This window comes from Kitasatospora sp. NPDC004669 (assembly GCF_040609455.1).
Taxonomy (GTDB): domain Bacteria; phylum Actinomycetota; class Actinomycetes; order Streptomycetales; family Streptomycetaceae; genus Kitasatospora.
This window is the reverse complement of record NZ_JBEXKB010000061.1, coordinates 1-51,894: the sequence shown is the minus strand read 5'-3', so window position 1 is coordinate 51,894 and position 51,894 is coordinate 1. Positions and strand designations below refer to the sequence as shown.

Below are 51,894 nucleotides of genomic sequence, written 5' to 3'. Positions count from 1 at the left end.
GGGATCGGCCCGGGTGACCGATGCCACCGCGTCGTACTCGGCGGCCTGGAGGAGCGCGAAGCTGCGCGTGGGGTGGACGGTGGGCGGCTGGGCCTTGGGATCGCTCAGGATGGTGATGAGCGCGCGGTTCCACTCCACGACCGACCTCCCGGACCCCGCAGCGGCGGCGCTCGTGGTCGGTGACACAGCGGCGGGGGCGGTGGCACCGAAGGCCGGACTGGTGAGTCCGGCCGCCAGCACGGTTCCCGTCAGGATTGCGACTGTCTTCTGCTTTCCGTTCATTTCGATGGCTCCTTCTCACTGGTGGCGGGCCGTGGCAACCGGTAGCCGTAACGCTTGGACCACTCGGGTGCATCACTCGGGCCGCTGCGGACCAGGGAGTACAGGTACATGCGTGTGGGTGTGTGCTCTCCACTGACCAGCCCCGGATCGGGGCGGGCGTGGGTCGGTCATTCGGTTGGCGTTCCGTGCCGGGACCCGGCGTTGAAGACGTGCACGGCTTCCGGGTCGGCGCAGTCGCTGTGCGTGACGGCGAGCGTGCCGGGCAGGGCGCGGGCGGTGAATCCGTTGTGCTCGTGGAGCGCTCCGCAGAGCCGTAGCAGGTGGTCGGGGCGGGTGACCGGCCGCGTAGTGGGGGTGGCCCCGAGAAGCGGCGGAACCATCTCGGTCATCTCGGCTCACTCCTTGCGGGATGAGGGAAGGAGGGGATCCCGGGGATCGGTGCTCGTCAGGTTCCACGGGCGCCAGGGGCCGTACGGTTCGGCGTGAAAGCACCTTTTGCGAGATTTCACGGATTAGTGACATATGCGATGATCGACTTATGCCGTGGAGTCTTCGGAGACGCGGTCCATCCAGTGAGCCGGATCGCTCTGGGAACCGTGTCTCTGGTACGGGGACCATTTCCCGCGCGGACGAGGAACTACTCCGCACGCTGTACGCGGAGCATGCCGGGCCGCTGCTTCACTTCGTCCTGCGACTGACCTCAGGAGACTGGCAATGGGCCGAGGATGTCGTGCAGGAGACACTGCTACGGGCCTGGCAGCACCCGGCGGCGTTCGACCCCGAGCGCGGACCGGCCCGGGCATGGCTGTGCACGGTCGCCCGGAACCTGGTCATCGATGCCCGCCGGGCCCGCCGGGCCAGACCGACCGAGGTCGACGGGGAGGCGCTGGAACGGCTCGCGGAGCAGACGCCCGGAGAAGACGAAATCGAGCGAACGCTGCAAAGTTGGGCGGTGGCCGAGGCCATCCGGACCCTTTCCCCGGAACACCGGGCCGTGCTGCTGGAGACGTACTACAGAGGCCGGACGATGGTCGAGGCCGCGGAGGTGCTCGGCATTCCGGTGGGCACCGTGAAGTCGCGCACGTACTACGCCTTGAAGGCGCTGCGGCTGGCACTGCAGGAACGGGGTATCGAGCCGTGACAGCGACGTGGAGGAGGTGCGGACCATGAACGGCGACCATGACGCCATCCAGTTGTCCCTGGGCGGATACGTGCTGGGAACGCTGTCCCCGGCAGAGACGGAGCAGGTCCGCGCCCACCTCGCAGAATGCGCCGAGTGCCAGGCCGAGCATGCCGAACTGGCGGGGCTGCCCGCACTACTCGCGAGGGTCAGCGAGGCCGAGGCCGCAGGCGAGGCACCGCCCGCGCCCAGCGCGGAACTGGCCGACCGGTTGGTACAGCGGGCCGCCGCACGCGAGCGAGCGCAGCCGGAGCAGGAGCCTGCGGCCACTGCCGTGCCGGTCGTACCGCAGCGAACCGGGCGAAGCCGGCTCGACCGGCTGCTCCAGCAAGCCGCGTCCCGGCGTCGTACCGCCGTGCGGAGGCAACTGGTCGGGGTCGCAGCCGCCACGACGCTCATCGCCGCAGCAGCATCGGGCGGTACGTGGCTGGCTGCCGTCGCGTCCACGAGCAGCCAGGTGGCGCAGCCCGCACCCACGTCACCGGCCCCGGTCCGCACTTTCTCCGGAACCGACCCCACCACCGGCGTGTCCGCCTCGGTTGAGGTCTCGCCCGCTGCCTGGGGCAGCACCCTGCAGGTCACGGCGAAGGGAGCGCCCGCCGGGATCACGTGCAGCCTGCAAGCGGTCGGGATCACGGGCACCACGGCGACCGCCGCCACCTGGCAGGCCGGCGAGTACCCGGGTGGCGCCAAGGTTTCCGGGACCGTACCCATGCCCCCAGGAATGATCGGTCACTTCGACATCTACGCCGGCAACGGCCAGAAGCTGCTCACCGTCCCGGCGTGATGCCTCGGCCCGGTCGGCACCTCATGACGAGGACGACTACCGTGATTTGGCAGATCGGTGAGCTGTGATCGGATCGCGGTACCACGCCTACGAGGCCTTGGGGGTGCGCTTCCGCGTTGTCTCTGGGGCAGCAGGCCGTGCTGGAGCGTGAGGGCGGTGGTGCGTTCTCGGGTGTGACCCCTTCCCCTCCACCGCCCAGCCGTCCCGCCGCCGACAACCCGCCCTCCTCCACCACTGCCACGAACGCCCGCAGCTCCCGCAGCTCCATGCCCCCATGCTGCGGCCGTCTCGTCCGCTGTTCCGATGTGTCGGCCGTCCGGGTGGCATGAGAGGGAGATCCGTGGTGTCCGGGGCTACTGCGGGTACGGCGCTGCGCATGACCGGAATCGCACTCACGAGCACGGCCTTCCACGACCACGGCGCGATCCCCCGTCGCCACAGCGGGGAGGGAGACGACGTCTCGCCCCCGCTGGCCTGGTCGGGAGTACCAGACGGCGCGGAGGAACTGGTGCTGCTCTGCGAGGACCCCGACGCGCCCGGCGGCACCTTCCTGCACTGGCTGGTCACCGGAATCACCCCGACCAGCTCCGGCGTGTTGGAGGGGGCCGAGCCCCAGGACGGGCGGCAGTGGCCCAATGACTTCGGAAGGTCCGGCTGGGGCGGCCCCATGCCACCCCCCGGCGGGCCGCACCGCTATGTCTTCCGCCTGTCCGCCGTCTCCGAACCGCTGCCCCTCCACGGCCGCCCGAACTCCGAGGCCGTACACCGAGCCTTGAAGGGCAGAGAGCTGGCCGCCGGCAAACTCACCGGCACCTATCAACGCTGACCACACCGGAAGAGGTCTCGGCCCCAGGCGTACGCACCCTGCGGGCCGCGCCGGTGGGTCACGATGATGCCGTGTCGGCGCAGGGTCGGACGGGGCCGGGCCCGGCCGGGACGGGCATGGTGCGCCAGGTGTCCGCGAGGACCTCCAGGGTCACCAGGCGCATGGTGGTGTCGGCCTCGGGGAAGTAGCGCTCGGTCTCACCGGTGGGGGTGAAGCCGAAGCGGGTGATCGCGCGGACCGCGTCGGTGTTCTCCAGGGATGCCATGCTCCACACCCGGGTGAGGCCGAGTTCGGCGAAGGCGAGCTTGAGCATCAGCCAGCCGATGTCGGGCGCGCACCCGGAGCCACGGAGGTGGCGGGCCATGGTGAAGACGCCGGAGTAGCCGGTGGTGGCGTCCTCGACGTCGAGGCGGATGCCGCCGACGGGGCGGTCGGCGCCCTGGAGGCAGGCGGCCAGCTGGTAGTGACGGCGCGGCACCTCGGAGGCGGTCGCCACGGCCTCGTCGAGCCTGCGCCGGATCCGGGTGTCGTCCATGACGCCGGTCGAGAGGTGGCGCATCCCGGCCCGGTCGCCCCAGACCGGGCGCATGGCGTCGAGGTCGTCGGGGCGGTGGTCCCGCAGCCGGACGAGGGCGGTCTCCAGGACCGGCAGCGTCGCGGAAGGATGTATGGGCGTGCGATTCATGTCCGAACCCTCACTGGCTGGTGGGTGACTGCGCCGGTTCAGGCCTGCCCGGTCGGGGCGGTGTGCCGTGCCGTGCCCTGCAAGGCTCCGCCGTGCCGTCGGTCGTGCGTCGCAGTCCGTGCTCGCAGTAGAACGTCCGCGAGTAGACAACCGGTCAACGCCGCCGCCGTGAGGGATCCGGCGAATCCCGCCGAAAGGCGGAGGCCGTACCCCCCGAACGGCGGGTGGCAATTCCGACATCCAAACCACAACCAGGCAGCCCCCACATGAAATGTCGTGAATTCAACTAAAGAAATTGCGGAAACCGATCGACCAGGGCGCGGAACCCCCGCCGATCCGGCCCCCGCGAGATCCACCTCACCCTTCGCACACCTTGCACCGGAGACGCACCGGCAACGAGGCCTCGGGTCGTATCCACACCATCTGACGACAACTCAGCCGAGAATCCAAAGGCATACGCGGGTGATAGCCTTGCTTTCTGCGAGCGGGTGACCCCACAAACCCCGATGTCGCATCAGTAGACGAACCATCCGCACACCGATGAACCTCGGTGCGCACGCTCGGTCCGTTCCCCGTCCCGTGACCTGCCGAATCGCAACGGAATCGAATTCCACCGACCGCCGGCGGCTCCACGATCGTCTCCGACCCGTAGGGCGAAGTCGTGTACCACACGACCTCGCTCCGCCCTCGCACGCCCAAAAGCAGGAATTGATGCCCGTTCAACCAATAGCGGAACTCGTACGCTTCGCCCGCCACAACTCGCCTTTCTACGCCGACCTGTACGCCGGCCTGCCGGCCTCTGCCGCACGGTTGACCGACCTCCCGGTCGTCCCGCAGGCCGAGTTCTGGCAGGCCAACACGCCTCGCGGCAACCGGCTGCTGACCGGGCCGCTGGAGGAGGCGGTCGTCTTCAAGAGCGGTGGCACCACCGGCTCGCCGAAGTTCTCGTTCTACAGCAGGGAGGAGTGGCGGGAGTTCACCACCTCGTTCGGTGCCGGACTGGTCGACGCCGGGCTGCGTCCGGGGCACCGGGTCGCCGACCTCTTCTACGCGGGCGACCTGTACGCCAGTTACACCTTCATCCTCGACTCGCTGCACCGCTCGCCCGTCTCCAACGTCCGGCTGCCGATCGGCGGGGCGGCGCCCCTGGAGTCGACCGCGCAGACCCTGGAACAGTTCGAGGTCGAGGTGGTGGCCGGCACCCCGACGACACTGTGCGCACTGGCCGACCACCTCCTGACCTCCGGTCGCGAACTCCCCTCCGTGGAACTGCTGCTGTTCGGCGGCGAGGGCCTCTACCAGGACCAGCAGCCGCTGCTGCGCAAGGTGTTCCCCAACGCCCTTGTCTCGTCGATCGGTTACGCCGCAGTCGATGCCGGGCTGCTCGGCCGCCCGGTACCGGGGCCGGACACCCGGGTGCACCGGGCGTTCACCCCGGAGACGGTGGTGGAGATCCTCGACGACCACACCGGCGAGCCGATCGGCACGGAGGGTGTACCGGGCCGGGTCGTGGTGACCGACCTGCGGCGACGGCTGATGCCCGTGCTGCGCTATCCCGTCGGGGACCGCGCGGAATGGACCGACGTCGCCACCGGGCAGTTCCGCATCCTCGGCCGGGCCCAGGAGGGCGTGCGGGTGGGGCCGGTGTCGCTGTACACCCAGGACGTACTCGACCTCGTCCGGGCCGCCGACCCGGCCGGCCGGGTGACCGGCGTGCAACTGGTGGTACGCCGCTGGGAGGGCCGGGACGGGCTGGTCCTGCGGCTGGCCTGCGACGGGAACCCCGACGGGCTCCCCGAACTGGCCGCCGCCGTCACGACCGCGGTCCACACGGCGCGGCCGCTGTACCCGGCGGCGGTCGCTGCCACCCATGTCCATCCGCTCTCCGTCGCGTGGGTGCGTCCGCACGAGCTCGCCGTCAACGCGCGGACCGGAAAGCTGATCCGCGTCCTCGACGAACGGCCGCACTCGTGACGGCGGTCGAGGTGGCCGGGGCAGCCGAGGCGACCGGGGCGGTCGAAGCGACCGAGGCGGCCGTCCACCGCCTGCCGCTCGTCCTGCGCAACCGGCGCTTCGCCGCCGTCTGGGGCGCGCAGGTCCTCACCCAGGCCGCCGGACGGATGTTCCAGGTCGGCGCGGTGTGGTGGCTGGTCGGCTACGCCGCAGGCCCGGACCGCGGGCTCGCCTCGGGCGCTTTCCTCGCCGTCAGCACCCTGCCCGCAGTGGTGCTGGCGCCGCTGGTGGCCGCGCTCATCGCCCGCCGCCCGCACCGCACGGTGCTGGCCGCCTCGGCGGCCGTCGCCGGCCTGGTCGCGCTCGGCACGGCGGGCTGGACGTACACCGCGACACCGCCGATGGCGGTCATGTACGGTGCCGCACTGCTGCTGGCAGGCTGTCAGGCGGTCTTCGACCCCTGTCTGACCACGTCCGTCCCCGAGCTGGTCCGGGACGCCGACATCGAGGCCGCGACCGGCTTCGAACTCGCCACCCAGTCGCTGGCCGGCCTCGCCGGCGGGCTGTTGGGCCCGCTGGTGGTCGACGGCGCGGGCCTGGCCGGCATCGTCGTCGGGTGCGCCGGGGCCTACCTGCTGGCGGCCGTCCTGATCGGCGCGACCCGCTTCCCCGCCGCCCAGGGCGCACCGGACGCTCCGGGCGCGGACGGCCCGCCGCCCGCCGCCCGACGGCCGCTGCGCCGCATCCTGGCCGAACTGCCGTTCATCCGCCGGGTGCTCCTCTGCTTCACCGCGGCGAACGTGTTCACCACGGCGGTGTTCGTGGTGATGCCGCTGTACACCCGGACCGTGCTGCACGCCGACGGCTCGACCGTCGCGGCCCTGGAGGCGGCCCTCGGCGCCGGCACCCTGGTGGGCTCCTTCACCGGCAGCCGGCTCCCGGGCACGCCGACCGCGGTCGGCGCCGGATGCCTGGGCCTGATGGCCGCCGCGCTCGGTCTGCCCGGCCTGGCCGCCGGGCAGGCGCCGGCCGTCGGGTCGATGGCGGTCGCCGGCTGGTGCGTCGGCGTGATCGGCGTGCGGTTCGTGGCGCTGTTCCAACGGCTGGTACCGGCCGAGGACCGGCCCGGTTTCTTCGCGGTCATGCAGGCGTTGCTCGGGGCGACCTTCCCGGTGTCGTCGCTGGCGTTCGGCCTGCTCGGCGACCACCTCTCGGCGCGGACGCTGTGCCTGGTCCAGGCCCTGGGCGTGCTGCCGGTCGCCGCCGCGCTGTGGTGGACCGGCCGACGCGAACCGGCCGCCCCCGGGTGCGCCCCCGAGCCCGCGACCGCCACGCAGGCGGGCACGGCCACGGCCACGCAGCCGAACGGGGACGTTCGATGACCGTGACGATCGCCCCGGCGGTACCACAGGACGTCGCACAGCTGCGGCAGCTCTACTTCGACGTCTACGGCCACGGCTACCCGGTCGCGCTCGGCAGTGACCCCGCGGAGATGCGCCGCCTGATCGACGACCCGCACACGCACTGGCTGACCGCACGCCACGAGGGCGCCGACCGCCTGGCCGGGTCGGTGGCGGTGCAGACCGACCCCGGCAGCCGGATCGGCAAGCTGGTGGGCCTGGCGGTCCACCCGGAACAGCGCGGCGGGGGCCTCGCCGCCCGGCTGACCGCCTCCGTCTGCGCGGACGCCTTCGCCACCGGCACGCTGGACTCGGTCTACGCGACCGTCCGCGTGGTCACCCCCGGTCCCCAACAGGTCTTCGCCCGCAACGGCTTCCAGGCCCTCGGCCTGATGCCGAACGCCGTCGAAGTGGCCGGGTGCGAGAGCCTCGCACTGGTCGCCCGGCACGCCGACGGCGTCCTGGCCCGGCGGGAGAACGTCGACGTGGTACCCCGGGCCCTGGTTCCGCTGCTGGACGCGGCCCGGCAGAGCACCGGCGTCGACTACGGCCGCCCTCGCCCGACGGACACCCCCGCCCCGGCCGTCGAGCGGACCGCGCCGGTCACAGCGCCGATGGAGCTGATCACCGCACCCGGCTTCGTCCGCCGCCGCTTCCTCGAACTCTTCCCCGATCCAGGAGAACGGTTCTTCCCGCTGCACGCCCCGAACGCCGTGCTCACCCCACCGGACGGCGCGTTCGAGGCGTACGCCGACCTGGACCGGGCCGCGGCGAGCTGCTCGCTGATCGCGGTGCACCCGTCCCCGGCGGCCGTCACCGGGGCGCTCGAGCCGCTGATGGCGGCCGTCACCCGCGCCGGCGCCGACTACGTCGAGACGCTCCTGCCGCTGGCCGACACCGCCGGGCTCGACGCCTTCCTGGCCGCCGGGTTCATCCCGAGCGCCGTCTACCCGGCCATGCGCCGGATCGGCGACCGGTTCCACGACTACGTGGTGCTGTCCCGCACCAGCCGTCAGATCGACTTCAGGGCCGCGGCCGTCAGCAGTCGGCTCCAGCCGTACCTGCTGGCCTACCTGACCGCCTGGACGTCGACCTACCTACCCATTCCCGAGGTCTCCCCGTGACTGCCCAACCCCTGAACGCCCATCTCGCGCCGGTCGGGGTTCCCGACCCGGCCGCGCTCCCGCACGTCCAGCAGCTCTGCGACCTGGCCACCCCGTACGCGGCCGGGCCGGAGACCGACGCCCTGTTCGCCGCCGCGATGGCCGAGTCCCACGCCTGGCACGCACAGCGCTCGCCGTTCCTCCGATCGCTGCTGGACGGCCCGGCGGAAACCCCGGCGCCGACCGTCGGCGAAGGGATCCGCACGCCCCTGGTGCACGCCAACTTCTTCAAACGGCACGAGGTGCTCTCCATCCCCCGGGAGGAGGTGTTCCTCCACCTCACCTCCTCCGGCACCACCGGCCAGAAGTCGCAGATGTTCTTCGACACCTGGACGATCCGCTCCGCGCAGCGCATGGTGGCCCGCATCTTCGACCACTACGGCTGGATCACGCCGGACCAGCCCGTCAACTACCTGCTGTACAGCTACCAGCCCGCTCCGCAGCTGAAGCTCGGCACCTCGTTCACCGACAACTACCTCTGCGACTTCGCCCCGGCGAACCACACCACGCATGCGCTGCGGCACACCGGCAGCGGCCACGAGTTCGACGTCCACGGCTGCATCGAGGCGCTGCAACGCTACGCCGAGGAGGGCCTGCCGGTACGAATCCTGGGATTCCCCTCGTTCCTGCACTTCACCCTGGAGCGCATGCGCGCACTCGGCCTCCCGCCGCTCCGGCTGCCGGCCGACTCCCTGGTCCTGCTCGGCGGCGGCTGGAAGGGGCACACCGACCGGCAGATCGGCAAGGAGCAGTTCTACGCCGGGGTCACGGAGCAACTGGGCATCCCCTCGGACCGCATCCGCGACACCTTCGGCTCGGTCGAACACTGCGTGCCGTACATCGAGTGCGGACACCACCGCCTGCACGTCCCGGTCTGGTCGCGGGCGGCCGTGCGCGACACCCGCACCCTGGAGCCGCTGCCGTACGGCGAACGCGGCTTCCTCCACCTCGTCTCCCCGTACATCACCTCGGTGCCGGCGCAGAGCGTCGTCATGGGCGACCTCGCCTCGCTGCACCCCGGGCAGGAGTGCCCCTGCCCGCTGCCCACCCCGTGGTTCACCATCCACGGCCGCGCCGGGGTCAGCCGGAACCGCAACTGCGCGGCGGCCGCCGCCGAACTCCTGAAGGGGATGTCGTGACCACCGAACCCGTGACCACCGAACCCGTGACCACCGAACTCGCAAGCACCGGGCCACACTTCTGGCAGGGCTCGTTCATCGACGACGACGAGGCCGCCCGGCGTCTGGCCGAGCTTCCCGACCTCGCCGCGCGGACCCTGACCGAACCCCTGCCCACCGAACTGGTGTTGAGCGCCTGCCAACGACTCGCCGATGCCCTCGGCACGTCGGGCAGCCCGGTCCGCACCCGCCTCCTCGCCGAACTCACCGGTGGCGGCGTCGACCCGGACGAAGCGGCGGCGACGCTCGCCGAGATCACCGGCGCGATCGCCCGCCCGGCCATGGAACTCAAGCTCCGTCGCGAACTCGGCGGGCTGCGCCCCGAGCGGCTGACCCGGCCCGACGCGCGGGAGACCACCTTCGAGGCGTGGGCGCCGGTCGGGCTCCTGGTCCACATCGCCCCCGGCAACGCCGCCGCCGTGGCCCCGCTGAGCGTGATCGAGGGCCTGCTCACCGGAAACCTCAACGTGCTGAAGACCAGCAGCGCCGACACACCGCTCGCCCAACACCTGCTCGCCGAGCTGGCCGCCGCCGACCCGACCGGTGCCCTGGCCCGCCGGATCGTCGCGCTACGCTTCCCCTCCGCCCGCACCGAGTGGCTGCGGCTGATGTGCGAGCCCGCCGACGCGGTGGCGGTCTGGGGCGGCGAGGACGCCGTCCGCTCGGTCTCCGAACTGGTCCCGGCCGGCTGCCGCCTGGTCGAGTGGGGGCACCGGATCTCCTTCGCCTACCTGACCCGTGCCGCCTGGTCGGACCGGGTGACCCTGGACGCGCTCGCCGCCGACGTCTGCCGCTTCGAACAGCAGGCCTGCTCCAGCCCCCAGGTGGTCTACCTCGACACCGAGGACGACGACGAGGTCTTCGCCTTCGCCGAGCGCTTCGCGGCCCACCTCGCCGACGCCTCCGCCCGGCTGCCCCGGCCCGAACTCGAACCGGCCGAGCACGCCGAGATCACCACCACCGAACTGATCGCCCGTTTGGAGGAACACCTCGGCCTCACCAGGGTCCTGGCAGCCGAGGACGGGTCCTGGCGCGTCCTCGCCGACACCCGCCCCGCCCTGGCCGCCTCGCCGCTCCACCGCAGCGTCTGGGTCAAGCCCCTGCCCCGCACGTCCGTCATGACCGTGCTGCGACCGATGCGCCGGTACCTGCAGACCGCCGCGATCGGCGGCAGCCGGGCCGATGTCGCCCGGCTGTCGCAGGCGGTGGTCGCCGCCGGCGTGCTGCGGGTCACCCCGGTCGGCGGGATGCTCGACGGCTACCACGGCGAGCCCCACGACGGCGTGTACGCGCTCCAGCGCTACAGCCGCCGCGTCAGCGTCCGGACCGACGGGGCCTTCGCCACCACCGCCTGCCTGGACGACCTGGCGGCCCCGGCCTTCGTCCCCGCCGCGCCGAACGGCCCACTGCTGGACAAGGCCGGGGTGCAGGAGCAGCTGCGCACCCTCGCGCCGGAGCAGGCCCACCTCCACTTCCGCAGCGGCGGCAGCACCGGGGCCCCGGCCCTGTCGGTGTTCACCAACGCCGACTACGACACCCAGATGCGGGCCGCCGCCGACGGCCTGCTCTCCGCCGGGTTCGACCCGGCCCGGGACCGCGCCGCCAACCTGTTCTACTGCGGCGGCATGTACGGAAGCTTCATCAGCTTCTTCTCGATCCTGGAGCGCCTCAACGCCACCCAGCTCCCGATCGCCGCCGGCCCCGACCACGCCGCCACCGCCGAGGCGTTGGTGACACACGGGGCGGACACCGTGTTCGGCATGCCGTCCTACCTCTGGCAGCTGTTCCACGCCCAGAGCACCGAGCTGCGCGCGTACGGCGGGATCCGCAAGGTGTTCTACGGCGGCGAGCACTTCACGGCGGAACAACGCCGGGTGCTCACCGAGGAGTTCGGCGTAGAACTGATCCGCTCGGCGTCGTACGGCAGCACCGACCTGGGGCCGCTCGGCTACCAGTGCACGCATTCCGAGGGCTCTGTCCACCACGTCCTGACCAACCTGCACACCCTGGAGGTCCTCGCCCCGGAGGCCGACCACCCGGTATCCGCCGGGCAGCCGGGCCGCCTGGTCTTCACCAGCCGCACCCGGGCCGGGCAGCGCCTGGAGCGGTACCAGATCGGCGACCTCGGCCGCACGGTCGAGGGCGTCTGCCCCTGCGGCAGCCACACCCCTCGCATCGAACTCCTCGGCCGGTACGGGGACGTCGTCCGGGTCGGCACGTACTTCTTCAACGTCCGGCGGTTCGTCGCGGTGGCACAGGAGGAGCTCGGCTACCGGGGAGAGCTGCAGCTGATCCTGGACGCCGGTGAGGACCGTGAGCGCGCCGCCGTCCGGCTCGACGAGCGGTACGCCCGGAACGGGACGGCCGCCCGCGCAGCGTTCCTGACCGCCATCCCGGAACTGGGCTCGGCCGTCGCCGAGGGCCTGCTCGACGTCACGGTCGAGACCGTCGGTTCCGCGGCCTTCGAACGGACGCCCACCAGCGGCAAGCTCCGGACGGTGATCGACCGACGGCAGATCACGATGTGACGCCGCCCGTGCTCGGTGGGGCCTGCGCCGGACCGGGGACCGGGTCAGGCCCGGCGCAGGTCCAGCATGGCGAACACCTTGTCGTACCGGCGCTCCCCGACGGCGACCGGGTGTTCGCGGGCGCGTGGCCGGCGTTCGGCGGCGCGGGTGCGGTACCGGGTCGCCGCCGGTCCCGTCGGGGCCTCGCCCGCGCCGTCCACGAACGATCCGTTCACCCCTTACACCCGCGCTGACCTGCGCGGTTTCCGCCCCCGACAGCCCTGTCCGGGCTCTGTGCAGATTGTGCAACAGACCTCTGGGCAGGGTGTCTACCGGCCGAATCCCGTCCCTAAGATCGGCCCTGAAAAACGCACCTCACAGGGGATGACAGAACATGAGCAACGAGTTCGGCGGCCTGCTCGGCATCGCGCAGGAACTGTTCAGCGACACTCCGCAGCAGGGCCGGGGCGAACACCACGACAACTTCCTGATGGACCTGGGCCAGAAGCTGCTGGACGGCCACCAGCCGGTCCAGGACGGCGTCGTGTACGACATCGACGAGAAGTTCTTCTCCCCCACCCACGACTTCTGGATCAAGCGCAACGGCGAGCGCGCCTTCCAGGTCGACGAGAAGATGTTCAGCTTCAGTGGTGTGATCGCCCTCCAGGACGCCGAGGGCAACGAGCTGTACCGGATCTCCGAGAAGATCATGACCCTCCGGGACATCCGCTACATCAAGCGCGGCGAGCAGACCATCGCCACCGTGAAGAAGGCACTCTTCTCGCCGCTGGTCTACAAGTTCACCGTGACCTTCGAGAACGGCGCGGAAATCCACGTCACCGGCAACATCACCGACCACCAGTACGCCATCACCTACGGCGAGCAGGAGATCGCGCACATCTCCCGCGAGTGGTCGCTGTTGAGCGAGCACTACTCCGTCAAGATCGTCCCCGGCCAGGACGACGCGCTGCTGCTCACCATCGCCGCCTGCGCCGAGGCCATGGTCCTGGACGACTGATCCACCACCGCTGAACCCGGCCGGGGCAGGTGCGCCTCCGAGTGCCCGAGCCCCGGCCCTTCCCGGCTGTGTCCCCCGAACTGAGCCGAAGCCTGGTGCCCTGTGGAGTCGGCCCCACACCGACCGGGAGCGGTCGACAGCCCCGCTGACTGTGAGCGCGGCGACAGCCATCCGGAACACCTCGCAGAGGCAATGGGTTCAGTTGACCGGCAGTTCGCCGTTCTCCCGTCGGGAGGCTGTGCCGAGCAATGTACGTGCGACGTCTTCCAGCGATGCGAGCAGCGGGTTGGGGTCGTCAGCGCGCGTGACGAGCACGACCTCGCAGGGATCGATGTCCGTGACGGGCACCATGGCGATGTCCTGGCGCACAGCAGCGCGTCGATCGCCGGCAGGGAAGACCGCGACACAGTGGCCGGTGGCGATGAGTTCCAGCTTGTCCTCGAAGCTGTCGTCGATCGCGGGCGGGGGTGGTACCGGGCGGTTGCCGACGGGCTTGGGCGTCCCCCAGAGGACCGGAGTGCTGGCGCAGGCGACCAGTTCCTCGTCCGACAGAGCCCGTCGGCTGACGGTCTTCTCGTTCGCCAGAGGATGACTTGCCGACGTGACCAGTACCCGCGACTCCTCATGGAGTTTGGTCACCCGGAAGCCGTCCGTCGGCAAGGGCAGGGGCCTGTACGCGACGAGGGCGTCGACCCGCCCCTCGGCGAGGGCGAGCGTGTCCCGCCAGTCGAGGTGCCTGGTGCGGACCTGGCTGTCGGGGTGCAGGCGGCGCAGTTCCTGCACACAGACGGTGATGATCAGTCCTTCGGCGCAGCCGACGGTGATGGTACGGGGCTGGACGGCGGCTCTGGCCGTGTGAGCGGCTTGCTCGGCCTCTTGGAGCAGTATTCGGGCCCCGGGAAGGAAGGCCTGACCGGCGTCGGTGAGGCTGCTGCCTTGCGGCGAGCGGTCGAACAGCCGGACACCGAGCTGAGCCTCCAGCCGCTGGATCTGACGGCTCAGCGACGGCTGCGCCAGGTGAAGCCTGGTGGCGGCCCGGCCGAAGTTGCCGTACTCCGCCACGACCGTGAAGTAGCGCACGAGTCGCAGGTCGAGGTCCATCCGCCCAGGGTATGTCGTGCGCCGTCATGCGCCTGGGACATGACGGCATGCGGAACAGGTCTTGGACAGGGTGAGCGGGTGGATATTTGACTTGAGGACATGACCACTTATGACGGCAAGAAGATCGTGATCACGGGCGGGAGCAGCGGTATCGGCCTGGCTGCGGCCCGGTTGTTCGCGGACGGTGGGGCGCACGTACTGATCACCGGCCGTACCCGATCCACCCTGGACACCGCGCTGGAGCAGTTGGGGGACAAGGCGATCGCCGTCTGCAGCGATGCCGCGTCCCTGAAGGACATCAAGGCGCTGGCCGGCACGGTCCAGGAGCGGTTCGGCATGGTGGACGCGCTGTTCGTCAACGCCGGCGTCACTGCGTCCGCGCCGTTGGACTCGACGACGGAGGAGATGTACGACGCGCTGTTCAGCGTCAACGCCAAGGGCCCGTACTTCACGGTGCAGGCGTTGGCGCCGCTGTTGCGCGAGGGAAGCGGCGTGGTCCTCACCACGTCGGTGGTGAACGTCCTGGGCCTGGACGCGCTCAGTGTCTTCTCGGCGAGCAAGGCAGCCCTGCGGTCGATGACGCGCACCCTGGCCCGTGAGCTGCTGCCACGCAAGGTGCGCGTCAATGCCGTGAGCCCCGGGCCGATCGACACGGGCGTCCTGAACCGCTCCTTGCCTGCCGACGTCGTCGAGATGATGGAGGACACCTACCGGAGCATGATCCCGATGCAGCGGCTGGGGGCGTCCGAGGAAGTGGCCGCCGCGGTAGCGTACTTGGCGTTCGGTGCGACCTTCACGACGGGAGCGGAGTTCCCTGTCGACGGAGGGGGTTCGCAACTCTAGGTGCGCTGACCGCAGAGGTTCGCCGGGGCGTTCAGGCCGCGGTGGCGAGGGGGCGTCCGCCCCGGCGGATGCTCTTCTCGCTGCGGATGCGGGCGCGTTCCTTGCATTGGGCGGCCAGGACGTCGCGGTGGCGTGCGTTGGCGTTGCGCCGGCGCAGGTAGGCGTGCAGGGTCCGGGTCTGAGGTCTTTGACCGGGTGGCGGCAGGCGCCCTCGTGATTCCCGTCGCGATGGGCCAGCCGCATTCCAGTGCGGTGTCGTAGCGCAGGTACTCGGCCTTGTGGCGCAGGTAGCCGATGGCGTCGTCGATGCCCTTGCGGCGGTTCATCTTCAACCGGGCGGCGCGGGCCGCCTTGTCGGGAGAGGCCGCGACCTGTTCGGCGCCGCCGCCGAGGATGGTGCGGGCGTGGCGGGCGACGAAGGCTTCGGCGGCCGGGTCGCAGGCCTGGTGTAGGCACCAGGCCGTGTCCCAGAGGTATTCGAGTTATCTGCGGTCGTTTGATCTGCCGCCTGAGCCACCAAGCCCGCCCAACTTCAACGACTTCCATTGACGTCGACGAGACCCTGATCCGACAGTGGGATGCAGCCGCCACGCCCGGGCGGCACGGGGGGAGGCGGGCATGCTGTTCGTCGAGGTCACCGGCTACGCGGTGCGATCGGCCGTCATAACTTTGCGACGTCGGGGGACGCCGATGACCTTCGTGCTCTTCCCGATGGTCCACGTCGGGACACCGGCGTTCTACGCCGAGGTCCGCAGGCGGTTGGACAGCTGCGACATGGTCGTGGCCGAGGGGGTGACCGGTCGGTCGCGCCAGGCCGGGATGCTCACGATGGCCTACCGCTTCGCCCCGCGCCGCGCCCGCAGCGGGCTCGTACTCCAGAACGACGTGCCGCTGCCGACCGAGGGTATTCCGGTGGTCGAGCCGGACATGGCCGCGGCCGAGCTGATGCGTGGCATCCACAGGTCGCTGAACTGGCAGTATCCGTCGTTGCTGCTTCTGGCACCGCTGCTTGGCCTGTGGTTCGCGCTGCGCGGCCCGGCGGCCTTCCTCGACGAGGACCTGGTCGTCGAGGACTTCCCGACCAGTCGCCGGGCCGAGGCCCGGGCGAACAGCGAACTGCGGCACGCCCTCCTCGACGAGCGCGACGCCCGCCTGGTGGACGCCCTGAGCCAGATACACGACGAGCGCCATCACGAGCCGATCCGCGTCGCGGTCGTTTACGGCGCGGCCCACATGCCCGCAGTGGTCCGCGGCCTGCTGAGCCGGTACGAATACCGCCCCCGCGACAGCGAATGGCTCACCGTCTGCGTGCCGCACTGAGGCGAGTAGCCGGAGTCCGGTCCGGGGCCGACCATGCAAGGGCGGGAAGGAGAGTGCGGAACCATGGCGACTCTCATCAGCCTGGCAGCCATCATGGAACGCCTCAACGCCCCCAGCCGCCTCGAGGCCACCATCAACGCAGCCCAACGCGGGTGGCTCTCACGCCGGCCCGCAAGCATCGCACGTGATCCGGGCCCCGGCAAATAACTCCAACGAGGTACCCCTACAAGATCTGCGCCCCTCCCTGAACCCATTCTGCTAGGAGTCCTAAGAGCGGCCTGGTGGGCGTCGGTCATGGCCTGGACAGACGTGCGCCACACGCAACGGGGCCCCCGACAGGCTGCCCCTCTACCGCCCGAACCTCCCACGGTGAGCGGCAATCAGGCCCCGGTACCAGGCGTACGAGGCCCTCGGGGTGCGCAGCTGCGTCTCGAAGTCGACGTGGACGAGGCCGAAGCGCTGGTGGTACCCCTCAGGCCATCGAACAACCTGTCATTCTCCCCAGGAGTTGATTCTCAAACGTCAATCACCGCACCTGTTAGCACAGTTGGGCCGACAGAGGACATCACACCTCAGGCCCGGGGTGGCCTCGGGGTCTGGCTTGAGCCGGCCCGGCCTACTGGCCGACAGTGGAGAGCGCTACGTGGGCATACATCACCGGTGGCGCCATGGGCTCCGTCGAGGTCGACATCGAGGACAGCGGGCCGACCGCTGCGATCGCCGAGGACGCCGCCAAGGTCCTCGGCAGTTGGGCGACCGCGCCCGGGTCACGCCGGGTCGAGCCTCAGGCGGGAGACCTCACCCTCCCGAACCACCCGATCCGACCGTTGTGCCGCTGGGCCGCACGCTCGCCGACGCCTGGACCGAAACCGCAGGCTGTCTTCCCGGGGCCGGGCGACCCGGAGGGCAGCCACACTGAACACGAGCGACCCGATCACTCCGGCCGGGCCCAGGATCTCCCGCGCATCCCTCTAGCGGACCTGGGGGCCTCTCAGGGACGAGTTCGAGAAGCGGCGGGTAACAGCACGGGTGGCAGGCCAGCAGCCCGACCCGCACCAGGCCTGCATCGCCCGCCTGCGAGATCGCAACCAGCGACTCACCGGCAAACTCGCCCGCACCCACACCGAACTCCCCGACCTCAAGAGGTGGTGATCAGGCTTCGACACCTCGTGATCACTCGGAAGCGGTGCCTGTTTCCGCCCACGCCTCGCTCACAAACGCCGCAGTCACGTTTGCCACCTGAACCGGCATCAAGCCGTGTAAATCTCCTGAACGACACCGCCCTGCGTGTCAGGGTGAGCACTCAGATCCTGGACGGCAGGTTGTTCGGCCGCGACCACCGTGCCGAGACAACCACGAGCGGGGCGGATGCGGGCCGGCCGGGAGTGGTGTGCCGGGTCCGGGTCAGCGGGCGATCGAGATCGCGAAGGGGACGAAGCCGCTGGAGCGGATCACGTGGGGTACGAAAAGGATCGCGGCCTCCGTTGCGCGGGCGGTCCGGATCCCGCCGAGGTCGGTGATCCATTCGTTGTGCCAGCCGAGGTCGGTGAGGAGTTCGCGGACGGTCTGCTTGGCCCGGGGGTCCTCGCCGGAGAGGAACACGGTGGGCGTCTGGGTGAGCGTGGCCGGGGCGGTCATCACCGGGAAGAGCATGGTGTTGAGGGTCTTGACGACGTGTGTTTCGGGGAGTGCTTCCTGAAGTCGCTCGGCGAGGCTCGAGCCGGGGTAGAGCAGGTCGGCGGGCAGGCCGTCCGGTCCGTCGGTGGTGGCGTTGGAGACGTCGACGAGGAGGGTGCCGCGCAGTTCGTCGCGCAGGGCGGCGAGCCGTTCCAGGGAGTCGGCGCCCGGGGTGGCGTTGATGACGATCCGGGCGCGTCGGGCGGCGTCGGCGGCGGCGCCCGGTGTGCGGTCCGCGACGGTCACCTCGTGCCCTGCGCGGGTGAGGGCGGCGGCCAGGTTGCCGCCGACGCGGCCGTTTCCGAGTACGGCGATCGTGGTCATGACGGTGTGGTCCCTTGTCGTGTGTGTGCGGGTGGGGTGGTGTTCGGTCAGCGCGAGAGTGTGGCGACGGCCTGGGCGTGGACGCCGGGCGCGGCGGCCAGGAAGCGGCCGTCCAGCTCGTCCTCCACCCAGCCGGCGTCCGGGCGCAGGATGGTGAGGCGCGGGCGCAGGATGGCGAGGGCCGTGTCGTCGTTGGCGGCGAGCGCGCGCATCAGCTCTTCGCGGGTCTGGTAGGGGACCACCTCGCCGAACCGCTCGCGCAGTGCCGAACCGGCCTCACGCACGGCGGCTGCGGTCTGGTCGAGCAGGTCGGCGTCGGAGACGGTGACGGTGGCGTCAGTGGTCTGAGGCGTTTCGGACATGGTGGTGCTCCCGTCTGAGCAAGGGGTGTTGAAGGGGATTTCGGGCTGGGCCGTGCGTTCCGTCCTGCACCGTGGTGACGACGCTATACACCTCCTCCATTAGCATCAACTGCATGTCAAGCACGGCTGGGATTACTCCCATGCAATTGGATTTGAATCTGCTCACCGCGCTCGACGCGCTGCTGGAGGAAGGCAGCGTGGCCGGGGCGGCCGCACGCCTGCACGTCACCGCCCCCGCGATGAGCCGGAGTCTGGGCCGGATCCGGCGCACGACCGGGGACCAGATCCTGGTGCGTACCGGCCGCGCCATGACTCCGACGCCCTATGCGATCGCCGTCCGGGAACAGGTGCACGAGCTGCTGCACCAGGTCCGGGGCGTGCTGGCACCGAGCCGTGAACTCGATCCGGCAGCGCTGGAACGCACCTTCACACTCCGCTGGCACGATTCCCTGGTCGCCCTCAGCGGCCCCGTGCTGCTCGCGGCCGTACGCGGACAGGCGCCGGGCGTGCGACTGCGCTTCGTCGTGGAGTCGAGCACCGACACCCCCGAACTGCGACGCGGCGAGGTCGATCTGGAGGCGAACGCCAACCGCCCGAGCGCACCCGACATCCGCGCCGAGCACGTGGGCGAGACCCGCCTCGTCGTCGTCGCGAGACAGGGACACCCCCTCACCCGCACCCGAACCGTCACCGCACAGCAGTACGCCGCCGCCGAACACGTCACCGTCTCACGACGCGGAAACCTGAGCAACGCCGTCGACGACGCCCTCGCTGGGCTCGGCCTCACCCGCCGCGTGGTGGCGGCCGCCCCCACGGAAGCAGCCGCGCTGGAGTTCGCGCGCGGCACCGACCTCCTGATCACCGTCCCCGAGATCACCACACGCACCGCGGCCGCCGACCTCGGCCTGGCCGTACTTCCCCTGCCGCTCGAACTCCCCTCGGCACCGGTGTACCTGTCATGGCACCAGCGCTACGACACCGACCACGCCCACGCCTGGCTGCGCGCACTGGCGCGAACCGCACTGGCCACCTGCGGAGCGTCGTAGCCGACGCCGCACGGCCGCTTCACCGGAGGCAGGTCCACACTCCGGGGTCACCTCGTGGCACGGCCGGGTCGCTCCCTGATCGCGCAGCTCCCCACCCGCTGGGACAGCGCTGCGGCCTCTCCGGCAAGACCATCCGGGCGGGGCCGGCCGCCCCGTTCCGAGCGCGCCAGCACCCAGTTCTCGGCCGGCCCCCGACCCGCTCGGGTTCGAGTCAGGTCCGACGGGACGAACCCGGGTGGGCCGCCTCGATGCCGCCCAGGATCAGGTCGATGCCGGCCAGGAACTGCTCCCGGTCGTCATGCTCGGGCAACTGCGCCGCCACCCGGTGCACGAACGGATACCGAGAGGGATCGAGCTGGGCCCACTGCTGGGCGATCTCGCCCAGGAAGGCCGTCCGATCGGTCCTGTGCGCGTGCAGGCGGGCGTTGGCGGCGTTCTGTCCGGCGACGCCGAGGACATGGATCACGAGCGTGGAGGTGGCGTCGAACTGCGCTTCCTCGGGCACACCGAGTTCCTCCAGCCGGCTGCCGAAAGCCTCGAAGATCTGCGGAATCGCGGCCAGCCACGGCGCGCGGGAGAGCTGGGTGCCGACCCAGGGGTGTGCGTCGATCGCGTCGAAGAGCCCGAGCGCGAGGGCCCGGATCGCCTCCCGCGGACGCGCGCCGCCGGGCAGGTCAGCCATGACCCGGGCGATCACGTCGTTGGTGGCCGCCGCCAGCAGGTCGTCCTTGTTGGCGACGTGCCAGTAGATCGCCCCGCTTCCGGTGGCCAGGTGGGCCGCGAGCGCGCGGAAGGTCAGCGCGCCCTCGCCGTCGGAGTCGAGGATCTCGATCGCGGCCTCCACGATCCGTTCTTTCGACAGCGCGTCCGTGCGCCGCGCAGCCCGCTGCTTCTTGATCGCCATGCACACAGTTTGACATGAATGGAGCGCTGTTCCAACATGAGAATGGAACAACATTCCACCGTGGCTTCGAAGGGAACACCATGACGACACCGGTCACGATCATCGGCGCGGGCCTGGGCGGCCTCACCCTCGCGCGCGTCCTGCACGTCCACGGCATCCCCGCCACCGTCCACGAGGCCGACCCCTCCGCCGAGTCCCGCACCCAGGGCGGCCAGCTCGACATCCACGAGGGAGACGGACAGTGCGCCCTCGCGGACGCCGGCCTCACCGACGAGTTCCGCGCGATCATCCACGAGGGCGGCGATGCCGCCCGGGTGCTCGACCAGCACGGCGCGCTGCTGCTGGACGTCCCCTCCGACGGCACCGCGGTACGCCCCGAGGTGCTCCGCGGCGACCTGCGCCGGATGCTGCTCGACTCCCTGCCCGAGGGGACGGTGCGCTGGGGCAGCAAGGTCACCGACATCCGCCCGCTCGGCGACGGCCGGCACGGGCTGACCTTCACCGACGGCTCGACCGTGACGAGCACCATCCTGGTCGGCGCGGACGGCGCCTGGTCCAGGGTCCGGCCACTGCTCTCCGACGCCCGGCCCGTCTACACCGGCACGACGTTCGTCGAGACCTACCTGCACGACGTCGACGAGCGACACCCCGCAACGGCCGCGCTGGTCGGCCGAGGCGCCATGTACGCACTCGCCCCCGGCAAGGGGATCGTCGCCCACCGTGAGGCGGGTGGCATCCTCCACGCCTACGTCGAGCTGAACCGTTCGGCCGAGTGGATCGCCGCCACGGACTTCACCGACACCGCGGCCGCGACCGCCCGGGTCGCGGCCGAGTTCGACGGGTGGGCGCCGCACCTCACCGCGCTGATCACCGACGGCGAGACCGCCCCGGTGGCACGCATGATCCACACCCTCCCCACCGGACACCGCTGGGACCGGGTTCCCGGCGTGACACTGCTCGGCGACGCCGCACACCTGATGCCGCCGTCCGGCGACGGCGCCAACCTGGCGATGTTCGACGGCGCCGAACTCGGCAAGGCCATCGCCCAGCACCTCGACGACGTCGAAGCAGCGCTCGCCGCCTACGAGAGGGAGCTCTTCCCGCGCAGCGAGGCCTTCTACGCGGACGCCCACGAGATTCTTGACCTCTGCCTCGGCGAGCGCGCACCGCAGAGCTTGGTTGACTTCTTCAGCGGGCACCCGGAGGGACAGGATGAGGCGGTGACACAGTCCTGAAGGCGACCGCCGCGTTCGACGACCCGGGCGGCGGGGCGGAGTTGGGCGAGAGTGAGACTGACGGGGCGGCCGGATCCGGCGCAGATACGGAGGATCCCCGCGACCGGGCCCTCTCCCTCGGGGCGCAGACCGACCGCGAGCACGCTGGTGGACAGTTCGTCGTCGGCCACGCCGGCTCGGCCCCAGAGTGCGCGTCGCCCCTCGGCAGCGTGGGGCGCACTGCCCACTCAGTACTCAATCCGTACGTGGCGTGAGCGTGCCTGCCGCAGCCCCACCTGGCCAAGTGGCCTGGTAGGGCTGGTCACGTGTCGTCAAGCATGCGGGCGCCGTGGAGGGCTGGTGATTCTGTCATCCGGTGCGACTAATGTGCCGGTCATGTCGGATGGAATACAGGACGGCGGATCCATCCTCGAGGGTTCGCCGGCATGGGGGATGGCCGCCAGGGGGCGTCAGCTGTTCGGGCGGGCGGGGGAGATCGAGGCGCTGCTGGAGGTGCTGGGTGACCTGAGGACGGCGGGCGGACGGGCGATCGCACTGGTCGGGGAGCCGGGCATCGGCAAGAGCGCGCTGATGTCCACGGCCGTCGCACACGCCAGGGCCGCAGGAGTCCGGGTGGACGCGGCCCAGGGGCAGTACGCGATCGCACCCGCGCTCCCGGGCCTGCGGTCGCTGCTGGACGAGCCCTGCGACGTGCGCGAGCAGGTGACGCGGGACGGCGCGGCGGTGGTCGCCGTGGACGACCTGCACCATCTTGCGGCCGATCGGATCCCGGGCCTGGAGCGGCTGCTCCAGGCGACCGCCAACGGCCCGCTTCTCTGTCTGCTGGCCTATCGGCAGCGCCAGCTCTCGCCCGCGCTCGCCGCCGTGCTGTCCCGCGCGATATCCGCCGGCCTGCTCGAGGTGTGGCAGCTCGGGCCGCTCTCCCCGGCAGCGACCAGGGAGTTGCTCGGCGAGCGTCCCGACCTGGAGAAGCTCCACCGCGAGGGCCAGGGCAATCCGCAGTACCTCAAGATCATGGCCTCCGACGGCCAGGCGATCGCCGCGGCCGGTACGGCGATCCTCGGTGAGCTGGCCGGCCTCGATGACACCGCGCTCACCGTGCTTCACGCCGCGGCGGTGTTCGATCACTCGTTCCACCCGGAGCTGCTCGCCGCCGCGCTGGGGCTGGAGTTGCCCGAGACCATGCGGGCTCTGGACCTGCTCACCGGCCTCGACCTGGTACGGCCGGCCAACGCCGGAGCGAAGATGATCCTGCGCCACCCGGCGGTGGGTGCGGTCGTGTACCAGCAGATCGAACCCAGCCGGCGCCGGGACCTGCACCGCCGCTCGGCGGCCGCGCTGGCCAAGCTTGCGGTGCCGATTGCCCGGCGGGCCCACCATGTGGCGCGGTCCCTCGACCCGAACGAACCGGAGCACCTCACCACCCTGATCGCCGCCTCGCGAGACGCGCTGCACGCCTCCCCCGCTGTGTCGGCCGGGTATCTCGAGGTCATACTGCCGCTGCTCCGGGAGGGTGGGGAGCACTGGCACGAAGCGCAGGTGCTGCTCGCGCAGACGCGGCTGCTGACCGGCGACGCCACCGAGAGCCGGGCGATGCTCGACACACTGCGCCGACCTGCGGTCGGCCGACCGCCGCACGGGAACCACGCCCTGACCGCACTCGCCGACGCGAGCCGGGCCGAACGGCAGCTCGGCCGCTACAACGAGGCCGGCGCCGTGGCCCGTGCCGGGCTCACGGCCCTGGCCGACCGCGACTGCGCCGCGGCGGCCGCCCTGCACTCCGAACTCGCCGACTGCGCCTACGACCTGCAGGACTACGAGAGCTGTCGGCAGCACGCCGAGACGGCCGCCGCGATCGCGCGCCGGAACCACGACCGGGTCAATGAGGCCAAGTCCCTGGCCCAGGTGTCGCTCGCCCACCTGTTCACCGGGGACCTGGCCGCGGCCGACCGCACGGCGGACAGCGCGGTCGAACTCGTCGACGCCGTCTCCGACGCCACCCTCCTGACCAATCTGGAGGCGCTGTACCAAGTGGGCATGGCCGAAGGGACCCTCGGACGCCTGGCCGCCGCCGAGCGTCACCTCACTCGGGGCGCGGCGCTGTCCCGGCGCACCGGGCAGACGTACATCCAGCCCGCGCTGCTGATGGCGCTGGCCGGCACCCAGCTGCGCTGCGGGGACCTGCGCCGCACGCTGGCCACGCTCGACGAGGCCGACCGGCACACCGAGTTCGACGGCAACCCGGCGATCCAGGCAGTGCTGGCGGTGATCCGCTCGCAGGTCCTGCTGTGGCGGGGCGGTTCCGCCGAGTTGCGCGAGGTGCTCGCGTCGGCAGATCGCGCGGCGGCGCTCGCCGACGGTCAGTCCACCGCCTGGGCTGTCAACGTCCGCTGCTCCCATGCGGAACTCGTGCTGATCACCGGGGATCCGGCCCGGGCGAGCCGGCTGCTGCTGGACGCCGCAGGCGGCGTCCACCTGCCCCGGGTCACTGCCTGGTGGCAACCACGCTGCTACGAGACCCTGACGCAGGCTGCGATTGCCGAGGGGGACCGGACGATGGCCGAGCGCTGGGCGCACCTCGCCGAGGCCCGGGTCGACGAGCTGCCCTCCGCCAACCGACGCGGGTACGCCAGGCGCACACGCATGTGGGCCCACAGGATGCGCGGGGACCTCGAGCAGGCTCGGCTCAGCGGGCTGGCGGCGGTCGCGGACTTCACCGTCGGCGGTGAGCGCATCGAGATGGGCCGCACGCTGGTCGCGGTGGCCGCGCTCGCGCTGGACAGCCTGCGGACCGAGCAGGTGGCCGGGTGGCTCGACCAGGCCGCGGCGCTGGCCCAACAGTGCGGCTCGGCCAGGCTGGCCGACGAAGTCTCCCACCAGCGCGCCCGGTTGTTCACCGCGCTGGCTGCCTCCGCTGCTCCCTCCGCCTTCGTCCCGTCCGATGCCCGGAGCGGGGCGGATCCGGCCGGACTGGCCCTGCTCACCGGACGGGAACAGGAGATCGCCCGCCTCGCCAGCACCGGCCTGACCAGCGGAGAGATCGCCGGCACGCTGTTCCTCAGCGTGCGCACGGTCGACACCCACCTCGGCCGGATCTACCGCAAACTCGGTGTCTCCAACCGGGCGAGTCTCACCCGCGCTCTGCTCAGCGAGGCACCCGACACGGCATGAGGGAATCGTCGCTCAACGGCTGATTCGCCCGCTGCCTCCCCCGGCCACAGGCGACCGGGCCGCCCCGAAGCCGTCCCACCGGCTTCCCGTCGATCCGCCAGGGAATACCTGGCAGATCGACCTGGGAAGGCCTGTGGCCCGCTCTGCTCACCATGTCCCGACTGCCCGGGCTGGACGGCGAGTCGACCGGCAGCCTGGGCTGCCCTGGAAATCCGTGGTCCTCGTTGATCTGCGCTTCAGCACGTGATGTCTGACGAAGGCCACGAAGGAGCGTCGTCGGCCTCGGCCCCGGGCTGTCCGCCACCGTGTGGACGTCCACTCCCGTGCCCGCTCGAACGGGGTCAGGAGCTGCGTTGCCAGGTGCTCAGCGAGAGCTTGACCTCGCCGGTCTGTACGTCGGCGGTCTCGATGGTCGCGATCGCGATGCTGTTGGCGGTGCGGTCGCGGATGCAGAGCAACCGGCCGCCGTTCACCTGGGCGAAGCCGACGTTGGCTCTGGGCTGGGTGTCGATCGCGGCGTTGCACTGGGCCGGGGTGGACGACGGGTCGGTCAGCACGGCGAAGTCGGAGAGGTCGAAGCCGGCCGCGCTGAAGGAGTCGGCCGAGGCGCTACCGGTGGGGCTCTGGTGCGTCAGGGCGAGCGCCCACTTGGGAGTGGTCACGGCAGGGGCCGTCTTGCCGCCGACCAGGTCGACCTGGTACGCCTGGGTGGCGTACAGGCTCGCCGGGATGTTCAGTTCGACCTTGTTCACCACCGGGGTGTAGCTCCCCGCCGTAGCGGGCGCCGAGCCGCCGCCGACCGAGCCGGGTGCGCTGGGCGCGCCGCCGGCCGACGAGGCGCCGGCGCTCGCCGCGCCGGCGGCCGCGCTGGTGGGCGCGCTGGTGGGCGCGGTTGCGGGAGCCGTCGTCGACGCGACCGGGGACTTCACGGCGGCCGGGGCCTGGGCGGCGTCGCTGCCGCTGGTGGTCGACTTGTCGTTCCGGGTCAGCAGCACCCCGGCCAGCGAGCCCCCGAGCGCCACCACCACGGCGATGGTCAGCAGGGTCTTCCAGGAGACGCCTTTCGCCTTGGCCTGCGGCGGCGCGAGGGGCGGCGCAGCCTCGGCGAGCGGAACGGTCTGCTCCGGATATCGCGCACGTGCGGTGGGCATCTCACTGAGCGGTGGTGGGGGAACTGCCGCCGGCGTCGGGGTACCGAGCGAGGGCACCGAGTCCAGGACGGTGGGGGTCGGCAGCGTCCTGGGCAAGTCGGAACGGCGGGTGATCTCGGTGGCCACCGGCGCGGGGAGCCAGTCGTCGGCGAACCGCAACTGCCCACCGATCTCAGGGTGGTTGCGGACGATCTCGATGATCTCGGCCGGCAGGGGACGGTCCTCGGGCGACTTGGCCAGGCAACGCTCCAGCAGCGCGCGCAGCTCGGCGGGCACCGCGTCCAGCTCCGGTGGCTCGTGCACCACCCGGTAGAGCACCGCGGTCTCCGGCCCCTCGCCGAACGGCTGCACGCCGCTCGCCACGTAGGCGGCCAGCGCGCCCAGCGCGAAGACGTCGGTGGCGGGGGTGACCGCCGCGCCCTGGGCCTGCTCGGGCGCCATGAAGGCGGGCGAGCCGATCCGGACCCCGGTGCCGGTCAGCGCGGTGGTGTCAGCGGCCCGGGCGATGCCGAAGTCGATCACCCGCGGACCGTCGGCTGCGACCATCACGTTGGCGGGCTTCAGGTCGCGGTGTACCACGTTGACGCTGTGGATCGCCTGCAGCGCCTCGGCGATGCCGCCGAGCAGCAGCAGCACGGTGCGCACCGGCAGCCCGCCGTGCTCGCGCGCCACCTGCTGCAGCGAGGGGCCCGGCACGTAGGCGGTGACCAGCCAGGGGGTGTCGGCCTCGGTACCGGCGTCGATCACCTGGGCGGTGTACAGGCCGTGGATCCGCTGGGCGTTGGCCACCTCCCGGGTGAACCGGCGGCGGAACTCGGGGTCCTCGGCGAACTCGGTGCGGACCACCTTGAGGGCCACCGGGCGTCCGCCGGGGGTGTAGGAGAGGTAGACCCGACCCATCCCGCCAGCCCCCAGACGCGCGTACAACCGGTAACCGGCTACTTCGGTCGGGTCGTCCGCCTGGAGGGGCTGAAAGGCGGGTGGCGGCGATGCGGCGTGGTGGAGATCGTCTGCAGGCATGGGCAGGGATTAGCCTTACTGTGCGTCACTTGTGGAAATTCAGGCAGCCCTTGAATTCGGCTGGAATGCTCTGTCGGAACCGGCCTCGCGCGGATTCCCGGACGGCATTCACGTGCCGCCGGCAAGGGTCGCTCGGTGATTCGCTTCTTGATTGCTCCTGTCACCCCGGGCAAGCCTCCCCGGCGACGAGGCCCACGGGCGTCAGTAGAACTACGCATTCCGACTACGTAATCCACCGGGTTCCGCCGGCCCCGAGCCTGCCGGCACGGATCCGCACGCCGGGACAACGGCGCCACCCGCGCCTGCAACGACCACCACTCCGAGGTCCACACCTCGGCCTCGACCGGCGACTTCCCGCCCATACCCACGGAAATTCGCGGCGCACAGCCCGAAACAAGGCTGGAGTACCATGGCGGGAAATCTCAAAAGGGGTGGACAACGATGACATCCGATTCCCCCGCGAGGCCCGGGCCCGATGGGCGGCGATCAGGTCGCGATACCAGGCGTACGAGGCCCTCGGCGCGCGCCTCTGCGTTTCGAAGTCGACGTGGACGAGACCGAAAAGCTGGTGGTAGCCCTCAGCCCGTCGAACAGGCTGTCATTCTATTCGTGTCGGTGGTCTGCCAAGTCGTCGAGGAGGAGGTCGGCGACCACCTCCTCCACCACTGTGGTGCGCAGTTCAGCCATGGAGTCGACGAGCGCCCGGTCCCAAGGGGCGGCGGTGAGGCGACCCGGATCGGGGCCCGAGGGAACCCGGGGCGCGACGGCGCGATAGTCGGCGGCTGCCATCCGCCAGGGGACGGCTCCGGTCTTGGCGAGGACGTGGGCCGCGATGCGGATGCCCTCGCCGTCGAAGTCTCCGTGGTAGCGCAGGGAGGCGCCGTCGTCGGCGAGTCGACGCAGCAGGTGGATCACGGCGGTGTTGGGCCAGCCGGAGGTGCAGACCAGTGGCGGGCAGTGATGACCGAAGCGGCGCAGGGACAGGGCGAGCACGCTGGGGTTCTCGGTGATGTGCACCGGCCCCGCAGGGCCAGTGCAGTCACCGGGCGTGCGGAGTTGGGCGAGGGTGAGACTGACGGGATGACCGGAGTCGGCGCAGATGCGGGAGACCCGCGCGACCGGGCCGTCGCCGTCGAAGCGCAGACCGACGGCGAGCACGGTGGCGGAGAGCTGATCGTCGGCCACCCCGGCCCGGCTCCAGAGCACTCGCCGGGTCTCGGCGCTGTCCGGCAGGTCGGTGCCGTACAGCACCGCCAGGGCGCGCAGGACGAGGCCGGACAGCCGGGTCCCGTCGTCGAGGGCGTGCGAGTCGCCGTCGAGGAGGCGGGCGGCGAGGACCGGTAGTGGCTCGCCGTCGGCAGGAAGTGCGGCGAGGACGGCCAGCGCGGTGGTCAGCAGTGACCGGGTCCGGTCGGGTGAGCCGTCGATGAGGCCGTTGGTCCGCAGGTGGCCGACCCATTCCAGGAGAGCGGGCTGGGCAGTGACCACGTCGTGGCCGGCCAACCACTCCCACAGGGCGTCGCGTTGGGAAGCCTTGCGTTTGCGCTCGGCGGCCCGGTCGTGGATCGGGCCGAGGATCGCGGTCACTATGTCCCGTACGGGCCGGCCGCAGGCGTCCAGCACGGCACCATCGAGTCCGGCGAGGGAAATCGTCGGCTCGGTATCGGGAAGCCGGTCGAGTCCGAGGAGGTCGGCCAATGCCTCCCGGCCTGCGTCGTCGAGCGGTCCGGATCGCACCCGGCTGACAGGGCGACCGGTCGAGAGACGGTCGTGGACGGCCGACCAGAGAGGTCGAAGTTCAGGGAGGTCGAGAGGGTGGCGGTCCGTCATGCCGGTTCCTCCGCGTCGGCCTCGTCGGGTAGCAGGTCGGTGCCCGTCCAGGTGAAGCGGGCGCTGGTGACGGCATCGTCGCCGTCACCGCCGGTGATCAGCTGGTGGACGGCGATGCCGGAGAGCTCCCGGTAGGTGCACCACTCGTGGTCGGAGGTGAGCACCAGGTCGAGGTCGAGCGCCGCGAGGAGGCCGAAGACCTGCCCGCGGTTGAGGGTGTCGACGCCGACGAAGACCTCGTCGAGCAGGATCAGTCGCGGCGACTGCGGCACCGCCTCGTAGTGGGCCGCCACGGCAGCGAAGAGCGGCAGGTGGAGGGCGATGGCCTTCTCGCCGCCCGAGAGCGCGCCGTGGAGCTTCTTGGTGAGCAGTTGCCACCCGGAGCCGTTGGCGCGGTCCAGCTTGACGACGAACTGGTGCCAGGCCGTGTAGTCGAGGACGTCGGCAAGCTGCTCCTCCCATGTGGACGCCGTGTTACGGGACTTGGCCTCCTCGATGCGGCCCCGGAAGAAGGCGTGCAGGGCCTCGCGGTCGGCTTCGGTGATCCGGGCCGGGTCCTTGAGCAACAGTTCGCGGGCCGCCCGGGTGCCGGCGGGCAGGTCGGGGTGGATCTGCCACACCAGACGGACGGCCACCCGTGAGGCGGTGCGGACCCGTTCGAGGTGGCCGTTCATCCGCTCGACGAGTTCCCCGGCCTGGCGGATGCGGGAGGCGAGGTGGCGACGGGTGTCGCCGGTGAGGGTCCGGTCGAAGAGACTGCGTTCGGCGGCGGTGATGTCGTCCTGGCTTCGGTCCCGGTCGCCGGTGAGGAGGGAGAGGAGGCCGGTCGCTCCGAGCCGGATGCCGTCGATGGTGGCGGTGAGGACGTGGATGTCCTCTTCGGCTTCGAGTTCGAGGTCGGCACGACTGCTGAGGCTCTGGCGGGCACGGTGGACGGCCTCGGAGAGGCGGTTGAGGGAGTCGCCGAGGTTCCTGGCGCCGTGCGGCAGGTTGGGCCACGTGGCGGCGGTCTCGCGCGCCGCTTCGAGGGTGGCACGCGTGCCGTCCAGGGCGGTGAGGGTGAGGCCGAGGCCCGCGTCGTCGGGGAATCCGAGGACACAGAGGCGGCGGAAGCCGTGGGCGGCCTCGTTGCGGGCCGCCACGGCGTCGTCGCGTCGGGCCGCGTCCTGGGCCATGGTGGCGCTCAGCGAGCCGATCCGGCCTTCGAGGGCGATGAGTGCCCGGGTGCCGGCTTCGATCTCATGGCGGGTCCGGTCGAGCGACGTGCGGAAGTCGCTGATCCGGCTGGCCACTCGGCGGTAGTCCTCGCCAACGGTGCTCTCGGCGGCCTGGAGCGTGGCTCGGAGCGCCCGGGCGGCGGCCTCGGCGGCCTCGGCTTCGGTCAGGCTCTCGGCCGCTGCGCCCCGGGACGCCTCGGCATGGCTGCGGGCGGTGTCCCAGGCATGCCGGGCGGCCCACCAGGCGAGGTGGGAGTCGAGCCAGACGTCGGCCAGTTCGCGCAGCGCGTCGACTGCCGTGGCGGTCGCGTCCAGGGCGGCGCGTTCGGTCGGCAGGGCGTGCTCGGCCGACGCGACGGCGAGTGCACGCAGCGCGGCCGCGACCGCGTTCTCCTGCCGCGCGAGTTGATCGACGGCCTCGCGAACGGCGTCCTCGCGAGCGCCCACGTCGGACTCGGACCGCTCCCAGGCGCGCTTGGCCTGGTCCAACTCCCGGTGGTGTGGCCGGGAACGCAGGTCGGCACCGAGGCGCGTCCGGCGGTCGGCGAGGGTGCGCAGCTGCGCCTCGAAACCGTGGACGGTGGTCTCGGCCTCGGCCAGTTCGGCGGTGAGGCCGGCGACGCGCCGCTGCCTGGCGCGTTCCCGGGCCGCGGCTCCGATGTGGCTGGCTTGCTCCTTGGTCCAGGAGCCGACCGCCGTCGCCAGCCGCCAGCTTCCGTCGGCCGCCACTGCGGCCGGGTGGCCCGCCGGGAGTGCGGGGAGGGTGGGGCCGTAGGCGATGCCGGCGAGCAGCCGCCGTACCTGACCGGCCGGCACCGGCCCGTCGGGTTCGGGAGCCAGGACGTCGAGCAGCGAGAGGCCCGACGCTGGCACGGCCGACACCGGGTCCACCAGAGTGTCGTGGCCAGCGACGGCGATGCCGCCGTCGGGGGTCATCCAGGCGTCCAGCAGGCCAGCCGCTTCCAGGGCCGCCTCGATGCCTGCTTGGTCGGCGGGCGGCACTTCCGGCCGGAACGCCAGCAGGCGCCACAGCGGTGCGCCCGGCAGTGCCGACCGGTCGGCGGTGCGGGTGCGAGGCGGCACCGGCGGCAGATCGGCCGCGGCCGCAGTGCGTTCCAACTCCTCGGCGAAGCAGTCGCGCCGGGCGCGGGCGACGTCCCGGTCGCCCCGAGCGGTCGTCTCCTCGGCGGTGATGGCGCTCTCCGTCGCGCGGGCGGCAGCCTCGACCAGCACGAGGACGTCGGTCTCGACGGCGGCGCGGGAGGCGAGCTCCTCGGCGTCGTCGACGTGCAACTCGGTGCAGTCCGCCGTCGCCCACCGGCGCAGCAGGTCGGCGTGCGCGTCGACGGCCGACTCGTAGGCGCGGGCGTTCCCGTCGCGCCGCGCGGTCGCCTCGGCCAGGCGCTCGCGCGCCGTGTCGAGGTGGTGCTCCGCTGTCGTCCGGTCCGCGACGGACCGCTCGTGGTGTTCGACGGCGGCGCGGACCCGGGTGATCTGGCCGTGCCGCGAGGCGACCGCGCCACGCAGCAGGCGGCGTGCGGTGCGCCCTTGCTCCCCCGTGTCCCCGGACGTGCCGGGTGGGGTGTCGAGTACCGTCTGCACCTCGGTGCAGACGGACTCCATGGCTGCTCGCCGCGCCGCGCCCCGGGTGTCCTCCCGGGCGGCGCGGGTGTGCTCGGTCCACTGCTCGGAGCGCAGCCGCGCGTCGTCGGCGCGCTCGGCGTCCTCGTCGGCCGTGTGTGCCTTCCGGTCGGCGGCGGCGCGGAGACGGTTGGCCGTCCCGACGGCCTGGTCGGCCCTGCGGCGGAGCTGGTCGAGTTCCAGACCCTGCCGGTAGACCTCGGAGTCGAGCAGCCCCTCGATGGCGCCGTCGATCTCCTGTCGCCGGTGTTCGAGCTCCTCCTTCGCCTCCCTGCTCTCGTCGCGCCGGCGCAGGGCTTCGGCGTGTTCCTCCTCGCTCTCCCGGGCGATGCGGGTGAGGTTGTCCATCTCGGTCGTCGCCGAGATGAGCGCCGCTGCCCCGGCGCGCAGGACGCGCTGGGCGTAGCCGCGTTGCTGGTTCGCGACGGCGGTGGCCGCGGCCACTTCGTCGTCCAGGGTCTTCAGGTGCTCGCGCTGGCGGTCGAGGCGTTCGAAGCCCTCGGCCAGTTCGGTGATCTCGCCCTGGCCGAGCGGGGGCAGGGCCCGGGAGAGCAGGGAGGACAGCAGCGACGGATCCAGGCGCTCGGACAGCTTGGGGGTGCGGAGCTGGAGCAGTGCGGTGATCAGGGCGTCGTAGCGTTGCTCGTTCAGCCCGGGGAAGAGCGTGCTCCGGACCGTGGTGCGGTAGTCGGTCGGTGATCCGTGCAGCTCGCCCCGGCCTTGCAGGGCTTCGGCGAGGGCTGCACGGGTGAGCGGCTGGCCCGCGTCGTTGACCAGGGCGAGGCCCCCGGGGCGGTCGATCCGTGCGCCGGTGGTGAAGTAGTCGGCGGTGACGTTGGTGGTGTGCACGCTGGCCTGGAGTCTGGCGCCGCAGGTGAAGCGGACGGGATCGCCGTCGTCGCGGACGAACTCCAGCCACACGTACCCGACGCGGGTCTTGCCCGAGGTGCCCTCGCCCATCAGGTTCCAGTGCATGGTGCGCTCGGAGCCGCCGAAGGTGGACAACCGGTTGGGGCGCAGGCTGGCGTCGAGCAGGAACGGCAGCAGCACCTCCAGCGCCTTGGACTTGCCGGTGCCGTTCTGCCCCCGTAGGAGCAGTCGGCCCTCGTGGAAGGTGAAGGTCTCGTCGTAGTAGCGCCAGACGTTCAGGATGCCCGCCCTGGCGGGCTGCCAGCGCGCCCCTGCCGCCGTCGCCCGGGAGGCGCGGGACTGCGGAAGTTCCGTCACGGTCATCGGAGTTGTTCCCTCATCAGGTTGCGGGGCAGTCGGCAACGGTGGTCCGGTACCGGAACGCCGCGGGGCGGGGGACGGTACGGTCGCCGATCCGTCGGGCCAGGCCGAAGTCGGTCAGGACGCGAACCGCGTCGGCCGTCAGGCGCTGGGCTCCGTCCTCCGACTGGTAGCTCTTCGCCCACTGCGGGAAGCGCCGCAGGAGTTCGTTCGCCTCGGCCGTGAGCTGTTCCGGTGTCAGCCCGCCCGGGGCGGCCGTCAGCGGTTCCAGCAGGAGCAGGGCGGCCACTCGGGCCGTCGCGGAATCGTCCGGGAAGCGACTGTCGGTGGCGATCCCGTCCGGGTCGACGAGCAGCAGTCCGTCGGCCCGCTCCTCCAGGACGAAACCGGCCTGCTCGGCGGCGCGCCGGACGATCTGGCGGCCGGTCGGCGAGGTGAGGTAGGCCAGTTCGTCGGCGGAGAGCTCGTCGTGGTGGAGGACGGGATCGTCGAAGAGCCGGCGCAGCAGCGAGTGCCGCAGCCGGAGGTTGCGTTGTGCGTCGGAGGCGTCGGCACCGCCGTACCGGCTCTCGCGCACGGTGCCGCGCAGGAGTTCCTCGTACCGCAGCGGTATTTCCTCCGCCGGTACGGCCAGCCGGGACGGCCCGACGGGCGCGGCGAGCAGCCGCATCAGCACGGTGGCGTCCACGCGGTAGAGCACCTTGGCCTGCGCCGAGTCGGCGAAGCTCTCGGTGACACCGTCCACGATGAGGAGCGCACCGTAGGACTCCAGCAGCTTGAGGACGTCCACGAAGGCCATCCGCTCGGGCCTGCTCGCCGTGTCGAAGGGCGGCAGCGCCTCGTCGGTGGCACAGGCCTGGACGACGCGGTCGGCGAGCAGGCCGACCGTCGTCACCGGGACCGGGAGCAGCTCGGCGGCGACGACGCACAGCAGGACGTAGCGGCGGCGGTCGAACGGCGCCCTGCCGGACCGCAGCCGACGGGCGGGGCGCGAACCGTCCGGGACGGCCCGGATCTTGAACAACCGCGCGTACCCCAGGCGCGGCTCCACCACCAGCTGCCAACCGCAGTGGTAGTCGAACCACTTCGTCAACGGGTCCTGGCGGCGGCGGATCAGCTCGAAGGCCGGCGGGTCGCCGCGCTCGGTGATCAGCGGCCGACCGAGCAGCAGTCTGATGCCCCGGGCGACGTCCTGCCGCTCGGCCAGGACCAGTTGGTTCGCGAGGGTGCTCATCCCGTCTCCCGTCCGGCGGGCTGCCGCGCGCTGCCCGGGCTGCGGATCTCCACCAGGTAGTCAGGCCCCTCCAGCCTCCCCCGAGGCGTCCGCAGGACGGCTCGCCCGCCGCCGGGCAACGGCCGGAGGACGACCTCGACGCGGCCGTCCGAGGTAACCGCCCGACGCGCTCCGCTGCCGTCCGGCCGGACGACCAGCGCCCGGCCGAGGAGGTCGAGCAGTCGCTCGAAGACGGCGTGGTCCAGCGTGCCGAAGCCGGAGAGCCGTACCGGGCCGTCGGTGCCCAGGACGTCCCAGGCCGCTTCGAGTTCGGCTCGCTCCTTCCGGGCCCGCTCGGCCCGGGCCGCCTTGATCCCTCCGATGTCGCGCACCTTGCCGGTGCGCGTGAACCGCTCGGTGCGACCGCTGGTGCGCAGCAGGGCCGAGACCTCCACCGGCGGGGCCTGCGCCCACGTCCCCGATGATGGCACCAACTCCGGGTCCGGGTGGGCGAGATGGGCATGGCGGGCCGGCCCGATCCCGAAGGCGGCCGACCACAGGCGATGCATGTCGTCCTCGCCGGGCGCCGCGGCGAACCAGCGGGCCAGTTCCCGGAAGTCCTGCACCGCGCTGGACGAGCGGCGCCGCGACTCGGTGATCCGGTCGAGGACCTGGAGGAGCGTCACGATCGCGCGACGCGCGACGTCGTGCAGCTGTTCCACCCGGGGTCGTGACCCGTCCGCCGGCCGGAACCAGGCCCGAAGGCCCTCCCAGCGCGCCCGACGCCGCTCCAGCCAGGCCGGCGCGGGATCGCCGTCGGCGACCGGCGGCAGCTCGGCGCCCCGCAGTGCCCGCTCGTGCAGCAGGCTGAGCCCGCGCTGCTGGACCCGCTCCACCGCGGTGGCCACCGTCTGACCTCGCTGGTCGAGGTTGACGAGGAACTCCTGGAGGTAGGCCACCGTCGCAGCCTTCACCTCGCGGAAGGTCGCCAGGTCCGCACCTTCGGCGCGCAGCAGGCGCTGCAACTCGCCGTTGAACGCCTTGGTGTTGGCCAGCAGCGCTTCCAGGTGGCCCTCCAGCTCCTGCAGCGTGGTGAAGACCCGGCGGTCCGAGGACGCGCAGTCCCCCAGCAGGACGTACAGCTCGTCGAGCCGGTCCGCGATCGCCTCCAGCACCGCGGCCTGGAGTGCTCCCGTCGAGGCGAGCACGGACAGGGCGTGCTCGACCCCGGCGAACGCGGCCTCGCCGCGCCGGGTCAGCGAGTACTGGAGGTTGCGGCGCTCGTACTCCTCAGCGGTGCGGTAGTTCTCCGCGTGGTTCTGGACGACGTCCAGCAGCTGCCACTCCCTGAGCTTTCGCAGTGCCTCCTGGAGATCGTCGTCGTGGACCGCGTCCAGCCAGCCGACCGTCCGCAGACGGGTGCGGACTTCGTCCAGCCCGAGCGCGGTCTCCAACCGTTCGTTGGCCGCGCCGAAGGCCTGAAGGATCGCACCGTAGAGTTCGGCCTTGTCCCCCGTCGTGAACCGGAACATCTCCGGCGGCACCCTGCGCAACTGCTGCCCTCCCCCTCCGTCGGGCACCACAGTACGCGGACGCACTGACGTGCCGAATGCACTTCCTGCGTCTGCGCGGACCGACCACGTGGTCGAGGTCCTTCGCCCCGGCCGCGTGATCCGACCCTCGAAGGCTCCTCAATGCAGCCTGGTCCGGTGTTCCGGGCCGAGCGGGAGGAACTCGCCGAGGACCTCGCGGGCCAGCAGCGCGGCGGCATCGCCAAGGGGCTCTGGATGCCTTCGGAACCCCCTCGCCGACGAGTACGCGCTCCCTCACGAGGAGGACGATGTGGTGGACCCGACCGACCTCGTGGACCAGGCTCCCGAGCCGGCTCCGCCTGCCGAGCAGTTGCTCCTCGACCTCGGATTCGACACCGACGAGTGATCCACCGTCCGGTGCCCGGCAACCGCCGGGCACCGGGCCCCGAACGCCGGGTCTCAGATCGGCCACGAACGCCATCGGCGTCGCACCACGCACTAGGCTCATTCAGCGCGCTCATCTGCGTACCCTGCTTATGACAGAACGGAGTTGTCCGGCTTGGAACACCGACGCCCCGGAAGCCGGAGTGGCACCGACCCGCTGGAGGGACTGCTCGACCACTGGCAGCGGGCCCTCATCGATCTCGGCTTCCGTAACCGGCTGGTGAGCTACCGCCGCACCAGGAACCAGGCCGGCATGGACATCACCGCTCCGGGAATGTCCGCCATCCTCGACCGGCTCACCGACGGATGCGTCTTCGCGCCGGTCAAGGAGCCCGAACCGGACGCCGCAGCGACGCAGTCGGCCCTGCCCGTACAGCTCGACAAGCCATTACGACAGGCGGTGGCCCTGGCCGGGAGCCGACCGATCGACACACCGGCCTCCCGGGCCGGTGCCAGGCGCCCAGTCCAGCGAGTCGAACTCGTCACCTCGAAGGCGACGCAGGCCGAGCAGGACCGCCATCTGCGGCGGCTGGTGACTGTCGCGAAGGAGAAGTTCAACGACTACGGCCTGTGGGTGCTCCATCTGGGCGTCGGTTTCCTGAAGTGGCGACCGGCACCGTCGGCGGAGAGCGTCGTCTCACCCCTGGTGCTGGTGCCCGTGACGCTCCGCCGGTGGAAGGGCGACTCCTACCTGCTGGAAATCAACGGCGACGAGGAAGTGACCCTCAACCCGGCCCTGGCGATCAAGATGGAGGAACTCGGGGTCGATTGGCCGAGTCCGGAACAGGTCGACCTCCCCGATGTCCCTGCGCTGCTGGACCAGGTTCGCCGGAGGGCCTCGAAGCGCGAGGGATGGTCGGTCGATGACCGGGTCGTGCTCGACGCCTTCAACTCCAGCAAGGAGGCCATGTACCGCGACCTCAAGGAGAACCGGACTCGAATCCTGAAGAGCCACCTGGTTCGCGCGATCGGCCTGGGCGGAAGCTCGAACCTTCCCGCCACTACCTTCGACTTCGACCCTGTTCCGCTCGACCGGATCGACCAGCTCCAGCCTCCCGAGCAGACTCCACTCGTCCTGGACTCCGATTCTTCCCAACGCCAGTGTGTGGCCGCCGCCGTCGAAGGCCGGAGCTTCGTCATGGACGGGCCGCCCGGCACCGGCAAGAGCCAGACGATCACCAACATCATCGCCGGACTCCTGGACCAGGGGCGAACCGTCCTCTTCGTCAGCGAGAAGGCGGCAGCTCTCGACGTCGTGCGCAACAGGCTCAAGGACGTGGGTCTCGACGACTACGTGCTGGCCCTGCACAGCAACACCATGGGCCGGAAGCAGGTCGCCCAGGAACTCGGCAGGGCACTCGAAGCCCCGCCGCGCTCGTTCCCCGGCCCCAGAAACGGCGAACGCTCCGCGGTGAAAGATCTCCGCGAAGAACTCTCCGGCTACGCCGCGGCGATGAACGAGCGCCGCGCCGGCCTCGGTGCGTCCCTCCACACGGTCCTCGGCCGCATCGCCCTGCTGGAGCACGTCCATCCGCTGCGCCCGGAACCGTCCTTCGACGCCAGCGGGCTGACGGAGGAAGTTCTGCGCCAGATCACCGAGGCCGCCGGCTGGATCGCCCGATCCTGGCGTCCCGCCGTTGAGGGCGAGGCCTTCGTCTGGCGGGACCTTTCCGGCGTTCGTGGCGAACTGGAGGCCTTGGACCGAGCGTTGGAGAAGCTCGACGGCATCCGCCGCACTCTCGCCCCGCACGCGGCCCTGCTCCGCGCCATGGGGTGGGAGGGCCTGCACGACGCGGCCCGTCTGGTCGAAGCACTGCGCGTGAGCGAGAAACGCCCCACGCTTCCCGTCGCCTGGCTGGGCCTGGACTTCCCCCACCTCAGCTCCACAGTCGAGTCGTTCATCGGGCGGTACTCCCACGCCGTGGAGGCAGAACAGCGAGCGGTGGCTGCGCTCGGTGCCAGCTGGGTGGATCTCGCATCGACCGGATCACGTGCCGAGGCGACCGAGTGGTCCGCGCCCTCGAACCTCCCGTCCTCGACGCTGGATCTGACGGTCCTGACAGCCGACCAGGCGATGGCACTGGTCGCTCAGCTGGCGACCGACGCCGATGCGCTGGACCAGGCCTGCCAACTCTCCACCGGCGCCGCCAGGATGTACGGCGTTCCGGAGCCGGTCACCAGCGAGGACGCCCTCCGACTGGCTCGGCTGGCCGCATTCTCGGCTGTCCCGCCCACGCAGAAGCCGCCTGCCCGCTGGCTGACCCCGGAAGGGCTCAGCGCCGCCCGGACGGCCCTGTCCCGCTTGTCAGAGGCGATCGACAACCTGCGAGCGGCACGGGGCAAGGCCCAGCAGGTCTTCACCGACCGTGTGCTGGAGGAGGAGTCGTTGGAGGAGGTCGCACAGCGCTTCGCCACCGTTCACCAGACCTTCGCCGGCCGGTTCTCGGCCGGACGCCGAACCGACCGCCGACTCGTCCGCACGCTACTTCCGCATCAGGGCAAGTGCACCAAGCACGTCATCGCCGCGCTGCCCAGCGCAGTCGCATGGCAGAAAGCCCAGCAGGCACTGGCGCAGGAAGCCCGGTTGGAGAGCCAGGCACTGGCACACCTCTGGAAGGGCGAGGACACCGACTTCGACGCCGCCGCCGACCTGCTCGTCCGCGCCGAGGAGATCTTGGATCTCGCGCCACGGGTGACGAACCCGGAGGCCCTGCGAGGAGAACTCGCGCACGGCGGAAGTCCTCGCACGGCGGCTCGGACCGCCGCGTCGCAGGCCGCGGAGATCCTCACCCGGTGGCGGGACTCGCTGGTCCCCCCGCCGGCCGTCGGCGCTCCCTACACACTGGAGGACGAACCGATCGCCTCGGCCGCCCGGTGGAGCCGGGACCAGCTGCCGCCGCTCCAAGCGGCGAGGGACGTACTGCAGACCGTGGGCTCGGTGTCGGGCCGCACCCACTGGACCCTGCGCGGCGCGCTGGATGCCCTGAAGCTGGTGTCCGACGCCGTCGCGGCGAACGAGCAGTTCGAGGCTCCCGCCGCACAGGACCGGCAGTTCCTTGAGGACCTCTACCGTGGACGCGCCACCGATCCGTCGGCTCTCCGAGCGGCCGTCGTGTGGGTCGCCGAGCTGCGGAAGGCATGTGGCCTCGTCACCGGCCAGGTCTTCCGGGTCGAGAGCTCGAAGCCGCTCCACGCCGCCAGGCGGGATGCGGAGCTGGAGGACTCCGTGGCCGGCTGGTCCCGCGCGAGCGCCCAGCTGACCGGGTTGTTCATCGCCGAGCGGGAGCAACAGCTGCAACTCGCCCTGACGCGGGACCTCGCGTCCGCCGAGGCCCTGCTGGCCCAGTTGGACGGTGACCGCGGTGGGCCGGACGACTGGGCGGCGTATCTGCGCGGCCGACGGGTGCTCGATGCGCGGCACCTCGGCGATCTGGTGGTGCGGGCCGTCAAGGCGGGCGTGGAACGGGACGACTTCCGCGCCGTCGCCGAGAAGGCCGTCCTCCGTTCATGGGCGGACCGCGTCATCGAGAACGACGGCCGACTGCTCTGGACCCGGTCCCAAGACCGTGACGACCGGGTGACGGAGTTCCGGAAGGTCGACCGGATCCTGCTCGAACACGCCCGGATCCAGGTGGCACGAGCCTGCGACGCCCGTCGGCCCGGTGTGCTGCGTGACGCGAGCACCAGACTGCTGAACACCGAGGGCCGCAAGAAGACCCGTCACAAGCCGGTCCGTACGCTGCTCAATGAGGCGGACAAGGCCGTACGGCTCGTCAAACCCTGCTTCATGATGAGCCCGTTGATGGTCAGCAGGCTGCTCCCACCGGACTTCATGTTCGACGTGGTCATCTTCGACGAGGCATCCCAGGTCCTGCCGCAGGACGCCATCAACTGCGTCTACCGCGGCCGTGCCCTGATCGTCGCGGGCGACGAGAAGCAGCTCCCGCCGACCGCCTTCTTCACCGCGGGCGAGGACGAGGACGAGGACGACGCCGTCCCTGGCGAGGCGGAGGACAGGCCGACCAGCTACGAGTCCCTGCTCACCCTGGCCAAGGGCAGCGGGATGATCAAGAACCTCTCACTGCGCTGGCACTACCGCAGCCGCCACGAGCACCTGATCGCCTTCAGCAACCACGAGTTCTACAAGCAATCGATGACCACCTTCCCAGGTGCGCTGGCCGACAGCCCTGACGTGGGCGTGGCCTTCGTACGAGCGGCGGACGGGTGCTACCAGCCCGGAGCCGGTGCTCGTAACAACCCGCTGGAGGCCAGGGAGGTGGCCCGCCGAGTGATCCACCACTTCGACACCCGTTCTGGCCGCTCGCTCGGCGTGGTCGCCCTCTCCCAAGCCCAGGCGGACGCCATCCGGGAAGCCGTCGACGACGCCAGGCATGGCCGACCCGATCTGGACGAGCACTTCTCCGAGGACCGCCTGGACGGTTTCTTCATCAAGAACCTGGAGACCGTCCAGGGCGACGAACGCGACGTCATCATCATGTCGGTCGGTTACGGCCCGCAGCAGCCCGGCGGCAAGGTCTCCCGCAACTTCGGCCCGATGAACCGGGCGGGCGGCTGGCGCCGCCTGAACGTCGCCGTGACCCGAGCACGGTACCGGGTCGAGGTCGTCGCCTCCTTCGACCCCGACGAGCTCGGCGAAACCGGAGGCGAGAGCTTCCGCTACTTCTCCCGCTACCTCAAGTACGCCAAGCACGGCCCCTCCGTTCTGGCGCAGGAACTGGAAGGAGAGGAAGCACCTCCCGAGAGCCCGTTCGAGGAATCGGTGCTGGAGGTACTGCAAGGCTGGGGCTACACCGTACGGCCGCAGGTCGGCGTAGCCGGCTACCGGATCGACTTGGGCGTCCGCGACCCTCGACGGCCGGGGCGGTACGCACTCGGAATCGAGTGCGACGGTGCGATGTACCACTCGTCGAAGGCGGCACGGGACCGGGACAGGCTTCGCGAGTCCGTACTCTCCGGCTTGGGCTGGAATCTGCACCGGATCTGGGGCACGGACTGGTACCGCAACCGGGCAGGCGCCGAGGCTCGGCTCAAGGAAGCTGTCGAGCGCGCGGTCGGCGCTCCGGAGCAACTGCACGAGGCGTTCGGCATCCCCGCCCAACAGACCTCGGACCGGACCGGCTCCGTACCGCCGCCCACCACGGCGGGCCCGGCTACCGCGCCCGCGATCCCTGCTCCCGGTTCTCCGGTCACGTCCCGACAGGAGCTGCTGTCAGGTCCTGTCGGACAGCGCATCGACCACGAGCTGAGCCAGATCCGTGCGCGGTTGGAGCAACGGACCTCGACCGACCATCGGTCCGGGCCGCGCACCCGAGCAGATCAGGTCCGGCGCGAGCGGGACCATCACGCCGACCTGGAAGCTCGCGCTGCCCTCCTCAAGGCCTACCTCACCGGCGACCGTACCGCTCCGGCCGACGTCGTCAGTCCCGGCCGCGTGGTGACCCTGTGCTTCGACGACGAGGACGGGGAGCAGGAGTTCGAAATCACATCGGGTAAGCCCTTCGACGAAGGAACCACCCAACTCAGCCCCTTCACCGCCCTGGGCAAGGCCCTCGCCGGCCACTCTGCCGGAACCACCGTCACTTGCGACGAGAACGGACGACGGCTGGCCGTCCACATCCGCAACATCCGCGAATGAGTACCGAGCGGGCGGCGGCCTGCCGCCGCCCGCTCGGTACCCCCGTCTGTAGTTGGCCTGAGGCGCCCGTCAGTCACGCCGCCCAGGTACACCTGATAGGCAGGCCGTTCGCTTCATATCCCCGGCACGCAACCGTGTTGGTGGTAGCCCTCGAGCCCGTCGAACAGGCGGTCTTTGTAGCGAGGCTCCGAATCGGAGACCTCGATGTGACCCAAATCGGCGATGTGGCACATGCGTTGAGAATCCCGCTGGCCCCCGCCTACTTCGCGGACCGCTTCCGATGGGCAGCGATCAGGTCCCGGTACCACGCGTACGAGGCCCTCGGCGTGCGGCGCTGCGTGTCGAAATCAACGTGGACGAGACCGAACTTCTGACTGAACCCCTCCGCCCACTCATAGTTATCAATCAGTGACCACGTGTAGTAGCCGCGGACGTCGGCGCCCTCGGTGATGGCTTGGGCCAGGGCGTCGAGGTGGGTGGCCAGGAAGTCGATGCGGGGTTGGTCGGGGGTGGTGGACTCTTCGACGGAGCAGCCGTTTTCGGTGACGGTGATGGGCGGGAGGGCCTCGCCGTACGACTCGCGCAGGTGGGCGAGGAGTCGGCGAAGGCCGTCGGGGACGACGGGCCAGCCGAAGGCGGTGTGGGGGACGTCGGGGATGTCGACGAGGTCGAAGGGGAGGGCTTTGTCGGTGGGGGCGGCGACGCGGGTGGGGTTGTAGTAGTTGAGGCCGAGGCCGTCGAGGCCGGGGGCGTGGATGAGATCGACGTCCTCGGGGCGGACGGCGCCGAAGATGTCGACGGGAACGCCGAGGGCGGAGAGGTCGGGGTAGCAGCCGAGGAGGACGGGATCGGTGAACAGGCGGTTGTGCAGGGCGTCGTAGGCCTCGGCGGCGGCCACGTCGCCGGGCGAGGGGGAAGCCGGCCACACCGGCGTGAGGTTGTTGGAGAGCATCACCTCCAGGCCCCGGTCATGCAGGACGGAGGCCGCCAACCCGTGGGCCAGGAGCTGGTGGTGGGCAGCGGGCAGGGCCTCGAACATCAAAGTGCGGCCGGGGGCGTGGGTGCCCAGCGCGTAGCCGAAGACCGTGTGGACGAAGGGCTCGTTGAGGGTGATCCACGTCGGGACGCGGTCGCCGAGGCGGTCGGCCATGACGGCGGCGTACTCGGCGAAGCGGTACGCGGTGTCGCGGTTGAGCCAGCCGCCCTCGTCCTCCAGCGCCTGTGGGAGGTCCCAGTGGAAGAGGGTGGGGAGCGGGGTGATGCCCGCTTCCAACAACGCGTCGACCAGGCGGTCATAGAAGGCGAGTCCGGCGGGGTTCACGGGCCCGGTACCAGTGGGCAGCACCCGCGACCAGGAGATGGAGAAGCGGTACCCGTCGAGCCCGAGCCCGCGCATCAGCTCGATGTCCTCGGCGTAGCGGTGGTAGTGGTCGCACGCCACCGCACCCGTGTGCCCGTCCCGGACGGCACCCGGGCGAGCCGCGAAGACGTCCCACACCGAGGGGCCGCGCCCGTCCTCGCTCACCGCCCCCTCGATCTGGTAGGCGGCGGTGGCGACACCCCAGCGGAACCCCGCCGGCAGGTCGAAGCGGTCCGGCATGACAGCCTCCTGACGCAAACGCGAGGAGGACTCATGTTACCGGTGCGGCACCGAAACACCAGAGGAGACCCGCAGCCGCCGGAGATCGGGTCCTTGAAGACGGCTCCTATCTCAGCACGGTCCACGCCGAGCAGGACCGCAAGGCCCGCCGCAACCCGGTGACCGCTCGGGTCATCGAGTACACCCTGGCCCGCACCGGCGAGGCCACGCTCTACCGGCTGATCACCACCCTCCTGGACCCGAAGCATGCACCGGCCGCCGAGTTGGCCGCGCTCTACACCCAGCGCTGGGAGATCGAGACCACCCTGGCCGAGATCAAGACCCACCAGCGCGGCCCCAGACTCGTCCTGCGCTCCAAGTGCCGAGCAGGAGGTCTACGGCCTCCTGCTCGTCCACTACGCAATCCGACAGTTGATGCACCAGGCCGCCCTGCACGAGGGCATCGAGATCACCGAACGCGTACTGCCCGAACGCCGCCAGCGGACCTGCCCCCGCGTCAACAAACGCAAGATGTCCAACTGGCCCCTCAAACGCGCCCACCACCGCAACTGGCCGCCGCCAGAATCGGCAACAGTCACCATCACCCAGCCAGGAACAACCTAAAGTCACTGGCATCGGGGCTAGGCCGTCTGACAGACAAGGACAGGAACCCGCGCCGGGAGGTCGACAACCTGCCTGCCGACGACGTCGCCCTCTCCGAAGGAGATCCTCGGCGCACCCTCACTCTTCGGCGATCCATTGAGCGAGGGAGATCAGAGTGGCTTCAACGCTGTTCGTCATGTAGTCGCGGAGTGAGTCGAGGTCGCCGCGGGTGGTGCCGAGCACCGGGTCGAGGCGCAGGAGCTGCCAGGACTGCTCGACGAGGGTTCCGCGTCCCTGGGGGCGGAAGGTCCAGCTCCACTGCACGATGCCGTCTTCGGCGCCGCCGACCACGAAGGTGAAGGCTTCGCCGGGGTCGGCTCGTACGACCTGGGAGCGGGTGGTCCATTGCCTGCCGTCCTTCTGATTGCGCCCGCTGAACCAGGCGCCTACCCGAGGCCCGGCGCCCTGGTCGAAGACGACGTCGGTCGCGTTGGGGCTCCAGCGGCTGATCGCGGACACGTCACTGACCAGGTCATAGACCCGGGTGGGTGGGGCATCGACCCATGCGCGTCGGGTGAAGGTGAAGCCCGCTGCGTCCAGAGCCTCGATGCGGTCGTGTTCACTGCTGATGGCGCTCACTGCGTCCTCCGGTGTGTGCGGGGTGGTGCCGGGTCGGCGACATCCACGTCACCAGCAGTCCCGCCGGAGAGCCAGACCGGCTGGTGCCTATCCACAGCTGGGTCAGGCTGAGCGTGTCGAGTCGACTCATACTCGGATCCATGACCGGAAAATCGCAGCTCGGGGACTTCTTGCAGGCTCGGCGCTCTCAGCTGCGTCCCGAGGATGTCGGGGTGCCCACCTATGGGGAGCGTCGGCGTGTGCCGGGCCTTCGGCGCGAGGAGTTGGCGCTGCTGGCGGGTGTGAGCGCCTCCTACTACACGCGGCTGGAGCAGGGGCAGTCGCTGAGCGCGTCGCCCGAGGTGCTGGACGCGATCGCGTCAGCTCTGCGGCTGGACGGCTCCGAGCGGCGATACCTGCATGACCTGGTGCAGGTGGACAGGCATCGCACTCGGGTCCGGCGGCCCGCACCGGAGCGCGTGACGGAGGCGACAAGTCAGTTGCTGGACGTGCTGGCTGACGTCCCCGCGATCGTGCTCGGCCGGCGCAGTGACGTGCTGGCGTGGAATCGCCTGGGCCACGCGCTGTTCGCCGGTCACCTGGACGGTGGCGCGCCGGACCTGTCGGCGCAGCGTCCCAACATGGCCAGACTGGTGTTCCTCGACGGTCATACCCGCGACCTGTACGCGGACTGGCCGAGCAAGGCCAGGGCGGTGGTGGGGAACCTGCGCCTGATGGCGGCCCGGCACCCGCAGGACCCGGCGTTGCACGTGCTGCTGGGTGAACTGAGCGCCAAGAGCTCTGAGTTCGCCTCGATGTGGGCCGACCACCGGGTCAAGGCGTGCACCGTCGCCAGCTACGAGATGCGCCACCCGCTGGTCGGCCCGCTGACCGTGGTCCAGCAGACCCTCAGTCAGGGGCCCGGCCCCAACATCGTGGTCGCCACCACGGAGGCCGAATCGCCCTCACGGGCCGCGCTGGCCCTCCTCGCCCAGGCCGTCGCCCAGAACACCATCCCGGCCGACCCGGTACGGACGGGGCCCCGGGTCGGCACCGCCTGACCCCGCACAACGCCACCGGGCGCTCGGCCGGCACCTGCGAGCACCCCTGCCCCACCCAGGCACGGCCGACGACCGGCCGCCGCCGCGAGCAGCCCCGGGGCCGCCCGGCCCCGAGCAGAATCCACCATTTCCCATCCGTGCGTCGGCGCGTTGCTGCCGCATGCCCGAAAACCAGTGAAGGAACCATGTTCAAGAAGCTCTCCAGGTCCGCTGTATCGGCGGCGCTCCTGGTCGCGGCCGCGGCCGCGGCAGTCAGCCCGGCGTCGGCGTCGGCCGCCTCCGCCCCGCTGAGCAGCGCACGAATCGCCGTGCACTTCGACCTGACCAAGGGTCAGACGCCGGAGAACATCGCCCTGGCACCAGGCGGCGCCGCATACGTCACCTTCGCCGAGGGCCGCCAGGTCGCCGAGATCTCCCCCAAGGGCACCATCCGGATCCTGGCCACCCTGCCCAAGCCCGCCGACGGGGGTATCCACACCCCGGCCCTGGGCTTCCCGCTGACCGTCGGCATCGTCCGTGCCCACGACGGCACCCTCTACTTCCTCTACGCCACCGGCACCCCCGACCTCACCGGCGTGTGGCGCCTGCGCCCCGGCGGCGAACCCCAGCGGATCGCCGCACTGCCCGCGGGCGGCCTGCCCAACGGCCTGGCCCTGGACCCTTGCACCCACACCCTCTACGTCACCGACTCCGTGCTCGGCACCATCTGGAGCGTGCCCACCACCGGCGGCACCCCCACCGCCTGGTCCACCGCCCCCGAACTGGCCCCCGCCGGGTTTCTCGGCGCCAACGGCCTGAAGATCCACAACGGCGCGCTGTGGGCCACCAACCTCGACAAGGGCACCGTCCTGCGCATCCCCATCCTCAGGGACGGGCGCGCCGGCGAGGTTCAGACCCGGGCCACCGGCCTGCCGGGGATCGACGACTTCGCCTTCACCGGCCACGGCGACCAGCTGCTGGCCGCCCTCAACGGCCCCAGCGAGGTCGCGCTCGTCCAGAGCGACGGCAGCCACTCCATCGTGCTGACCCCAGCCGACGGCCTGCAGAACCCCACCTCCATCGCCCTGCGCGGCGACACCGTCTACGTGCTGAGCGCCGCGTACGTCACCACCAAGGACCCCAACCTGATCCGCGCCCACCTGAACCACTAGCACTCCGCCACCCGCAACCGCACCCCCGGGGAAGCACACCAGCCCCCCGGGCCGCCCCGCTCTGCCGACACCGGGGCCGGCCCGTCACGGCCGCCCCCGGCCCACCGAGAAACCCGCACATCAGGAGCAGACCATGAAGAACACGCACGAGCTCGAACTCGGCGCCGTCACCGTCACCCGCATCGAGGAGATGCACGGTCCGATCATGCCTCCGGACCAGTTCTTCCCCGACCTGCCCGAGCATGCCTGGCAGGATCACCGCGCGATGCTGGTGCCCGACCACCTGGGTGCCGACGACGCCATGGTCACCATCGCGATGCAGACCTGGCTGCTGCGCAGCGAGGGCAGGACCATCCTGATCGACACCGGCGTCGGCAACGACAAGACCCGCCCGGCCGTAGCTGGATGGGACCACCTTCGGCTGGACTACCTCGGCAACCTCGCTCGCGCCGGTGTGCGGCCCGAGGACGTCGACCTGGTGGTCAACACCCACCTGCATGTCGACCACGTCGGCTGGAACACCCGCCTGACCGACGGTGCCTGGGTGCCCACGTTCCCGAACGCCACCTACCTGATGCCCAAGGCCGACTTCGAGTTCTGGAACCCGGCGAACAACCCGGACATCGCCGGCAGCGTCAACGAGAACGTGTTCGAGGACAGCGTCGCCCCCGTGCACGCCGCAGGCCAGGTCCAGCTGTGGGAGCACAGCCACGCCATCGACGGCAGTCTGCGCCTGGAAGCAGCCCCAGGCCACACGCCCGGATCCAGCGTCGTCAAGCTTCAGTCCGGTAGCGACCGGGCCCTGTTCGCCGGCGACCTGATACACACCCCCCTGCAGGTCATGCACCCCGACCACAACAGCTGCTTCTGCCAGGACCCGGCCCAGGCCCGCACCAGCCGCCGCAAGCTGCTCGGCTGGGCCGCCGACACAGGCGCCCTCGTGCTGCCCGCGCACTTCAGCGGCCACAGCGCCCTGGAAGTCGAGCACAAGGGCAGCGGATTCGTGATCAAGAACTGGGCTCCGATCACCCGGTACTGACCGCGACCTCGCCCCGGCCGCCGCTCCGGCCACCCCGGAGCGGCGGCATCCACCTGTGCAACCAGCACCAAGGAGATCCGAGATGGCACCCGCCGATCCCGCCACCGTCACCACCACCTCGGGCCGGATCCACGGCCGCCGCCACGAACACGGCACGGTCTTCCTCGACGTGCCCTACGCCGCCCCGCCCCTTGGACGCACGCGCTTCGCCGCGCCGAGCCCGCACGAACGGTGGACCGGGATCCGTGACGCGACGCGGCCGGGTCCGACCGCACCCCAGCCCACCCGGGACTCCTTCGGCACCCTCGACATGTCGCCCTACTTCGGCCCTGGCTGGCAGCGCGGCGATGACTACCTCACCATGAACATCTGGGCCCCGCAACAGGACGAACCGGCCCGGCCGGTCATGGTGTTCGTGCACGGCGGAGGCTTCGTCGCCGGCTCCAGCCGTGCACCGCTCTACGACGGAACGGCTTTCGCGCGCGACGGCGTCGTACTGATCACCGTCAACTACCGCCTGGGCATCGCCGGCTTCCTGCACCTGCCCGACGCCCCGGACAACCGCGGAATGCTCGACATCCTCGCCGCCCTGCACTGGATCCAGGAGAACGTCACCCGCTTCGGCGGCAACCCCGGCAACGTCACCCTCTTCGGCCAGTCAGCCGGAGCCATCATCGTCGGCGGCATCCTCGCCGACCCGGCCTCCTCCGGCCTGTTCCGACGAGCGATCATCCAGAGCGGCACCGGCACCGGCGCCTTCACTCCCGACCAAGCCGGCATCGTCACCGCGGCCCTCGGACGCGAGTTGGACCTCGAACCCACCGCCAAAGCCCTGGCCGACATCCCCGACGAGCGCCTCGTTTCCGTCACGGCCGACCTGACCGGCCTGGACCTGCGCACGTCCACCCACCACGACCCGCTCGGCGGTATCACCTCCTTCAGCCTGGTCAACGAGCACCAGCCGGCCACCGCGGTCGCCACCGGCCGGGGCAGCGAGGTCGACCTGCTGATCGGTGCCAATCTCGACGAGGGCAGTCTCTACCTGGCCCCGTTGGGACTCCTGGCGAGCACCACCGAAGCCGAACTCCTGGACACCGCCGCAAAGTTCCACCCCGACCCCGACAAGGCCGTCCGTGCCTACCGAGCACGGCACCCGTCCGCCTCGGCCGCCGAGCTGCGCACCACCATCCTCGGTGACGGTCTGTTCACAACCGGCACCCGGCAGATGGCCGCCGCACACGCGAGCGCCGCGGCCGGACACACATACTGCTACGAATTCGTCTGGCGCTCCGACGCAGTCGACGGGCGACTGGGCGCCAGCCATGTCATGGAGCTGCCGTTCGTCTTCGACCACCTGTCCCTGCCATCACTGCGCGGCCCACGAGGGCTCCTCGGCACCACCGAACCGTCCGCTCCTCTGGCCACCCGTATCCACCGATCGTGGATACGGTTCGCTGAGACCGGCAATCCCGGCTGGCCCGTCCACGAACCGGCCACGGGCCACGTCCAGCACATCGGCGTCACCTGACCGCCAACCGCGGGCAACGGCGCCGCGCGCTGATCCGACAAGAGAGACCGGACAGGACCTAGTACGTGCTAGAAGTCTTGCGGGGCTCCCGAATCCGGTCGCCGGCGGGCCGGGTCGCAAACGCTACCCGCCGGTGGGCCCGCCACAGCATCAGCCGTGCCATGTACGGGTGGACGCGGCGTACCACCGCGAAGTAGAGCCGGCCGCGCGTGTTGTGGAGCCGCACGGCGGTGGCCAGCGTCACGGAGTCGTCGTCGACCAGGACCGAAGAGCGGAAGTCCAGGTGGGAAGCATCCTTGCCGACCAGCAGCTCGCGGTCGGTGGCACCGTGTTCGGGGAGGGGCAGGACGTGCCGCCAGGCCTGCGGGTCGCGGTCCATCCCGGGGCTGAGCGGCATGCGCCAGGCGTCGGTGAAGTCGGGGCGCTCGACGGCGTCATGCAGCAGGCGGGCGTCGGCGGGGACGGGGACGGCGGCCGGGCGCGCCCAGAAGAGGCGGTTGACGAGCAGGGCGCGGGGCGAGCGATGGGCCGGTGGGTGGGGCAGGGTGCCGACGGCGGCCCGTTCGACGTTGTCGAAGATCTCCTCGACCATCGTGTCATGCACGGGCTCGATCGTCAGCTTGAAGAGGGCGAACGCCCCGGTGCCCATGGTCACTTCGAGGATGTGGGAGACCTGGCAGCGGTCCGGCCCGAGGGGTTCGACGTCGAGCCGGTGGTAGCCGACGCCGAGCGCCTCGTCAGTGATGTCGAACCGGACGGAGCGCCCGGGCTCGTAGGCGGTGACCCGGTAGCGGACCCGGCCGTGGCCGCCGTCGGCGCCGACGGCGAGCGGACCGTCGAGGACCATGGCGGGCCAGACCGGGGTGGGGAAGAGGCGGTCGTCGGGCGCGGAGAGCCGGTCGACGAGGGCGCCGACGGTCTCGGCCGGGGCCTGGACGATCCTCTGGTGGACGTTGCGTACCGTGCGCGCACTGCGCATGACCACACCTCCATACGGGAGCGTATGTTTTTCCATACGGTACCGTACGGAACATGCGTGAGTCTCGGCCCACCAAGGAACGACGCACCCGCCAGCGCCTCACTGCCGACGACTGGGCGGACGCGGCCCTGGCCGCGCTCGCCGAACGCGGCATCGCCGGAATCGCGGTGGAACCCCTCGCGGCGAGCCTGGGCGCCACCAAGGGCAGCTTCTACTGGCACTTCGCCAACCGCGACGCGCTCGTCGCGGCGGCCCTCGCCCGCTGGGAGGAGGTATCCACCGAGCGGATCATCCGGGCGTTGGAGGCATCCGAACCCGACCCCGCTGCCCGCCTCGGCGCGCTCCTGCGCGGGGCAACCGCCTCGGCCTCCGAGGAGCCCCTGGAGGTACGACTGCTCGCCGCGAGCGATCACCCCGAGGTCGCTGCGGCCCTCGCCCGCGTCACCGAGCGCCGGGTCGGCTACCTCGCCCACCTCTTCGAACTGCTCGGCTTCCCGCCGCCCGTGGCCCACCAGCGCGGCTTCCTCCTCTACACCAGCTACGTGGGCCACGCCCAGCTGGCCCACGCGGCCCCGAGCACTGTCCCAGCCGACCCCGCATATCTGTCCGCAGCCCTGGAGGCGCTCCTCAAGCGGTGACCTGGGCCGCCCACTGCGACTCGCGACACCGGGCCGCACCCGTCACCAAGGCAGCTCACCGCCCCAGATACCCGCGCCGAGGAACCGGCCGGGGCACGGCCAGTGACGACGGCGACGGTGAAGACCATGCAGGCGAGGAGGCGGAAGATCACGATCCACAGCAGGAGTACTAGGAGCAATGCCACTGACTTAACAGCGATCGCGAGCCGCTGACCTGTGGCGATGCTTCGGGCAGAGGGCCGCGGCAGAACGCAAAGTCACCGGCATTGGGCCGAGGCCGTCGGCAGCGGAACCTTCGGGATGCGGTGAGGCTGGGAGCGCGTCGGCACGATCGGATCCTCGCCCGGCCACCATCCCAGCATCAGGCCGGCCCCCGGGCGCCCGCGAGCGGCACGGCACGTGGACGAGGCCGCGGGCCCTGATCAGCGGCGCTCGGAGTCAGAGTTTGAACATCGCGGTGTACGGCGGGGTGATGCGCTCCTGCTGCGATCCGAAGTCGACAAGTACCGCGATGTCGCCGTCGCCTTCGAGGCCGATGACCCGGCCGAGGCCGTAGCTGTCGTGAGTGACGCGGTCGCCTACGGCGAACCGTTTGGGTGGCGCCTCGACCCTGGCTTTGAAGGGACTGGTGGGCAGGTGTCGCCGGACTGCTGCTGATTTCGTCATTGCGTCCAGTATGCGCCGGGAACCGTGGGAGCGGGCCCTGCGGGAGGACTCCGATTCGGACGGAAATTCGAGTCGCGGCGTTCGTCGTCTCCGCTGTTGCCGATGGCGGTCGACGTGGTTGGCCGCCCGCGACCGG

The 51,894-nt window shown here is 71.0% G+C and carries 38 protein-coding genes and 6 pseudogenes; 23 read left to right on the top strand and 21 right to left on the bottom strand.

All coding sequences use genetic code 11. The features are described 5' to 3' along the window. A pseudogene (locus ABZW30_RS36030) lies at nt 1-282 on the bottom strand (hypothetical protein); the annotation flags it as partial. Nucleotides 283-449: 167 nt separating this feature from the next. After that, nucleotides 450-671 carry a hypothetical protein gene (locus tag ABZW30_RS36025; RefSeq protein WP_355675470.1) on the bottom strand — a complete coding sequence of 74 codons (222 nt, stop codon included), beginning with the start codon at nt 669-671 and terminating at the stop codon, nt 450-452. A gap of 149 nt (nt 672-820) precedes the next feature. Between ABZW30_RS36025 and ABZW30_RS36020 the strand changes: the two genes are divergently transcribed. From ABZW30_RS36020 to ABZW30_RS36010, 3 genes are all read left to right on the top strand, one after another. Beyond that, nucleotides 821-1,423, top strand: coding sequence for a sigma-70 family RNA polymerase sigma factor (locus ABZW30_RS36020; protein WP_355675469.1), 603 nt, complete (start codon nt 821-823; stop codon nt 1,421-1,423). Nucleotides 1,424-1,448: 25 nt separating this feature from the next. Next, nucleotides 1,449-2,249 (top strand): zf-HC2 domain-containing protein, encoded by an 801-nt coding sequence (locus tag ABZW30_RS36015; protein ID WP_355675468.1) that lies wholly within the window; start codon nt 1,449-1,451, stop codon nt 2,247-2,249. A gap of 376 nt (nt 2,250-2,625) precedes the next feature. Further along, the gene (locus ABZW30_RS36010; RefSeq protein WP_355675467.1) at nt 2,626-3,075 is read left to right on the top strand and encodes a YbhB/YbcL family Raf kinase inhibitor-like protein; all 450 of its coding nucleotides are present in this window, start codon (nt 2,626-2,628) and stop codon (nt 3,073-3,075) included. A gap of 58 nt (nt 3,076-3,133) precedes the next feature. Here ABZW30_RS36010 and ABZW30_RS36005 read toward each other — a convergent pair whose 3' ends face one another. After that, nucleotides 3,134-3,760 carry a GNAT family protein gene (locus tag ABZW30_RS36005; protein ID WP_355675466.1) on the bottom strand — a complete coding sequence of 209 codons (627 nt, stop codon included), beginning with the start codon at nt 3,758-3,760 and terminating at the stop codon, nt 3,134-3,136. 711 nt (nt 3,761-4,471) lie between these two features. Here ABZW30_RS36005 and ABZW30_RS36000 point away from each other — a divergent pair. The 5 genes from ABZW30_RS36000 to ABZW30_RS35980 are packed head-to-tail and all read left to right on the top strand — an operon-like array spanning nt 4,472 to nt 11,982. Beyond that, on the top strand, nt 4,472-5,734 hold the full coding sequence (locus ABZW30_RS36000) for a phenylacetate--CoA ligase family protein (RefSeq protein WP_355675465.1): 1,263 nt from the start codon (nt 4,472-4,474) through the stop codon (nt 5,732-5,734). Continuing rightward, nucleotides 5,731-7,095, top strand: coding sequence for an MFS transporter (locus tag ABZW30_RS35995; RefSeq protein ID WP_355675464.1), 1,365 nt, complete (start codon nt 5,731-5,733; stop codon nt 7,093-7,095). The genes ABZW30_RS36000 and ABZW30_RS35995 overlap by 4 nt, the downstream gene beginning before the upstream one ends. Then, entirely contained in the window at nt 7,092-8,237 is a 1,146-nt protein-coding gene (locus tag ABZW30_RS35990) for a GNAT family N-acetyltransferase (RefSeq protein ID WP_355675463.1), read from the top strand. The genes ABZW30_RS35995 and ABZW30_RS35990 overlap by 4 nt, the downstream gene beginning before the upstream one ends. Nucleotides 8,238-8,248: 11 nt before the next feature. Next, entirely contained in the window at nt 8,249-9,415 is a 1,167-nt protein-coding gene (locus ABZW30_RS35985; protein WP_355675472.1) for an acyl-protein synthase, read from the top strand. Next, entirely contained in the window at nt 9,412-11,982 is a 2,571-nt protein-coding gene (locus ABZW30_RS35980; RefSeq protein WP_355675462.1) for an acyl-CoA reductase, read from the top strand. Before ABZW30_RS35985 ends, ABZW30_RS35980 begins: the two co-directional genes overlap by 4 nt. A 44-nt stretch (nt 11,983-12,026) precedes the next feature. Here the strand turns inward: ABZW30_RS35980 and ABZW30_RS35975 are convergent, their stop codons facing one another. Beyond that, complete coding sequence (locus tag ABZW30_RS35975; protein ID WP_355675461.1) at nt 12,027-12,197, bottom strand: hypothetical protein; 171 nt, start codon at nt 12,195-12,197, stop codon at nt 12,027-12,029. A gap of 158 nt (nt 12,198-12,355) precedes the next feature. On the opposite strand from ABZW30_RS35975, the gene ABZW30_RS35970 reads away from it, so the two are divergent. After that, nucleotides 12,356-12,979 carry an LURP-one-related family protein gene (locus tag ABZW30_RS35970; protein WP_355675460.1) on the top strand — a complete coding sequence of 208 codons (624 nt, stop codon included), beginning with the start codon at nt 12,356-12,358 and terminating at the stop codon, nt 12,977-12,979. Nucleotides 12,980-13,177: 198 nt separating this feature from the next. On the opposite strand, the gene ABZW30_RS35965 is transcribed toward ABZW30_RS35970, so the two are convergent. Next, the gene (locus ABZW30_RS35965; protein WP_355675459.1) at nt 13,178-14,080 is read right to left on the bottom strand and encodes a LysR family transcriptional regulator; all 903 of its coding nucleotides are present in this window, start codon (nt 14,078-14,080) and stop codon (nt 13,178-13,180) included. Between the two features lie 99 nt (nt 14,081-14,179). Here ABZW30_RS35965 and ABZW30_RS35960 point away from each other — a divergent pair, with 99 nt between their 5' ends. Next, nucleotides 14,180-14,923, top strand: coding sequence for an SDR family oxidoreductase (locus ABZW30_RS35960; protein ID WP_355675458.1), 744 nt, complete (start codon nt 14,180-14,182; stop codon nt 14,921-14,923). 31 nt (nt 14,924-14,954) lie between these two features. Here the strand turns inward: ABZW30_RS35960 and ABZW30_RS35955 are convergent. Then, nucleotides 14,955-15,104, bottom strand: a pseudogene (locus ABZW30_RS35955) (IS630 family transposase); the annotation flags it as partial. A gap of 97 nt (nt 15,105-15,201) precedes the next feature. Here ABZW30_RS35955 and ABZW30_RS35950 point away from each other — a divergent pair. Both ABZW30_RS35950 and ABZW30_RS35945 read left to right on the top strand, forming a co-directional pair. Beyond that, entirely contained in the window at nt 15,202-15,375 is a 174-nt protein-coding gene (locus ABZW30_RS35950) for a hypothetical protein (RefSeq protein ID WP_355675457.1), read from the top strand. A 166-nt stretch (nt 15,376-15,541) separates the two neighbouring features. Beyond that, a complete protein-coding gene (locus ABZW30_RS35945) occupies nt 15,542-16,243 on the top strand; it encodes a hypothetical protein (RefSeq protein ID WP_355675456.1) in 702 nt (233 codons plus the stop codon). Between the two features lie 348 nt (nt 16,244-16,591). On the opposite strand, the pseudogene ABZW30_RS35940 reads toward ABZW30_RS35945, so the two are convergent. Further along, nucleotides 16,592-16,717: pseudogene (locus tag ABZW30_RS35940) on the bottom strand (family 1 glycosylhydrolase); the annotation flags it as partial. 555 nt (nt 16,718-17,272) lie between these two features. Here ABZW30_RS35940 and ABZW30_RS35935 point away from each other — a divergent pair. Beyond that, nucleotides 17,273-17,395 (top strand): hypothetical protein, encoded by a 123-nt coding sequence (locus tag ABZW30_RS35935; RefSeq protein ID WP_355675455.1) that lies wholly within the window; start codon nt 17,273-17,275, stop codon nt 17,393-17,395. Between the two features lie 252 nt (nt 17,396-17,647). Here the strand turns inward: ABZW30_RS35935 and ABZW30_RS35930 are convergent, their stop codons facing one another. Continuing rightward, nucleotides 17,648-18,244 (bottom strand): NAD(P)-binding domain-containing protein, encoded by a 597-nt coding sequence (locus tag ABZW30_RS35930; RefSeq protein WP_355675454.1) that lies wholly within the window; start codon nt 18,242-18,244, stop codon nt 17,648-17,650. A gap of 107 nt (nt 18,245-18,351) precedes the next feature. After that, nucleotides 18,352-18,606 (bottom strand): annotated as a pseudogene (locus ABZW30_RS35925) (3'(2'),5'-bisphosphate nucleotidase CysQ); the annotation flags it as partial. Between the two features lie 140 nt (nt 18,607-18,746). Here ABZW30_RS35925 and ABZW30_RS35920 point away from each other — a divergent pair. Continuing rightward, nucleotides 18,747-19,652, top strand: a complete 906-nt coding sequence (locus tag ABZW30_RS35920) for a LysR family transcriptional regulator (protein WP_355675453.1) — start codon at nt 18,747-18,749, stop codon at nt 19,650-19,652. Between the two features lie 211 nt (nt 19,653-19,863). Here the strand turns inward: ABZW30_RS35920 and ABZW30_RS35915 are convergent, their stop codons facing one another. Further along, nucleotides 19,864-20,556 carry a TetR family transcriptional regulator gene (locus ABZW30_RS35915; RefSeq protein ID WP_355675452.1) on the bottom strand — a complete coding sequence of 231 codons (693 nt, stop codon included), beginning with the start codon at nt 20,554-20,556 and terminating at the stop codon, nt 19,864-19,866. Between the two features lie 80 nt (nt 20,557-20,636). Here ABZW30_RS35915 and ABZW30_RS35910 point away from each other — a divergent pair, with 80 nt between their 5' ends. After that, entirely contained in the window at nt 20,637-21,791 is a 1,155-nt protein-coding gene (locus ABZW30_RS35910; protein ID WP_355675451.1) for an NAD(P)/FAD-dependent oxidoreductase, read from the top strand. Here ABZW30_RS35910 and ABZW30_RS35905 read toward each other — a convergent pair. Continuing rightward, the gene (locus ABZW30_RS35905) at nt 21,674-22,018 is read right to left on the bottom strand and encodes a TIGR02679 domain-containing protein (protein WP_355675450.1); all 345 of its coding nucleotides are present in this window, start codon (nt 22,016-22,018) and stop codon (nt 21,674-21,676) included. The two genes, ABZW30_RS35910 and ABZW30_RS35905, sit on opposite strands and share 118 nt — an antisense overlap. 148 nt (nt 22,019-22,166) lie before the next feature. Here ABZW30_RS35905 and ABZW30_RS35900 point away from each other — a divergent pair, with 148 nt between their 5' ends. Further along, nucleotides 22,167-24,962: a LuxR C-terminal-related transcriptional regulator gene (locus ABZW30_RS35900; RefSeq protein ID WP_355675449.1), complete on the top strand. Its 2,796-nt coding sequence runs from the start codon at nt 22,167-22,169 to the stop codon at nt 24,960-24,962. Nucleotides 24,963-25,303: 341 nt separating this feature from the next. Here the strand turns inward: ABZW30_RS35900 and ABZW30_RS35895 are convergent, their stop codons facing one another. The 6 genes and pseudogenes from ABZW30_RS35895 to ABZW30_RS35870 form a co-directional block, all read right to left on the bottom strand. Next, nucleotides 25,304-27,133: a serine/threonine-protein kinase gene (locus ABZW30_RS35895; protein ID WP_355675448.1), complete on the bottom strand. Its 1,830-nt coding sequence runs from the start codon at nt 27,131-27,133 to the stop codon at nt 25,304-25,306. A 223-nt stretch (nt 27,134-27,356) separates the two neighbouring features. Next, a pseudogene (locus tag ABZW30_RS35890) lies at nt 27,357-27,707 on the bottom strand (family 1 glycosylhydrolase); the annotation flags it as partial. A gap of 29 nt (nt 27,708-27,736) precedes the next feature. Further along, nucleotides 27,737-28,963, bottom strand: coding sequence for a TIGR02679 family protein (locus ABZW30_RS35885; RefSeq protein WP_355675447.1), 1,227 nt, complete (start codon nt 28,961-28,963; stop codon nt 27,737-27,739). Next, complete coding sequence (locus ABZW30_RS35880) at nt 28,960-33,054, bottom strand: TIGR02680 family protein (protein ID WP_355675446.1); 4,095 nt, start codon at nt 33,052-33,054, stop codon at nt 28,960-28,962. Before ABZW30_RS35880 ends, ABZW30_RS35885 begins: the two co-directional genes overlap by 4 nt. A 16-nt stretch (nt 33,055-33,070) precedes the next feature. Beyond that, nucleotides 33,071-34,285, bottom strand: coding sequence for a TIGR02678 family protein (locus tag ABZW30_RS35875; RefSeq protein WP_355675445.1), 1,215 nt, complete (start codon nt 34,283-34,285; stop codon nt 33,071-33,073). Further along, on the bottom strand, nt 34,282-35,796 hold the full coding sequence (locus tag ABZW30_RS35870; protein ID WP_355675471.1) for a TIGR02677 family protein: 1,515 nt from the start codon (nt 35,794-35,796) through the stop codon (nt 34,282-34,284). The genes ABZW30_RS35875 and ABZW30_RS35870 overlap by 4 nt, the downstream gene beginning before the upstream one ends. Nucleotides 35,797-36,355: 559 nt before the next feature. Between ABZW30_RS35870 and ABZW30_RS35865 the strand changes: the two genes are divergently transcribed. Further along, nucleotides 36,356-41,896, top strand: a complete 5,541-nt coding sequence (locus tag ABZW30_RS35865; RefSeq protein ID WP_355675444.1) for a DUF4011 domain-containing protein — start codon at nt 36,356-36,358, stop codon at nt 41,894-41,896. A gap of 259 nt (nt 41,897-42,155) precedes the next feature. Here the strand turns inward: ABZW30_RS35865 and ABZW30_RS35860 are convergent, their stop codons facing one another. Then, nucleotides 42,156-43,496: a GH1 family beta-glucosidase gene (locus ABZW30_RS35860; RefSeq protein ID WP_355675443.1), complete on the bottom strand. Its 1,341-nt coding sequence runs from the start codon at nt 43,494-43,496 to the stop codon at nt 42,156-42,158. Nucleotides 43,497-43,579: 83 nt separating this feature from the next. Between ABZW30_RS35860 and ABZW30_RS35855 the strand changes: the two are divergent. Next, a pseudogene (locus ABZW30_RS35855) lies at nt 43,580-43,925 on the top strand (transposase); the annotation flags it as partial. Nucleotides 43,926-44,216: 291 nt separating this feature from the next. Here ABZW30_RS35855 and ABZW30_RS35850 read toward each other — a convergent pair. Beyond that, nucleotides 44,217-44,717 (bottom strand): SRPBCC family protein, encoded by a 501-nt coding sequence (locus tag ABZW30_RS35850; protein ID WP_355675442.1) that lies wholly within the window; start codon nt 44,715-44,717, stop codon nt 44,217-44,219. A 140-nt stretch (nt 44,718-44,857) separates the two neighbouring features. Here ABZW30_RS35850 and ABZW30_RS35845 point away from each other — a divergent pair, with 140 nt between their 5' ends. From ABZW30_RS35845 to ABZW30_RS35830, 4 genes are all read left to right on the top strand, one after another. Continuing rightward, entirely contained in the window at nt 44,858-45,757 is a 900-nt protein-coding gene (locus tag ABZW30_RS35845) for a helix-turn-helix transcriptional regulator (RefSeq protein WP_355675441.1), read from the top strand. A 185-nt stretch (nt 45,758-45,942) separates the two neighbouring features. After that, nucleotides 45,943-46,908, top strand: a complete 966-nt coding sequence (locus ABZW30_RS35840; protein WP_355675440.1) for a hypothetical protein — start codon at nt 45,943-45,945, stop codon at nt 46,906-46,908. Nucleotides 46,909-47,041: 133 nt separating this feature from the next. Then, complete coding sequence (locus ABZW30_RS35835) at nt 47,042-47,947, top strand: MBL fold metallo-hydrolase (protein ID WP_355675439.1); 906 nt, start codon at nt 47,042-47,044, stop codon at nt 47,945-47,947. An 82-nt stretch (nt 47,948-48,029) separates the two neighbouring features. After that, nucleotides 48,030-49,475: a carboxylesterase family protein gene (locus ABZW30_RS35830; protein WP_355675438.1), complete on the top strand. Its 1,446-nt coding sequence runs from the start codon at nt 48,030-48,032 to the stop codon at nt 49,473-49,475. 58 nt (nt 49,476-49,533) lie between these two features. Here ABZW30_RS35830 and ABZW30_RS35825 read toward each other — a convergent pair whose 3' ends face one another. Next, nucleotides 49,534-50,454, bottom strand: coding sequence for a DUF2867 domain-containing protein (locus ABZW30_RS35825; protein WP_355675437.1), 921 nt, complete (start codon nt 50,452-50,454; stop codon nt 49,534-49,536). Nucleotides 50,455-50,507: 53 nt separating this feature from the next. Here ABZW30_RS35825 and ABZW30_RS35820 point away from each other — a divergent pair, with 53 nt between their 5' ends. Beyond that, nucleotides 50,508-51,092 carry a TetR/AcrR family transcriptional regulator gene (locus ABZW30_RS35820; RefSeq protein WP_355675436.1) on the top strand — a complete coding sequence of 195 codons (585 nt, stop codon included), beginning with the start codon at nt 50,508-50,510 and terminating at the stop codon, nt 51,090-51,092. Between the two features lie 438 nt (nt 51,093-51,530). On the opposite strand, the gene ABZW30_RS35815 is transcribed toward ABZW30_RS35820, so the two are convergent. Continuing rightward, nucleotides 51,531-51,758 carry a hypothetical protein gene (locus tag ABZW30_RS35815; RefSeq protein WP_355675435.1) on the bottom strand — a complete coding sequence of 76 codons (228 nt, stop codon included), beginning with the start codon at nt 51,756-51,758 and terminating at the stop codon, nt 51,531-51,533. Nucleotides 51,759-51,894 lie beyond the last annotated feature (136 nt).

Excerpts from the sequence above, each read along its gene's own strand:
- ABZW30_RS35895 (WP_355675448.1), bottom strand. The coding sequence starts at position 27,133 with ATGCCTGCAGACGATCTCCACCACGCCGCATCGCCGCCACCCGCCTTT.
- ABZW30_RS36025 (WP_355675470.1), bottom strand. The coding sequence starts at position 671 with ATGACCGAGATGGTTCCGCCGCTTCTCGGGGCCACCCCCACTACGCGG.
- ABZW30_RS35880 (WP_355675446.1), bottom strand. The coding sequence starts at position 33,054 with ATGACCGTGACGGAACTTCCGCAGTCCCGCGCCTCCCGGGCGACGGCG.
- ABZW30_RS35820 (WP_355675436.1), top strand. The coding sequence starts at position 50,508 with ATGCGTGAGTCTCGGCCCACCAAGGAACGACGCACCCGCCAGCGCCTC.
- ABZW30_RS36000 (WP_355675465.1), top strand. The coding sequence starts at position 4,472 with ATGCCCGTTCAACCAATAGCGGAACTCGTACGCTTCGCCCGCCACAAC.
- ABZW30_RS35830 (WP_355675438.1), top strand. The coding sequence starts at position 48,030 with ATGGCACCCGCCGATCCCGCCACCGTCACCACCACCTCGGGCCGGATC.
- ABZW30_RS35945 (WP_355675456.1), top strand. The coding sequence starts at position 15,542 with ATGCTGTTCGTCGAGGTCACCGGCTACGCGGTGCGATCGGCCGTCATA.
- ABZW30_RS35840 (WP_355675440.1), top strand. The coding sequence starts at position 45,943 with ATGTTCAAGAAGCTCTCCAGGTCCGCTGTATCGGCGGCGCTCCTGGTC.
- ABZW30_RS35960 (WP_355675458.1), top strand. The coding sequence starts at position 14,180 with ATGACCACTTATGACGGCAAGAAGATCGTGATCACGGGCGGGAGCAGC.
- ABZW30_RS36015 (WP_355675468.1), top strand. The coding sequence starts at position 1,449 with ATGAACGGCGACCATGACGCCATCCAGTTGTCCCTGGGCGGATACGTG.
- ABZW30_RS35965 (WP_355675459.1), bottom strand. The coding sequence starts at position 14,080 with ATGGACCTCGACCTGCGACTCGTGCGCTACTTCACGGTCGTGGCGGAG.
- ABZW30_RS36010 (WP_355675467.1), top strand. The coding sequence starts at position 2,626 with ATGACCGGAATCGCACTCACGAGCACGGCCTTCCACGACCACGGCGCG.
- ABZW30_RS35885 (WP_355675447.1), bottom strand. The coding sequence starts at position 28,963 with ATGACGGACCGCCACCCTCTCGACCTCCCTGAACTTCGACCTCTCTGG.
- ABZW30_RS35990 (WP_355675463.1), top strand. The coding sequence starts at position 7,092 with ATGACCGTGACGATCGCCCCGGCGGTACCACAGGACGTCGCACAGCTG.
- ABZW30_RS35835 (WP_355675439.1), top strand. The coding sequence starts at position 47,042 with ATGAAGAACACGCACGAGCTCGAACTCGGCGCCGTCACCGTCACCCGC.
- ABZW30_RS35920 (WP_355675453.1), top strand. The coding sequence starts at position 18,747 with ATGCAATTGGATTTGAATCTGCTCACCGCGCTCGACGCGCTGCTGGAG.
- ABZW30_RS35825 (WP_355675437.1), bottom strand. The coding sequence starts at position 50,454 with ATGCGCAGTGCGCGCACGGTACGCAACGTCCACCAGAGGATCGTCCAG.
- ABZW30_RS35815 (WP_355675435.1), bottom strand. The coding sequence starts at position 51,758 with ATGACGAAATCAGCAGCAGTCCGGCGACACCTGCCCACCAGTCCCTTC.
- ABZW30_RS36020 (WP_355675469.1), top strand. The coding sequence starts at position 821 with ATGCCGTGGAGTCTTCGGAGACGCGGTCCATCCAGTGAGCCGGATCGC.
- ABZW30_RS35910 (WP_355675451.1), top strand. The coding sequence starts at position 20,637 with ATGACGACACCGGTCACGATCATCGGCGCGGGCCTGGGCGGCCTCACC.
- ABZW30_RS35845 (WP_355675441.1), top strand. The coding sequence starts at position 44,858 with ATGACCGGAAAATCGCAGCTCGGGGACTTCTTGCAGGCTCGGCGCTCT.
- ABZW30_RS35930 (WP_355675454.1), bottom strand. The coding sequence starts at position 18,244 with ATGACCACGATCGCCGTACTCGGAAACGGCCGCGTCGGCGGCAACCTG.
- ABZW30_RS35915 (WP_355675452.1), bottom strand. The coding sequence starts at position 20,556 with ATGGCGATCAAGAAGCAGCGGGCTGCGCGGCGCACGGACGCGCTGTCG.
- ABZW30_RS35970 (WP_355675460.1), top strand. The coding sequence starts at position 12,356 with ATGAGCAACGAGTTCGGCGGCCTGCTCGGCATCGCGCAGGAACTGTTC.
- ABZW30_RS35875 (WP_355675445.1), bottom strand. The coding sequence starts at position 34,285 with ATGAGCACCCTCGCGAACCAACTGGTCCTGGCCGAGCGGCAGGACGTC.
- ABZW30_RS36005 (WP_355675466.1), bottom strand. The coding sequence starts at position 3,760 with ATGAATCGCACGCCCATACATCCTTCCGCGACGCTGCCGGTCCTGGAG.
- ABZW30_RS35860 (WP_355675443.1), bottom strand. The coding sequence starts at position 43,496 with ATGCCGGACCGCTTCGACCTGCCGGCGGGGTTCCGCTGGGGTGTCGCC.
- ABZW30_RS35870 (WP_355675471.1), bottom strand. The coding sequence starts at position 35,796 with ATGTTCCGGTTCACGACGGGGGACAAGGCCGAACTCTACGGTGCGATC.
- ABZW30_RS35900 (WP_355675449.1), top strand. The coding sequence starts at position 22,167 with ATGTCGGATGGAATACAGGACGGCGGATCCATCCTCGAGGGTTCGCCG.